The sequence below is a fragment of the Streptomyces gardneri genome, from assembly GCF_006539185.1.
GTDB lineage: Bacteria > Actinomycetota > Actinomycetes > Streptomycetales > Streptomycetaceae > Streptomyces > Streptomyces gardneri.
In genome coordinates, this window is sequence record NZ_BJMN01000037.1 from 56,830 (window position 1) to 109,486 (window position 52,657).

Below are 52,657 nucleotides of genomic sequence, written 5' to 3' on the forward strand. Positions count from 1 at the left end.
TCTACGAGGACACCTTCAAGGCCCAGGCCACGAAGTGCGGCGACAAGAAGCTGACGATCCAGGCCTTCGACACCGACGCCGAGGCCCAGACCCGCGTCAAGGCCGGCGGCGCCGTGGCCGACCTCAACGACTACCCGGTGGCCGCGTACATCGCGAAGACCTCGGGCGGCGGCAACGACTTCGAGGTCGTCGGCAGCCAGAGCGACGTCGGCCTCTTCGGCATCGGCGTCTCGAAGGAGAACACCCAGCTGCGCGACGCCGTCAAGGAAGCGCTCGACGCGATCATCAAGGACGGCACCTACGCCGATGCCCTGAAGAAGTGGGACGTCGAGGACAGCGCCGTGAAGTCGGCCACCGTCAACGCCGGCAAGTGACCTCCCCGCTCCACTGAAGGGCAGTCGTCGTGACTGACAAGATCAGCAAGGACCCGGCCGCCGCTCCGGCCGGGCCCGGCGCCTCGGGTTCCCCGTACGAGGCGATCAAGGCCATCCCCGTGCGGCACTACGGGCGCTGGATCAGCGCCGTCGTGGTCGTCGCTCTGCTCGGCTGGCTCGTCTACGCCTTCTCCCAGGGCAACATCATCTGGGACACGGTCTGGGACAAGGTGTTCGACCCGTCGGTCATCAGCGGCCTGTGGAACACGATCATCATCAGCGTCGCTTCCATGGCGCTCGGCCTCGTCCTCGGCATCGTCTTCGCCGTGATGCGGCTGTCCAAGAACCCGGTGACGGGCGCCGTCGCCTGGCTCTACATCTGGTTCTTCCGCGGTACCCCGGTCTACGTCCAGCTGCTGGTGTGGTTCAACCTGTCGCTGATCTTCGAGTACATCAACCTCGGGCCGATCTACAAGAACGAGACCGTCGATGTCATGACGCCGTTCATGGTCGCGCTGCTGGGCCTCGGCCTCAACGAGGGCGCCTACATGGCGGAGATCGTCCGCGCCGGCATCCAGTCGGTCGACGAGGGCCAGACCGAGGCCGCGCACGCGCTCGGCATGTCGCAGACGAAGACCATGGGCCGGGTCATCCTCCCGCAGGCCATGCGGGTCATCGTGCCGCCGACGGGCAACGAGTTCATCAACATGCTGAAGACCTCGTCCCTGGTCTCGGCGGTGCAGTACACGGAACTCCTCCGGGCCTCCTCGAACATCGGCAGCACGGCGGGTGCCGTGATGGAGATGCTGTTCGTCGCCTCCATCTGGTACCTGGCGCTGACCAGCGTGTTCAGCGTCGGCCAGTACTACCTGGAGCGTCGTTTCGCCCGCGGTTCGCTGCGGAGCCTGCCGCCCACCCCGTGGCAGCGGGTCAAGACGAACCTCACCACGTTCAAGCGCTCCCCGGAGGGATCGGCATGACCGGCCAGACCATGGTCAAGGCGGAGGGCGTCCACAAGTCGTACGGCGCCGCCCACATCCTCCGCGGCATCGACCTCGAAGTGCAGAACGGAGAGGTCTTCTGCCTGGTCGGTCCGTCCGGCTCCGGCAAGTCGACCTTCCTGCGTTGCATCAACCACCTGGAGCGGGTCGACGGCGGCCGCCTGTCGGTCGACGGCCAGCTGGTCGGCTACCGGGAGAAGAACGGCAAGCTCTACGAGCTGAAGGACAGCGAGGTCGCCGTCCAGCGCCGCGACATCGGCATGGTCTTCCAGCGCTTCAACCTGTTCCCCCACATGACGGCCCTGGGCAATGTCATGGAGGCCCCGATCCAGGTCAAGGGCGAGTCCAAGGCGGTGGCGCGCGAGCGCGCCGAGCGCCTGCTCGACCGGGTCGGCCTCGGCGACAAGATGGGCAACTACCCGTCGCAGCTCTCCGGCGGCCAGCAGCAGCGTGTCGCCATCGCCCGTGCGCTGGCGATGGAGCCGAAGCTGATGCTCTTCGACGAGCCGACCTCGGCGCTCGACCCGGAGCTCGTGGGTGACGTCCTGGACGTCATGCGGGACCTGGCCGAGTCGGGCATGACGATGATCGTCGTCACGCACGAGATGGGCTTCGCCCGGGAGGTCGGCGACTCGCTGGTCTTCATGGACGGCGGCGTGGTGGTCGAGTCGGGCAACCCGCGGGACGTCCTGGGCAACCCGCAGCACGACCGGACGAAGGCGTTCCTGTCCAAGGTGCTGTAGGGCGCGCGGACAGAGGCACAGGGAAGGGGCGGTACGGGAAGACCCCGTACCGCCCCTTCCTCCTGCCCCCGGGTCCCCCGTCCGGGCTACTTCACCGCGAGGACGAGGCTGTCGGAGGGCGAGCCCCACACGACCCTGGCCTCGCCGAAGCCGGCGGAGCGGAGGGTGTCGGCGTGCCAGCCGGCGGAGGGCGTGTCGCCGTCGGCGTGCTCGCCGTAGATCTCGAAGCGGCGCGCGGTGGGCTCGGCGAGGACGGGGTCCTTGGCGGCGAGGGCCCACCATTCGGCCCAGTCGAGGACCCCGGTGGCCTTCTCGCGGTCCATGCGGGCATGCCGCTGGGCGCGCTCGGCGGCGTTGATGCGCGGAGTGGCCCGGTCGATCATGTGGTCGGCGTTCATGAAGACGCCGCCGTCGCGGACGAGACCGGCGACCTGGCCGTAGAGGGTGGCCAGGGGCTCGCTGTGGAGCCAGTGGAGCGCGGTGGCGGTGAGGACGGCGTCGTACGAGTCGTGGGGCAGCCGCGCGGCCCACGCGGGGTCCTTGAGGTCGGCGGTCACGAAGGTGACGCGCTCGTCGCCGTCGAAGTACCCCTCGGCGATGGCGAGCAGCGCCGGGTCGAGGTCGACTCCGGTACTGGTCGCCTCCGGGAACCTCCGGAGGAGCCGATCCGTGATACTTCCCGTACCGCACGCGAGGTCGAGGACGCGGGGCTTCGGCCCCACCAAGCCCTCGACCATGTCGAGCATCACCCGGAACCGCTCCTCACGGTCCGGCATGTACCACTCCTGCTGACGGTCCCAGCTCTGCTGCCAGTCCGCCCAGTCGGTTCCGGTCATCGCCGTTCCTCCCCGTCTTCGTAATACCCTCAAAGGGGAAACAGCCGTTACCCCTTCCGACCGAGACACTAGCCCGCCGGAGTAAGGACTACAAGTGGAACTGGCCTATTACTCGGATTACGCCGTGCGTCTGGTCAACACCGAGGAGCCGGCCCGCAACAAGGACGCCCTGACCTCCGTCGAGGTCATCCGCGAGCTCTTCGGCCCGGCCACCCAGATGGCCCGGCGGGCGACCGACTCCGACGTGACCCGCTTCCGCTCGGTACGCGCCCGGCTGCGGGCGGTCTTCACCGCGGCCGACGAGGGCGACCACACGGGAGCCGTGGACCTGCTGAACTCCCTTCTCCTGGAGTTCCCCGTCAGCCCGCAGATCTCCGGCCACGACACCCTCGACGAGGAAGGTCGGCCCCGCTGGCACATGCACCTCGCCGACCACCCCTCGAACGCGACCGCGGGCTACGCGGCGATCGCGGCGATGGGCCTCGCCTTCCATCTGACGGAGTTCGGCGCGGACCGGCTCGGCCTGTGCCAGGCACCGCCCTGCCGCAACGCCTACCTCGACACCTCCACCAACCGCTCCCGCCGCTACTGCTCGGACCGCTGCGCGACCCGGGCCAACGTGGCCGCCTACCGGGCCCGCAAGCGCCTGGAGGCCGAACGGCCCGACCCCGCCGCCCACACGGGCCTGACCGACGAGAGCAGCCAGGAGAACACCACCCCGGGCGACCGCTGACGCCCCGGAGTCACCGGCCGGTACCGCACCCGCACCCGCCCGAGGACCAGCTCGGGCGGTACGGCTCCGAAGACCCGGCTGTCCCCCTCGGCGTCCGGGTTGTCGCCCAGCACCCACCAGCCGCCGTCACGTCGCTCGATCAGCCGCTTCACGATGAGCAGATCCTGCTGGAGCGGATGCCGCAGCACGGCGACGGCGCCGGGCCGCAGCCGGCCGCCGTAGTGCACGAGCAGCTGGTCGCCGTGGAGCAGCGTGGGCACCATCGACACCCCCGTGACCTCGGCGATCCCGAACGGCGGCCCGGCCGCACCCACCCGCTCCGGCCCCGATTCCCTCATCCGCACTCCCGACCCACGCACCGACGCACCTCGCCGGCCCGTCTCGTCCACTCGTACACGAGTCCCATGGTGACCCTGGACTTTTGACCTAAGCCCCAGGGGGCGCCCGCGAAAACGCCCTTCTCACCGAGTAATGTCCCACCTGAGAAGACGATCACGAGGAAGGACGGCTCAATGCTCTCCCGCCTGTTTGCCCCCAAGGTGAAGGTCAGCGCCCACTGCGACCTCCCGTGCGGCGTGTACGACCCGGCCCAGGCCCGCATCGAGGCCGAGTCGGTCAAGGCTGTCCAGGAGAAGTACCTGGCGAACGAGGACGCGCACTTCCGTGCCCGCGCCACGGTCATCAAGGAGCAGCGCGCGGAGCTCGCGAAGCACCACGTCTCGGTGCTCTGGAGCGACTACTTCAAGGCCCCGCACTTCGAGAAGTACCCCGAGCTCAACCAGCTGGTCAACGACACCCTGAAGGCCCTCTCGGCCGCCAAGGCGTCGACCGACCCGAAGACGGGCGAGAAGGCGCTGGAGCTCATCGCCGAGATCGACCGCATTTTCTGGGAGACGAAGAAGGCCTGACCTTCCTCGCTCCCTCCGACCGCACCCGCCCCACGGGCCGCCCGACACGGCGTCCCGACGGGACCGGGTGCGGTCTGCGTTCCGGCCCCTGTCACAGCGCGTGCGCACCCTCACTACGCTGGCGGCCATGACCGCCCCGCCGCCCCCGCCCTCGCCCCTGACCCTGGAAGCAGCCCGACGCCTTCAGGGCATGCTCCGGGCCGAGATCGGTCCGGGGCTCGACGAGCGGGAACTGGACGCGGTCGAGGCGCGGTTCGGCTTCGCCTTCTCGGCGGATCACCGGGTCTTCCTCTCCGCCGGCCTCCCGCTCGGTTCGCCGGAGTGGCCCGACTGGCGGGACGGCGATCCCGAGGACCTGGCCCGGCGGCTCGCCCGGCCGGTGGAGGGCGTGCTCTTCGACGTCGAGCACAGCAGGTTCTGGCACCCCGCCTGGCCGCCACGGCCCTCGGAGACGTCCGACGCGCTGCGGCTCGCGCGCTCGGAGCTGACGACCGTACCGCAGCTGGTTCCGGTCTACGGGCATCGCTACCTGCCCGGTACGGCGGGCGCGTACGGGCACCCCGTCCTGTCCGTCTGGCAGACCGACATCATCGTCTACGGCGACGACCTCGCCGACTACCTCCGGCACGAGACCCTCGGCCACGCGAGCGGCGCCACCAGACGCCTGAACGTCGACTTCTGGTCGTACTTCGTCGACGGCGGTCCGGGCATCGACGTCACCGCGCCCACCCCGTTCACGCCGTACGCCGTGACCGCGCAGGAGGCCGTCGAGTGCCTGCGCATGCTGGCCCTGGAGCGTCTGATCGGCCGACGCCATCACCCGGAGCAACTCGTCGAAGCAGGCCTCACCGCCCTGGTCCTCGACGTCGAGGCGGAGTCCCTCCCTCTCCTCGCCGGCCTCGCCCGCGCCGAACACGAGCAGGCCGGCGCCCTGTTCGACCAGGTGCTCGCCGAACTCGACCTGCTCCAGGACCTTCCCGAGGAAGCGGCCCGCTGGGAGCTCGTCCGCTGGTGGCTCCGGCTCATCGTGAACGGCAGCCTGGCGCCCGGCGCCGGCGGCGACCTGATCACGTACGAGGGCTGGTCCGCGCTCGCCCGACCGCAGGCACTCAAGCCGCTCGTCGACAGGACCGACACCTTCAACGACTGGGCGGCGATCCCGCCCGACGACCGGGAACTACGGGCGAAAGCCATCGTCGAGGAGGCGGAACGCCTGCTCGACGCTCCCTGGCCGCCGCCTTCGGATTGACCCTTCGGTCATGAACGCTAGGCCGGGTCCACCGGGAGGCTGTAGCGGCGCTTCTCCTTGGACGTCGCGCCCAGGCGGTCGTAGAAGCGGATCGCGCCCTCGTTCCAGGCGGGCGTCTGCCACTGGATCTCCGTCAGGCCCAGCGCTCGCGCCTCCGCTCGGACGGCGTCGAGCAGGAGCGGGCCGAGGCCGTGGCCGCGGGCCGTGGAGGTCAGGTAGAGGCAGTCCATGTGGAGGTACGCGACACCGTCCCACGTGGAGAGTTCGGGCGCGCAGGTGGCATAGCCCGCGAGGCTTCCGTCCGGGAGTTCCGCGACCAGGCACCGGAGGCGGGGCGTCTCGCCCCCGGAGGGTCCGCGCGGCTCGTCGGCCGGTTCCGGACCGCCGAACTCCTCGGCACTTCCCGGACCGCCGAAGAGCATGCCCGTCAGGCGGGTCGCGAGGCCCGGGGCCGGGGGTGCGGCCTTCTCGTACTCGGCGTGCTCGGCGACGAGTTCGACGACCCGCTCCAGGTCCTCCACGCGGGCGTGGCGCACCACGGCCCGTCCGCCCCCGCTGTCGCGATCGCTCATACGGCCATCATGCACGGCCCCACCGACAGCCCCGCGGCCGCGCCCTGGCGCCGCAGCCACTCGCGGTACGGGGCGGCGCGCAGGGCCGCCTCGCGATAGGCGGCGGACAGCTCCGCGTAGAGCGTGTCCAGGGCCGTCCCGGGGCGGGCGTACAGCAGCAGCCGGACCGCCAGCGGGTCGCCGCGCAGGGGGCGGATCGCCATGTCCTCGCGGGGGACGGAGGTCGGCTGGCAGGGGGCGACGGCCTCGCCGAGGACGATGAGGGACGCGGCCGTGTGGTAGTCGCCGTGGAGCAGCGGCGGGTCGATGCCGGCCGCTGCGAGGACCCGTCGCAGGCCGTCCCATTCGCCGTCCACGGTCGGATCGACCATCCAGTGGTCGCGGGCGAGGTCGGCGAGGTCGACGACGGGGCTCGCGGCGGCGGGGTGGTCGCGGGCCAGGGAGACGAACTGCGGTTCGCGCGCGACCAGGACCCGCCGCTGGAGGCCCTCGGGCACCCGTAGGGGGCAGCCCTCGACCTCGTGGACGAAGGCCACGTCGAGCTGGCCCGCGGCGACCGTGCTCAGCAGCGCGTTGGCGGAGACGTCCACGCGGAGGCCGACGTCCGCGCCGGGCAGTCGCTGGCGGAGCCGGCGCAGCCAGCCGGGGAGCGCCCGGCTCGCGGTGGAGCCGACGCGGAGTCCAGGGCCCTCGGTACGGGCGACCGCGGCCCGGGTCTCGGTGACCAGCGCGGCCATGTCCGCGACCAGGGGGCGGGCCCGGCTGAGCACGGAGCGGCCGAGCGGGGTGGGCAGGCAGCCGGTGCGGTCGCGCGAGAAGAGCTCGGCGCCCAGGGAGTTCTCGATCCGGCGCAGCTGGGTGGTCAGCGAGGGCTGGCTCATGCCCAGTTGCCGCGCCGCCTTGTGCAGGCTGCCCGCGTCCGCGATGGCGCAGAGCGCCCGCAGATGCCTCACCTCCAGCTCCATGCCCCGAGGGTAGGGCGGCGGCCTGCGTCGCACCAGACAGCCGGAACACCTCAAATACCTTTGTTTGCAAGGTAGTTGGACGGCCAGAGCCGGGTGATGTGGGCGGGCTATCGCCAGTTGACATCATCCCCACGCGCCCCGGCTTCCCCGAGACTCGCTCCGACCCCCTACAGGAGGAGCCCCCCATGCGTCACCCCAAGGTCCTCAACTCCGTACTGACCGCCGCCCTCGGCCTCGGTCTCGCCGCCTCGCTCGGTGCCGCTCCGGCGGTGGCCGCCGACACCGACAGGGCTGTGACCGCCGGCACCGTCACCGCCGCGTACGCCGGTTCGTCCGAGGAGGCCAAGGCCAACAAGGCGTTCTTCGACGCCGTCGTGAAGTCGGTGGCGAAGAAGCGGGCCGCCAACCCGGGCGCGGCCGCCGTCACCGTCGTCTACAGCGCCTCGAACGCGCCGAGCTTCCGCACCCAGATCGCCCGCTCCACCCAGATATGGAACAGCTCGGTGGTGAACGTCCGGCTCGTCGAGGGCAGCAACCCCGACTTCCGCTACTACGAGGGCAACGACTCCCGCGGCTCGTACGCGAGCACCGACGGCCACGGCAGCGGCTACATCTTCCTCGACTACCGCCAGAACCAGCAGTACAACTCCACCCGCGTGACCGCCCACGAGACCGGGCACGTCCTCGGTCTGCCGGACCACTACAGCGGCCCGTGCAGCGAGCTGATGTCGGGCGGCGGCCCCGGCACCTCGTGCCAGAACGCCCAGCCGAACGCCCAGGAGCGCTCCCGCGTCGACCAGCTGTGGCGGAACGGGCTCACCTCCGCGTTCAAGACCTTCTGACCGTACGAAAAGGACGGCGGCGCCCGCGAAGGGCGCCGCCGTCCGGCGTTCGGGTGGGGTTCGGGCCCCGGGGCGTCAGACCGCCTGCAGGAGGCGGCGGCCGAAGTCGGCGCCGGGCGGCAGCTGGCGCCGGACCCGGTCCAGCGCCCCGTCGAAGTCACCTCCGGCGACGCACGATTCGAAGGCGGCGCCCCCGTAGTGGAGCGTCAGGCTGAGGTCCGAGCGCTCACCGAGCGTCAGCAGGCAGCTCAGAGTGGCCTGCTGGGCCACGCCGTCCACGACGACGGGGAGCGGCAGGTCCCACTCCAGGACACAGCCGCCGAGGGCCTGCCCGCCGCTCTCGGCGGCACTGAGCGCGGCGAAGGTCGCGCCCGTGTACTCGACCCCCCTGATCCGGGTGGCGACCTGCCGCCCGGTGGCCGTGATGACGATCGCTTCCGCGCCGCTGCGGTCCCGGTACCAGCCGGTCCAGACTTCTGTCGACTCCGATGACATGCGCGGACTGTAGCGGTATGACCGGCTCCGGCGCGCGGCCGGTCACCCCGTGGCCGGACTTCTCCCGATCTCGCCGTTCTTGCCGGTCACCTGCGTGCCGGTGGCGGCTGCCACGCCCGGGTCCTGACTCCCGCCGGTGTGCGCCTGGGCGCTCTCGTACAGCGAGCAGTCCGGGTTGTGGCACGGCTGTACTTCCCATTCCGGCACCCAGGCCCCGAGGACCTTGTGCCGGGTGACCATCTTGTCGCGCGGCAGACCGCAGGCCGGGCACTTGGACTCGGCCAAGGGGTCCCGCGTCGTGCGAGGCACCTTGTCACCCATGTGTCCAGGGTAGGACGCCTCGCACGGACCCGCTCCCCCGCCGCTACCGCTTCCTGGTGTACGTACGGACGAACGCGCCGTTGCCGAAGACACGCAGGTCGTTCAGCTCGAAGTCGCGCGGCTCGAAGCCGGCGCCGAACATCGGCATGCCGCTGCCGTACACCTGCGGGTACGTCTTGATGACCAGCTCGTCGATCTCGTCGATGAGCTCGCCGGCGATCGCCGAGCCACCGCAGAGCCAGATGTCCAGCGGGCTGTCCTCGGCCTTGAGCTCGCGGACGCGGCCGACGAGGTCGTCGGCGATCAGCTCCACGTTGGAGTCGGGCGACTCGGCCAGCGAGCGACTGGCGACGATCTCCCGCAGATGGCCGTACGGGCTGGTGATGGCGACGTCCAGGGCGACCTGGTACGAGCCCCGGCCCTGGATGACGGTGTCGAACCGCTTGTTCTCGGCGTCGATCCCGAGCGCCTCCCGGCCCTGCGCCGAGACGGTCTCCGGGTACTCGCCGGTCAGGAACTCCAGGAACTCGGCGTCGACGAACCCGTACATGGAGCTGGCATCGCCCTTGGGGTCACCGATGAAGCCGTCGATGGTGCAGGCGATGAAGTAGGTGAGCTTGCGCAAACCGGTCCTCTTGTTTCTCTGGGAAGGAGGCTGCAGTCGCAACCACGACAGCTATAGTGCTTCATCTGTAGTGGTTGCGCAAGACCTATTTTCTAAGAGCCCGGAAGAACTCCGAAGAGTCCGAAGAGTCCGAAGGGCTCGAAGAGAGAGGGGGCCCACGTGGCCCGGAACCCGGAACGCCGTACGGCACTGCTCGACGCCGCGATCGAGGTGCTGGCCGACGAAGGTGCCCGCGGGCTGACCTTCCGGGCCGTCGACGCCCGGGCGGGGGTCCCCACGGGCACCTCGTCCAACTACTTCAGCGACCGGGACCAGGTGCTCTCCGAGGTCGCCGAGCGGATCTTCGTCCGGCTGACCCCCGAGCCCGGCGCCATCGACGCCTCGCTGCTCGCGGAGCCCAGCCGCGCCCTCGTCGTCGAGCTGATGCGCTGGCTCGCCCGGCGCATGACCGCCGAGCGCACCTGCTACCTGGGCCTCTTCGAGCTGCGTCTGGAGGCCGCGCGCCGCCCCGGGCTCCAGGCCCGGTTCACCCAGGTGCTCCGGGAGGACCTCGACCTGAACATCCGGCTGCACGTCGGTTCGGGGATGCCCGGGGACGCGGACACGGTCCGGGTGCTCTACTTCGCCCTCACCGGGCTGCTGCTCGACCACTTCACCGTGCCCGGCCTCCACGCCGAGCGGGACCTGGACGACCTGGTCGAGACCGTGGTCAACCGGATCGTCCCGGCGTGACCGCGCCCCCGGAGCGCCTCAGCGCGTACGCCGGGTGACGAACTCCGCGAGGGCGAGCAGGTCCCCCGCCGCCGCCAGGTCCGGGACCGCCTGCGCCAGGTACTCGACGGCGCGGCCCATGCGCTCGGCCGCCTGGGCCTGCGCCCAGTCCCGGCCGCCGGCCCGCTCGACCGCGTCCGCCGCCGCCCGTACCGCCGCCGCGTCGAGGACCGGACGGGAGTAGAGCTCGGCCAGTTCCTCGCCCGCCGGGGTCCCCGAGGCGAGCGCCGCCACCACGGGCAGCGACTTCTTGTGGGCGACGAGGTCGGCGCCGGCCGGCTTGCCCGTGCGGTCCGGGTCGCCCCAGATCCCGATGAGGTCGTCGATCAGCTGGAACGCGAGTCCGGCCTCGCGGCCGAAGGCGTCCATCGCGGCGACCTCCTCCTCGCCCGCGCCCGCGTAGAGCGCGCCGATGGCGCAGGAGGCGCCGAGCAGGGCGCCGGTCTTGGCGGTGGCCATGGCCAGGCACTCGTCGAGCGAGACGTCGCGGGGGCCGCGCTGCTCGAAGGCGCAGTCCGCCTGCTGGCCCGCGCAGAGTTCGATGACGCAGGCGGCGAGGCGCGCGGCGGCGGCCGGCGAGGCGGGATGCGGGTCCTCGGCGAGCAGCCGCAGGGAGAGTGCGTTCATCGCGTCGCCGGCGATGAGGGCGTCCGGGATGCCGAAGACGGTCCAGGCGGTGGGCCGGTGCCGCCGGGTCGGGTCCTCGTCCACGATGTCGTCGTGGAGCAGGGTGAAGTTGTGCGCGAGTTCGACGGCCGCCGCGGCCTTCACCGCCTGGGCGGACTCGGCGCCGAGGGCGCGGGCCGCCGCGAGGACGAGTGCGGGCCGGATCGCCTTGCCCGCCTGTCCGGCGGCCGGGGTGCCGTCGGCGTGCTCCCAGCCGAAGTGGTACATCGCCACCCGTCGTATGGAGCTCGGCAGGGACTCGACGGTGGAGCGGAGTTGGGGATGGACGGCGGCCCGTGTCTGGTCCAGGAGCACCACGGCCCCCTGACCCTCGGCGACGGCGTCCGCGCTGGTCGTGGTCACGGTCACTTCCTTCATGTCCTTCGCGGTGCGAGCGCTGTGGAACGCCCGGGGGCGGGAGGTTCGGTCCCCGCCCCCGGGCGTCACCGGCTCAACGCCAGCGGCTGACCTCGACGTTCTCCAGGACGCCGAGCGCGTCCGGGACGAGGATGGCGGCCGAGTAGTAGGCCGTGACGAGGTAGGAGATGATCGCCTGCTCGTCGATGCCCATGAAGCGGACCGAGAGGCTGGGCTCGATCTCGTCGGGGAGGCCGGTCTGGTGCAGACCGATCACACCCTGGTCGGCCTCGCCCGTACGCATGCAGATGATCGAGGTGGTCCGGGCGTCGGAGACCGGGATCTTGTTGCACGGGAAGATCGGCACGCCGCGCCAGGTCGGGATGCGGTTGCCGTTGACCTCGATCGTCTCGGGCACGAGGCCGCGCTTGTTGAGCTCGCGGCCGAAGGCGGCGATGGCACGCGGGTGGGCGAGGAAGAGCTTCGAGCCCCGGCGGCGGGAGAGCAGCTCGTCCATGTCGTCGGGGCTGGGGGCCCCGTCGTGGGGCTGGATCCGCTGCCCGTAGTCGCAGTTGGCGAGGAGGCCGAACTCCTTGTTGTTGATGAGCTCGTGCTCCTGGCGCTCGCGGAGCGCCTCGACCGTCAGCCGCAACTGCTGCTCGGTCTGGTTCATCGGCTGGTTGTAGAGGTCGGCGACGCGGCTGTGGACCTTCAGCACGGTCTGGGCGACGCTCAGCTCGTACTCGCGGGGCGCGAGGTCGTAGTCGACGTACGTGTGCGGGATGACCGCCTCGCCGATGTGGCCGGCGGAGAGGTCGATGGCGGCCTCGCCGTAGGTGTTGGTGCGCTGGTCGGGCAGCGCGGCGACGGCCTCCAGGTGGGCGGCGAGCGAGGGCACCCGGTCCGCGAGGTTCAGTACGTCGGCCCGGGTGAGTTCGAGGACCGTACAGGCGGTGGCGGCGCGGGCCGTCCAGCCCCAGACGGCGTCGGCGCTGACGAGCGAGGACTCGCCGAGGTAGGCGCCGTCGGCGAGGACGCCGAGGACGGCCTCGTCCCCGTAGGGTCCTTCGCCGACCTGCTCGATCCGGCCGTGCGCGAGGAGGTGCACGCGGTCGTTGGCGGCGCCGCCGGTCGCGATGATCTCGCCCGCCGCGTACTCCCGCTGCGTACAGCGGGACGCGAGCTCGGCCAGGGCGCCCTCGTCCTCGTAACCACGCAGTGCGGGGAGTTCGCCGAGCTCGGCGGGGATGACCTCGACGCTCTGCCCCGTCTGGACGAAGGTGACGCGGCCGTCGCCCACGGAGTAGCTGAGCCTGCGGTTCACCCGGTACGTACCGCCCTGCACCTGCACCCACGGCATCATCCGCAGCAGCCACCGGGAGGTGATCTCCTGCATCTGCGGCGCGGACTTGGTGGTCGTGGCGAGGTTCCGCGCGGCGGCGGTACCGAGACTCTGCTGCGGTGCCTGGTCCGTACGGACCTCGTCGCCAACCGAACCAACGGACATGGAACTCCCTCTCGTATGCGTGAGTTGCGAGAGAAGCCTTTCAGCACGGAACGTGTCCGCGCCATTACACATTCGGGTGGGACTGTTCGACGATCTTCGGGGCATGTCACGCCATTTCTCCCGAACAGCAGCGCGCGCCGGCCCGCGCGCCGCCGTGTCCGGATCGGCTCGCACACCACCCGAACGGATGGCCGCGGAGCGGCGGACTCCGGTACTCCGGAAGTTCACCCCGTCCCCCCGAAGGGAGTCGGTCATGGCCTCACCCATGTCCGCGAGCAGGTTCCTCGACGCGCTGCGCGACGAGGGCCTCGCGGTCGTCCAGGTCGGCGACTGGTCCACCCACAACCGCAACCACAAGGGCCCCTGGGGTCCGGTGCACGGCGTGATGATCCATCACACCGTGACCAAGGGCACCGCGAGCACCGTCCGGCTCTGCCGGGACGGTTACGAGGCCCTGCCGGGGCCCCTCTGTCACGGCGTGATCGCCAAGGACGGAACGGTCCACCTCGTCGGCTACGGCCGCACCAACCACGCGGGCCTCGGCGACGACGAGGTGCTCAGGGCGGTCGTCGCCGAGAAGCGCCTGCCGCCGGACGACGAGGCCACGACGGACGGCAACCGGCACTTCTACGGCTTCGAGTGCGAGAACCTCGGCGACGGCGAGGACCCGTGGCCGAAGGTCCAGCTGGAGGCCATCGCGAAGGCGGCGGCCGCCGTGTGCCGGGCGCACGGCTGGACCCAGCGCTCGGTCATCGGGCACCGGGAGTGGCAGCCGGGGAAGGTGGACCCGCGCGGCTTCACGATGGCCTCGATGCGCGAACGGGTCGCCGACCTGCTGCGCTGACCCGGCCGGCCGGCAGGCCGTCCCGTGCTCACCGTCGGCGGCGGTCGGCCTGGACAATGGCCGGGTGAACACGTTCGACCTCTCCCCCCTGCGGCCCCGGCTCCCCTCGCCCCTGGAGCCGGTGGAGGACGAACGCTTCGCCCGGCGCGGTCTCACCCTGCTGCTCAAGCGCGACGACCTCATCCACCCCGACCTGCCGGGCAACAAGTGGCGCAAGCTCGCGCTCAACCTGCGCGAGGCGGACGGCCGTCCCGTGCTCACCTTCGGCGGCGCGTACTCGAACCACCTGCGCGCCACGGCCGCCGCCGGCCGGCTCCTCGGCTTCCCCACGATCGGTGTCGTCCGCGGCGACGAGCTGGCCGGGCGACCGCTCAACCCGTCCCTCGCGCGGTGTGCGGCGGACGGGATGCGGCTGGAGTTCGTGGACCGGGCCACGTACCGCGCGAAGAGCGATCCCGCCACGCTCGCCGCGCTTCTGGAACGGGCCCCCGCGGAGACGTACGTGGTCCCGGAGGGCGGCAGCAACGCCCTCGCCGTGCACGGGTGCGTGGAGCTCGGCCGCGAGCTCGCGGGGGCGGCGGACGTGGTCGCCGTCGCCTGCGGCACGGGCGGCACCCTCGCGGGCCTCGCGGCCGGCCTCTCCCCCGGGCAGAGGGCGCTGGGGATCCCGGTCCTCAAGGGCGGCTTCCTGGGCACGGAGATCCGCGCCCTCCAGGAGGCGGCGTTCGGCGGGGCGCGCGGTGACTGGGCCCTCGACGAGCGGTTCCACTGCGGCGGTTACGCCCGTACGGGGCCGGCTCTCGAGGCGTTCGCACGGGACTTCGAGGCGCGGCACGGACTCGCCATCGAGCGGCTGTATGTCGCCAAAATGCTCCACGGGCTCGTGACCCTCGCGGAGGAGGGCGCGTTCCCGGCGGGCACCCGGCTCGCGGCGGTGGTGACGGGCGCCCCCGAGCCGCCCCCGGAAGGGTCCTAGTCCGCCGCCTCCTCGCGGTACGCGGCGGCCTCCTCCAGGTCGAGGCGGCGGAGCAGCGTACGCATCATCTCGTCGTCGATGCGGCGCGCGTCGCGCAGCTGCACGAAGACCTCGCGCTCGGCGTCGATCATCTCGCGCGAGAGCCGCCGGTACGTGTCGTCCGCCGTCTCCCCGGTGGCTTCGTTGACCGCCCCGAGCCGCTCCCAGACGGAGTTCCGGCGCCGTTCCAGGACGGTGCGCAGCCGGTCGGCGAGGGGCTGCGGCAGGGCGTTGCGCTCGTCGGCGAGGAGGGCGTCGAGGCGTTCCTCGGCGGCCCGGGAGGCCTCGCTCTGGGCCTGCGCCTCGGCGAGGGTCTCGGCGTACCGGTCGCGGCCGGGGAGCTTCAGGAGCCGGATGAGCGGGGGCAGGGTGAGGCCCTGCACCACGAGCGTGCCGATGACGGTGGTGAAGGTGAGGAAGAGGACGAGGTTGCGGGCGGGGAACTCCACCCCGTCCGTGACGACGGGGATGGAGAAGGCGATGGCGAGGGAGACGACCCCGCGCATGCCGGCCCAGCCGACGACGAGCGGGGCTCTCCAGTCCACTCCCGGCTCGCGCTCCCGCACGCGCGCGGAGAGCCATCGGGGCAGGAAGGTCGCCGGGTAGACCCAGACGAAGCGGACGACGACGACGGCCACGAAGACCCCGACCGCGTACCAGACGGCCTCTGCGATGCCGTACTGGCCGAGGCCCTCGACGACGTACGGCAGCTGGAGCCCGATCAGGGCGAAGACGGCGGACTCCAGGATGAAGGCGACCATCTTCCAGACGGCCTCCTCCTGGAGCCGGGTCGCGAAGTCGACCTGCCAGGCGCGGTGGCCGAGGAAGAGGCCGACCACGACGACGGCGAGGACACCGGAGGCGCCGACCTCCTCGGCGGCCGCGTAGGCGACGAAGGGGATGAGGAGGGAGAGGGTGTTCTGGAGGAGGGAGTCGCCGAGGCCGCGCCGCAGCCAGTGGATGGGGACCATGAGGACCAGGCCCACGCCGATCCCGCCGACGGCCGCGAGCGCGAACTCCCACATCCCGCCGGCCCAGCTGACGCCCTCGCCGACCGCAGCCGCGAGGGCGACCTTGTAGGCGGTGATGGCGGTGGCGTCGTTCACCAGGGACTCGCCCTGGAGGATCGTGGTGATCCGGTTGGGCAGGCCGAGCTTGCGGGCGATGGCCGTGGCGGCGACCGCGTCCGGCGGGGCGATGACCGCGCCGAGCACGAGCGCGGCCGTGAGCGGCAGGTCGGGGACGAGGACGTACGCGAGCCAGCCCACGGCCACGGTGGCGAAGAGGACGTAGCCCACGGAGAGCAGGGCGACGGGCCGGATGTTGGCCCGCAGGTCGAGGTAGGAGGACTCGACGGCCGCCGTGTAGAGGAGCGGGGGCAGGATCAGCGGCAGCACGATGTGCGGGTCGAGCGTGTAGTCCGGGACTCCCGGTACGTACGAGGCGGCCAGGCCGACGGCGACCAGGAGCAGCGGGGCCGGGACCGGGGTCCTGCGGGCGAACCCCGCGATCGCGGCGCTCGCCGCCACCAGAGCCACCAGCTGCAGTGCGTCCATGCCCGTGTGCCCCGTCCCTGTCCTGTGTCGCAACGTAACCTGGCCATCATGAGCGAGTGCCCGCACGTTGCCGAAATGCCGCGCCCCGAACCGGTGCCGCTGGCCGACACCTGCCCGGAGTGTCTGGCGGACGGGACGCATCCGGTGCAGCTGCGGATCTGTCTGAGCTGCGGGCACGTCGGCTGCTGCGACTCGTCGGCGGGGCGGCACGCGACGGGGCACTTCTCCTCCACCGGGCACCCGGTGATGCGGACGTTCGAGCCGGGCGAGGCCTGGCGCTGGTGCTTCGTGGACGGTGCGATCGTCTGACGGCCGGTGGGGCGGTTCGACCGCCTCGCAGTTGGGTACGTCATCCCTCCGCCGGTCGCTCGTTTTCGCCCCCCGCACACCTCTACCCACCGTCCGCACCCATGGGCCTACCATGGGTGACGAGCGTGATCGGGGGCCGGGGGGGCTCACGGCGACACGGCGGGACGGATCGCGATAGCGTCACGGCGGACTGCGCAGCCCCCTGCGCACCGCCCGGTCCGGGGCCTCTCCCCCCGGACCCCGAATGAGCTTGTGCCACCTTGGAGGTGAGGGTGTCCCAGATCACAGGCGAGCCCGGGACCCAGGACTTCGTGGAAGTCCGGCTGCCCGCTGCGGGTGCCTATCTGTCCGTGCTGCGTACGGCCACGGCCGGCCTCGCGGCGCGCTTGGACTTCACCCTCGACGAGATCGAGGACTTGCGGATCGCCGTCGACGAGGCCTGCGCGATCCTGCTCCAGCAGGCCGTGCCCGGGTCCGTCCTCAGCTGTGTCTTCCGGCTGGTCGACGACTCGCTGGACGTGACGGTCTCCGCCCCGACGACCGACGGTCGGGCGCCGGAGCGGGACACCTTCGCCTGGACGGTGCTTTCGGCACTGGCCGGGAAGGTGGAGTCGTCGGTGGCCGATGACCGTACGGTCTCGATCAGCCTGTACAAACAGCGCGGCGCGGGGCCAGGCCCGGCGTGAGGAGCGGGGACGCGACGGCCGGCATCCCTGAGCAGCAGGCGCGGCCGCATGAGGTCGCTACGGAGCAGGCGGACCAGATGAGCGAGCACGAGCAGCACCACCAGGTTCCCGAGACACCCGGCCTCCCGGAGGCCTCGACGGCCTCCGGGACCTCTGGGGTCTCCGAGGCCTCCGAGGTCACCGGGACCTCCGAGGTCTCCGACGGCTCCGAGGTCTCCGGAGCCTCTTCGGGCATGCCGAGCGCCGAAGACGACACGAAGGCGGCCGAGGCGAAGGCCGCCGAAGCCTCCGAGGCCGGCGAGGCCCCGGAGCAGGCCCCCGTCGTCCCCGCCCCGAACGACCGGAGCGGGGCGCGCGCCCTCTTCGTCGAGCTGCGCGAGCTGCCGGAGGGCTCCCCGGAGAAGGCGGAGCTGCGCAACCGGCTGGTCCGGATGCACCTGCCGCTGGTGGAGCACCTGGCCCGGCGCTTCCGCAACCGCGGCGAGCCGCTGGACGACCTGACGCAGGTGGCGACGATCGGCCTGATCAAGTCGGTGGACCGGTTCGACCCGGAGCGCGGGGTCGAGTTCTCGACGTACGCGACCCCGACGGTCGTCGGCGAGATCAAGCGCCACTTCCGCGACAAGGGGTGGGCGGTCCGCGTGCCGCGCCGCCTCCAGGAGCTGAGGCTCTCGCTGACCACGGCGACGGCCGAGCTCTCCCAGCAGCACGGCCGCTCCCCGACGGTGCACGAGCTGGCCGAGCGGCTCGGGATCTCGGAGGAGGAGGTCCTGGAAGGGCTGGAGTCGGCGAACGCCTACTCGACGCTCTCCCTGGACGTCCCGGACACGGACGACGAGTCGCCGGCCGTGGCGGACACGCTGGGCGCGGAGGACGAGGCCCTGGAGGGGGTCGAGTACCGCGAGTCGCTCAAGCCGCTCCTGGAGGACCTGCCGCCCCGGGAGAAGCGGATCCTGCTGCTGCGTTTCTTCGGGAACATGACCCAGTCGCAGATCGCGCAGGAGGTCGGCATCTCCCAGATGCACGTGTCTCGTCTGCTGGCTCGGACCCTGGCGTCGCTTCGCGAGAAGCTTTTGGTGGAGGAGTAGGGCCGAAGGCTCTACGGAGTGTCCTGACCGGGGCGCCGGATGCCGAGCGCCTCGGTCGTGGCCGGGTTCACCAGGAGGACGAGCCCGGTGACGGCGAGGACGCCGAGGACGATGCCGGCCGGGATCATCGCGCTGTCGGCCTGGAGCATCTGCCAGGCGACCGGCAGGGCCAGGATCTGGGTGATGACGGCCGGGCCCCGGCTCCAGGACCGGCACAGCCACAGGCCGCGGGCCGCGGCGAGCGGGATCAGTCCGAGTGCGACAAGCGTCACCGCGCCGGTCAGGGCGCCGGTGAGGTCACCGGTCCCGTCCGTGAGGGCTTTCACCAGCATGTACACGCCGCCGGCGAGGAGCCCGAGGGCCTCGACACCTGCCACGGCCGCCGCTGCGGCGAGACGGTTGGGGCGGGAGGTCTGCTCCGTACTGCTGCTGCTCATAAAGGGCAGGGTAACCGGGCCGCCCGGAAGCCCGCCGGGGCTCCCCGTCCTGAGCCCCGCAGGGTGTCCGACGGATGGGCCTGGACTGCGCTCGGTACCGCCAAGTAGGTACCCTGGCGCTCATGCGCGCACTTCTCGTGGTCAATCCGGCAGCCACCACCACCAGTGCCCGCACCCGTGACGTGCTCATCCACGCGCTGGCGAGCGAGATGAAGCTGGAGGCGGTCACCACCGAGTACCGCGGGCACGCACGCGACCTGGGACGACGGGCCGCCGACTCGGGCACCATCGACCTCGTCGTGGCCCTCGGCGGCGACGGCACGGTCAACGAGGTCGTCAACGGACTGCTGCACGGCGGGCCCGACCCGGACCGGCTGCCGGGCCTCGCGGTCGTCCCCGGCGGCTCGACCAACGTCTTCGCCCGCGCGCTCGGACTGCCGAACGACGCCGTGGAGGCGACCGGCGCCCTGCTCGACGCCCTGCGTGAGCGGCGAGCACGCACAGTGAGCCTCGGGCTTGCGGCCGGGACGCCGGGCACCGAGGACGAGGCGGTCCCCTCGCGCTGGTTCACCTTCTGCGCCGGCCTCGGATTCGACGCGAGCGTCATCGGCCGAGTCGAACAGCAGAGGGAGCGCGGGAAGAGATCCACCCATGCCCTCTATCTCCGCCAGGTGTTCCGCCAGTTCCTCGACGAGCCGCACCGGCGGCACGGCACGATCACCCTGGAGCGCCCCGGCGCCGAGCCGGTCGAGGACCTCGTCCTCTCCATAATCTGCAACACCTCCCCCTGGACCTACCTGGGCAATCGTCCGGTGTACGCGTCCCCCGAGGCGTCCTTCGAGACCGCTCTCGACGTGCTCGGACTGAGCCGTCTCTCCACCCCGGCGGTGGCCCGGTACGCCACTCAGCTGCTCACCTCCACGCCCGAGCGGGGTCCCCGCGGCAAGCACGCCGTGACTCTGCACGACCTGACCGACTTCACCTTGCATTCCAAGGTTCCGCTGCCCCTTCAGATGGACGGCGACCACCTGGGACTGCGTACGAGCGTGACGTTCACAGGCGTACGCCGTGCACTGCGTGTGATTGTGTGAGTGGAAGGGCCCAAAGTCCTTTCACTCGAACGTTTAGGCGCGCATCCACCCCTTAGAAGTACGGCTGTGACCTAGTCGACACCGAGGAATCAAAAAAAACTTTCCGGAAGGGGTTGTATCCCCCGCCGAGGTTTGCGAGTCTCTTCTTGGCGATCGGGACGGCCCGCAACACCGGCCTCCACTGAGAGCCAGAACCCCTCCTCAGTACCTGGACCACACCAGTTCATCTGGCAGTCGGCCCTTCACTTACGGGGGGATTCGTGAAAGCGTTCACATTCACAAGCAACCAGCTTGTAACACCCTAGAGAGGTAGCAGCCATGGACTGGCGTCACAACGCCGTTTGTCGTGAGGAAGACCCCGAGCTGTTCTTCCCCATCGGCAACACCGGTCCTGCGCTGCTGCAGATCGAGGAAGCCAAGGCCGTCTGCCGCCGCTGCCCCGTCATGGAGCAGTGCCTGCAGTGGGCGCTCGAGTCCGGCCAGGACTCCGGCGTCTGGGGTGGCCTCAGCGAGGACGAGCGCCGCGCGATGAAGCGCCGTGCCGCTCGCAACCGGGCGCGTAACGCTACCGCCTGACACCCCGCCGACAGCCTGAGGCCAGCGGCGCATACATCGCGTATGCAATCACCGCCCTCGAGTCGCAGCGCGCAGTAGTAACCCACAGCATTCGAGCCCCGGACCGATCTCCTCGGTCCGGGGCTCGCTGCTGTGCGTCGGAGGAACCGCGCGTCAGGGAGCCGCGCGTCGCAGGATCACTTCTGCGGCAGTACGGGGATGTCGAGGATCACCTTCGTGCCGCGCTCGGCGCCGGGGACCATGTCGAACGTTCCGCCCAACTCCCCTTCCACCAGCGTCCGTACGATCTGGAGTCCCAGGTTGCCGGCCCGCTGCGGGTCGAAGCCCTCGGGCAGACCGCGGCCGTCGTCCTGGACCGTGATGAGGAGCCGGGCGTCGACACGGGGCTCACCGCGGACGGCGGTGACCTCGACGGTGCCCTGCTCACCCTGAGCGAAGGCGTGTTCGAGGGCGTTCTGGAGGATCTCCGTGAGGACCATGGAGAGCGGGGTCGCGACCTCGGCGTCGAGAATGCCGAAGCGGCCGTTGCGCCGGCAGGTGACCTTGCCCGGGGAGATCTCGGCGACCATCGCGATCACCCGGTCGGCGATCTCGTCGAACTCGACGCGCTCGTCCAGGTTCTGGGACAGCGTCTCGTGGACGATCGCGATCGAACCGACGCGCCGCACAGCCTCGTTGAGCGCCTCGCGGCCCTGGTCGGAGTCCATCCGACGGGCCTGGAGCCGCAACAGGGCCGCCACGGTCTGGAGGTTGTTCTTCACCCGGTGGTGGATCTCCCGGATGGTGGCATCCTTGGTGATCAACTCGCGCTCGCGGCGGCGCAGTTCGGTGACGTCGCGGAGGAGGACGAGCGAGCCGATCCGGGTGCCCTTGGGGCTGAGCGGGATCGCCCGCAGCTGGATCACTCCGCCGTTGCCCTCGACCTCGAACTCGCGCGGCGCGTAGCCGGAGGCCAGCTTGACCAGGGCTTCGTCGACCGGCCCGCGGGAGGGGGCGAACTCCGCGGTGATCTGACCGAGGTGCTGGCCGACGAGGTCGGCGGCGAGCCCGAGCCGGTGATAGGCGGAGAGGGCGTTGGGCGAGGCATACTGGACGACGCCCTCCGCGTCCAGACGGACGAGGCCGTCGCCGGCGCGCGGCGAGGAGTCCATGTCGACCTGCTCGCCGGGGAAGGGAAACGTTCCGGCCGCGATCATCTGCGCGAGGTCGGAGGCCGACTGGAGGTAGGTGAGCTCCAGCCGGGAGGGCGTGCGGACCGTGAGCAGGTTGGTGTTGCGGGCGATGACGCCGAGGACCCGGCCCTCACGGCGTACGGGGATGGACTCGACCCGCACCGGGACCTCCTCGCGCCACTCGGGGTCACCCTCGCGGACGATCCGGCCCTCGTCGAGGGCGGCGTCGAGCAGGGGGCGGCGGCCGCGCGGCACCAGGTGGCCGACCATGTCGTCCTGGTAGGAGGTGGGGCCGGTGTTGGGCCGCATCTGGGCGACGGAGACGTATCGCGTGCCGTCGAGGGTCGGGACCCACAGGACGAGGTCGGCGAAGGAGAGGTCCGAGAGCAGCTGCCACTCGGACACCAGCAGGTGGAGCCACTCGAGGTCGGAGTCGCTCAGGGCGGTGTGCTGGCGCACGAGGTCGTTCATGGAGGGCACGGTGCGAGGGTACCCGCGGAATTGCAGGGGCGGTGAACCTGGATCTCCGGGCGTCCGTGTTGGAGGATGGGCCGGGAAGGGCCGCGCTCCTGTGGATGGACAGACAAGAATGGTCTAGTCCACAATGAACGCAACTAGCCTCCACCCTCCCCGCACAGGAGGGTGGAACGAGGTACCCGACGCTCTCTGCCCTGACTGCGTCGAGACCTCCCACACGGCCGAGGGACCGCACACCCCCGGCCGAGCAACTCCGGGCTGCGGTGCCGGACGGGTTGAGGGTCCCGTCAGGCGCCGCGGCCCGCGGGTGTTTCCGGGGCCATTTCCGGGGCCGCCGCCGGGGCCTTTCCCCGACTCTCCCCCGGGGCCGCCGCCGGCCAGGACCTCATCGCCCACTCCGCCACCGCCGCGAGATCCTCGCGCGTCGCCCCGTCGCGGGCCTGCTGGGACATGCCCTGGAGTACGGCGCCGCTGAAGCGGGCCAGTGCGCGGGCGTCGGTGCCGGGCGCCAGCTCCCCCGCCTCGACGTCCCGGCGGATCCGGGCCTCGAAGGAGGTCAGATTGGCCTCCCGGCGCGCCCGCAGGGCCTCCTCGACCTCGGGGGTCGAGCAGTTGACCGCGGCGGAGATCATCAGACAGCCGCGCGGATGGCCCGACTCCGTGAAGAGCTCCGCCGACTCCCGCAGGAGGCGCCCGATGGCGCCACGGGCCGTCGGCTCCTCGGTGAAGGCGCGGTCGCCGTACGACCCGTACGACCCGGCGTACGCCTCGACGACCTCCTCGAAGAGCGTCCGCTTGTCGCCGAAGGCCGAGTAGAGGCTGGGCGCGCTGATGCCCATGACGCGGGTGAGATCGGCGACGGAGGTCGTCTCGTAGCCGTGCTCCCAGAAGGCCATCGTGGCCTGCTCCAGGGCCGTGAGCCGGTCGAAGGAGCGGGGGCGGCCGCGCTGTCTCGTCACCATGGAGTGAATTCTATAGCGCGCGCTAGCAAAAGTGGGGTACGGTCTTTTCGTAACGACCACTACACAAACGAGGGGGGCGTCGCCATGGGCGTGCTCGCAGGGAAGACGGCACTGGTCACGGGCGGCAGCCGCGGCATCGGACGCGGGATCGCCGAGCGGCTCGGCCGCGAGGGCGCGCGGGTCGCGGTGCACTACGGGAGCAACGAGACGGCGGCGAAGGAGACGGTCGCCGCGATCGAGGCGGCGGGCGGCGAGGCCTTCACGCTCGGCCAGGAGCTGGGCGTCCCGGGGGACGCGGCGGCCCTGTGGGAGGCGTTCGACACGGCCGTCGGCGGGGACGGCGGCCTGGACATCCTGGTGAACAACGCGGGGATCGCGGCGTCGAAGCCGTTCGCGACGCTCGGCGAGGAGGAGTACGACCGGGTCTTCGCCATCAACGCCAAGGCGCCGTTCTTCCTCGCGCAGCTGGGCGCCGAGCGACTCCGGGACGGCGGCCGGATCATCAACGTCTCGACCGGGCTGACCAGGACGGCGGTCATGCCGGACCTGATCGCGTACTCGATGTCGAAGGCCGCGCTCGACGTCTTCACCCGGGACCTGTCCAAGGTCCTCGGGCCGCGGCGGATCACGGTCAACTCGGTGGCGCCGGGGATCGTGGACACGGACATCAACGCCGCCTGGCTGCGGGGCGACGAGCAGGCCTGGGCCGGGGCGGCGGCGCTGTCGGCGCTCGGCGGGGTCGGCACCCCGGCGGAGATAGCGGACGTGGTGGCCTTCCTTGCCTCCGAGGACGCGCGCTGGGTGACGGGCCACTGGATCGACGTCACGGGAGGCTCGCTGACCTGAGCCGGCCCACGGGATCGGCGGGGTTCAAGTGGCTGGAGGGGCGGGGGCGGCAGACGATGGTGGCGGTGCCGTCCGCACCGCGGAACGGCATGAGGAGACGGCCCTCCCTCTGCTAGATTTGGCTTTGATTGGTCTATACCACATGGACCCTCCCCGGCCCCTCCACCAGATCGGCAGGCACAGCGTGGAAGTTGTCATCGTCAAGGACGCCAAGGCGGGCGGCGAGCTCATCGCGGACGGCATCGCCGGCCTCCTGCGCCGCAAGCCCGACGCGCTGCTCGGCGTTGCCACGGGTTCGACTCCGATCCCCATCTACGACGCCCTGACCGCCCAGGTCGCGGCCGGCTCCGTGGACGCCTCCCGGGCCCGGATCGCCCAGCTGGACGAGTACGTCGGACTGCCGGCCGGGCACCCCGAGTCGTACCGCTCCACCGTGCTCCGCCAGGTCGTCGAGCCGCTCGGGCTCTCCCAGGAGGCCTTCATGGGCCCCGACGGCTCCGCCGAGGACGTCCTGGCGGCGTGCGAGGCCTACGACAAGGCGCTGGCCGAGGCCGGCGGTGTGGACCTGCAGATCCTGGGCATCGGCACCGACGGGCACATCGGCTTCAACGAGCCGTGCTCCTCGCTCGCCTCGCGCACCCGGATCAAGACGCTCACCGAGCAGACCCGCGTGGACAACGCCCGCTTCTTCGACAACGACATCGAGCAGGTGCCCCACCACGTCATCACCCAGGGCATCGGCACCATCCTGGAGGCCCGTCACCTGGTGCTGCTCGCCACCGGCGAGGGCAAGGCCGAGGCCGTGGCGCAGACCGTCGAGGGCCCGGTCGCCGCGCTCGTACCGGCCTCCGCGCTCCAGCTGCACCCGCACGCCACGATCGTCGTGGACGAGGCGGCGGCCTCCAAGCTGAAGCTCGCGGACTACTTCCGCCACACCTTCGCGAACAAGCCCGCCTGGCAGGGCATCTGAGTCCGGCCCCGCCAGGGGAACGCCGAAGGGGCCCGGCACCTGATCCAGGTGCCGGGCCCCTTCGCGTACGGGCTTACGGGCGTACGGGCGGCGCTCAGGCGCCGGTGCCGACCACGGCCTCGGCGGCCGCGCGGCCGCAGACGCGGGCCGCGCCGTGCGTGGCGATGTGCAGGGCCCCACGGGGCTCCGCCTCGTTGAGGCCCATCTCGACCACGACGGTGTCGGGACGGGCCGCGAGCAGGCCGTCCAGGGCGTCGGTCATCCACGGGTGGCGGTGGGCGTCACGGACGACCGCGACGATCCGGCGCTCCCCCGCGGCGGCGAGGATCGCGTCCACGGAGGCCTCGGCGTACGAGCCGGTCTCCGTGCCGGGCAGCAGGCGCTCCAGCTCCGCCGCGATGCCCCAGGGCGTCTCGTCACCGACCGCGAAGTTGGCGACCGGGGTGAAGGAGGCCACGTAGGGAGCGCTGCTCACCGGGGTGTACGGCTGCTCCCCGCGGGTCACCTTCAGGGCCCTGCGGGCCGCGACGAGTCCGATGTCGGCGCCGGGCGCGGTCCCCTCCTGCACTGCCGCGCCCGACACCGACTCAGCCCCCCTCGCCCGGTGCGACTGGGTCCAGGCCGCCAGGGCGCGCACGCGCGCCGCGGCGTCGGCCAGCCGCTCCTCGGGCAGTTCACCGGTCCGTACCGCGTCGACCAGCGCGTCGCGCAGTCGCAGTACGGTGTCCTCGTCGCACAGCCCGCCGCCGACGCAGATGGCGTCGGCGCCCGCGGCGATCGCGAGGACGGATCCGCGCTCGATGCCGTACGTCGCCGCGACGGCCTGCATCTCCATGCCGTCGGTGACGATCAGCCCCTCGAAGCCCAGCTCCTGGCGCAGCAGACCGGTGAGGATCTGCGGGCTCAGGGTGGCCGGACGGTGCGGGTCGAGCGCGGAGAGAAGAATATGCGCGCTCATGACCGCTTTGGTACCCGCGGCGATGGCGGCGCGGAAAGGTACCAGCTCACGGGCGTGCAGTGTGGCGAGGTCCACATCGATCCGGGGCAGCGCGTCGTGCGAGTCGACGTTGGTGTCGCCGTGTCCCGGGAAGTGCTTCGTGCAGGCCGCGACCCCGACGCCCTGGAGGCCGTCGACGTACGCCACGGTGTGCCGGGCGACCAGGTCCGGGTCCGGCCCGAAGGACCGGACGCCGATGACCGGGTTCTCGGCGTTGGAGTTGACGTCCGCCGAGGGCGCCCAGTTGAGGTCGACGCCGCACTGCGCGAGGCGGCGGCCGAGCTCGCGGGCGACGGCCCGGGTGAGCTCGACGTCGTCGACGCTGCCCAGCGCGTAGCTGCCGGGGAAGGACGAGCCCTGCTTGACCTCGAGGCGGGTGACGTCCCCGCCCTCCTCGTCGATGGCGACGAGGACGTCGTCCCGCTCGGCGCGCAGCTGCGCGGTGAGCGCGGCGAGCTGTTCGGGGCTGACGATGTTCCGGCCGAAGAGGCCGACCGAGGACAGGCCCTCGCCGATGTGGCGACGCAGCCAGTCGGGGGCGGTGGTGCCGACGAAGCCGGGCTGGAGCACCGTGAGCGCGTCACGGGTCAGGGTGTCCGAGCCGTGTACGAGAGTCGTCATGGGAGCCGTTATCCCTTCACCGCGCCGGCGGTCATGCCGCCGACGGCCTTGCGCTGGAGGAAGAGGAACACGATGAGCACGGGGAGAGCGAAGAGCGTGGAGGCGGCCATGGTGGCGCCCCAGTCACTGCCGAACGCGGTCTGGAACTCGGTGAGCCAGCGCGTCAGGGTCTGCGACTCCTTGTCCTTGTTCAGCATCAGGACCATGGCGAACTCGTTCCAGGCGGTGATGAAGCCGAAGAGCGAGGTCGACATGAGGCCGGGAGCGAGGAGCGGGAAGATCACCTTGCGGAAGGCCTGACCGCGGGTGCAGCCGTCGATCTGCGCGGCCTCCTCCAGCTCGACCGGGACGGCGGCGATGAAGCCGCGCAGGGTCCAGATGGTGAAGGGGAGGACCATCACGAAGTAGATCAGCGTGAGCATCGGGATGCTGTTCAGCATGTCGTTCTCACGGGAGATCATGTACATCGCGATGACCATGACCTCCCAGGGGGCCATCTGCGCCAGCATCACGATCAGGACGATGCCCTTGCGTCCCTTGAACTTCATGCGGGCGATCGCGAAGCTCGCGGCCAGGGCCACGAGGAGCGCGAGCAGCACGGCGCCGAGGGTGACGAGGAGGCTGTTCTGGACGTACGTCCAGAACAGGTCGACACCGGTCGCGGTCGTGTAGTTCTCGAACGTCGGCGTGAAGACGAAGACGGGGTCCTTCGTCATGATCTCGTGCTGCGGCTTCAGCGAGGACGAGAACATCCAGTAGACGGGGAAGACGAACACCACGGCGAGGACGAGGGCGGTGAGGTTCTTGGCGATGACGCCGACCGTCAGCGGCTTCCTGGTGCGCAGCTTCTGCGGAGTCTCAGTGGTGGTGCTCACAGCTCCTCCTCCTGCTTCAGGATCAGGCGGAAGTAGAAGGACATGACCGCGATGAGCATCACGATCGTCAGGACGGAGATGGCGGCGGCGACACCGTAGTGGAACTGGCCGACACCCTCGATGTAGGCGAAGACGGGGAGCGTCTCGGAGCCTCGGTCGGGACCGCCCTGGTTCATGGCGTAGACCTGGGCGAACGCCTTGAAGATCCAGATGATCTCCAGGAACGTCGTGATCATGAAGAAGGACTTGAGGTTCGGGAAGACCACGGACCAGAAGGTCCGCCAGCCGCTCGCGCCGTCCATCTTGGCGGCCTCGTACAGCTCCGTCCCGACCGTGGTCAGGGCGGCGTACATGTTGAGGGCGACGAAGGGGACGGAGCCCCAGACGAGCAGGATCAGGATGATGACGAGGGTGGAGAAGCCCGTCTCGAACCAGTTGTGCTGCTCGTAGCCCGAGAAGCCGAGCGTGCGCATGACCCAGTTGACGACACCGAACTGCTCGTCGAAGAGCCAGCGGAAGACGGTGACGGAGGCGATGATCGGCATGGCCCAGGCGAGCATGAGGGCCAGCGAGAGGACCAGTCGCATCTTCTTGCCGAGGCGGTTCAGCAGCAGACCGACGCCCGTGCCGATGGCCATGATCAGGGCGACGTTGACGGCGGTGAAGACCACGCTTCGGACGACGACCGTCCAGAACTGCGAGTCGCTCAGCAGGTCCGTGTAGTTGTCGAAGCCGATCCAGATCGTCTCGCGGGTGATGAACTCTTTCCGGTTGAGCTGCTGGAAGGAGAGCATCACATTGCGGATCAGCGGGTAGAGCAGGAGCACCGCCATGGACAGCAGGGCCGGCGCGACGAGCAGATAGGGCAGCAGCCCACTCGGCAGCGAGCGTCTGCCGCGCGAGGGCTGAAGGACTTCCTTCGAGCCGGAAGGGGATGGCGGAGTCTGAGACTTCCCTGCCGCCCTCCCGGGCGCGTCCTGAGGAGCGGCGCTGGCCGTCCCCTGGGAGTCCACGGTCATGGTCTTATTCCTCGCGGTTCTGGGGCTCCCGCGCCCACCGGGGCACGGCCCGGGGGAGCGGGCCGCTGGTCACTGCATGCGATGCGTCACTGCAAAGCGTCACTGCAAGCGCCGGTGGTGCGGCCGGTGCGACACCGGCCGCACCACCTGGCTACGGATTACTGCTGGTTGATGCGCTCGTTGATGACCTTGTCGGCCGCCTCGCCGGCCGCCTTGGCGTCCCCGCCCTTCAGGACCTTCGTCATGAAGTCCTTGATCGGGTTCGGCGCGGTCTCGACGTTCGCCCAGCCCGGCGTCACCGGGGTGACCTTGCCGGACGCGGACGACACGGCCATCGACTCGGCGAAGGAACCGGCGGCCGGCTTGAACTGCGCGCCGTCCTGGTTCGGGAGCAGCGCACCCTCGGTGGCCTTCGCGTACGTGGTCATGTGCTCCTTGCCGGCGGCGAGGGCCAGCCACTCCTTCGCGAGCTCCTTGTTCTGGGAGCGCTCGGAGATGGCGAGGTTCGAGCCGCCGAGGAAGACGGAGCCCGGCTTGTCAGCGGTCTTGCCCGGGATCGGGAAGTAGCCGAAGTCGGCCGTCTTGCCGGCCTTCTTCATGGCGTCGATCGCGCCGCCGGCCTCCCAGCCGAGGCCGATCCAGGACGCCACGCCGCCCTTGGGGACGACGTCGGTGGACTGCTGCGGGGTCGCCTCGTCCTTGTCCTTCGGAGCGGTGGAGTAGGACGCCAGCTCCTTGTAGAAGTTCACGGCGCTGACGGCCTCGGGGGAGGACAGGTTGCCCTTCCACTTGTCGCCGTCCTTGACCGCGAGGTCGCTGCCCTCGTCCCAGATGAGGCCGGCGAGCACGTACCAGGACTGACCCGGCAGGTAGATCGCCTGCGACTTCGGGTCGGCGGCCTTGAGCTTCTTCAGACCGTCGATCCACTCGGCGCGGGTCTTCGGCGGGGTGACGCCGGCCTTCTTGTAGGCGGCCTTGTCGTAGATGACGACGCGGCTGGCGGCGTACCACGGAGCGGAGTAGAGCTTGCCGTCCAGCTCGTTGGAGGCGACCATGCCCTTGTTCCAGGCGTCGTAGCCGAGCTTGGCCTTGTCACCCGTCAGGTCGGCGAGACCGCCGGTGACCGCGTAACCGGCGGTCTGGGTGTTGCCGAGCTCCAGGACGTCCGGCGGGGTGTCCTCGGAGAGGGCGGTGGTGACCTTCTCCTGGATGCCGTTCCAGACCTGCTTCTCGACCTTGACCTTGACACCCGGGTGCTTGGCCTCGAACGCCTTGTTCACCTCGGCCATCCACGCGTCCGGAGCGGACCCGTCCATGACCCAGACCGTCAGGGACTTGTCGCCCCCGGCCGACGGCTTGCCGGCGTTGTTCTCCTTCTTGTCGCTGTCCGAACCACATGCAGCGATAGAGACCATCATGCCCGCGACGCCGATCGCCGCGATGAGCTTGCGCTTCACGCCACCCTCCTCAGGGATGCCTGCAACCCCTGCCCACCGCGCGAAGACATACGTCAGGTAGTGCTCGTGGGGCTGGGACCTGGTCTTTAATGGTTTAGACCAGTACCCGGAGCTTGGCCTAGACCTTTAGGGGTGTCAAGGGTGTATAAGAAGGGCAGTCGCGTCCGTTATCGGACCGACACCTGAGGTAGGGCGACGACCCGTGACCGGTCCGTGCCACCATGTGAGCCGCTACAGACGGAGGAGCCGGTGACGGCAGCAGCACAGGAGTCGGGAAGGCAGGCCATGGCCAGGGACGCGGGCAGCACGGAACCGGAGAGCGGGGTCGCCACCCGCACCGCTCGCGTGCCCAAGTACTACCGACTGAAGCGGCACTTGCTCGACATGACGGAGACCCTGCCGCCCGGCACACCGGTCCCGCCGGAGCGGACGCTCGCCGCCGAGTTCGACACCTCGCGCACCACCGTGCGCCAGGCGCTCCAGGAGCTGGTCGTCGAGGGCCGCCTCGAGCGCATCCAGGGCAAGGGCACCTTCGTGGCGAAGCCCAAGGTCTCGCAGGCCCTGCAGCTCACCTCGTACACGGAGGACATGCGCGCGCAGGGCCTGGAGCCCACCTCGCAGCTCCTCGACATCGGGTACGTCACCGCCGACGACACGCTCGCCGGACTGCTCGACATCTCGGCCGGCGGCCGCGTCCTGCGGATCGAGCGGCTGCGCCTGGCGAGCGGCGAGCCGATGGCGATCGAGACCACCCACCTTTCGGCCAAGCGCTTCCCCGCGCTGCGCCGCTCGCTGGTGAAGTACACCTCGCTGTACACGGCCCTGGCCGAGGTCTACGACGTCCGTCTCGCCGAGGCCGAGGAGACCATCGAGACCTCCCTCGCCACCCCGCGCGAGGCCGGTCTGCTCGGTACGGACGTGGGCCTGCCGATGCTGATGCTTTCCCGCCACTCCCTGGACGCCCAGGGCGAGCCGGTCGAGTGGGTGCGCTCCGTCTACCGCGGCGACCGCTACAAGTTCGTGGCGCGCCTCAAGCGGCCCACCGACTGACCGGATCCACACGTCCGACGAGGGGGGTTGCCGAAGTCCCGGCGGCCCTCCTCGTTTTCGCGTTCCCGGAGGAATCACTTCCGTTATGCGGACAGGGGTTCCATGGAGCGTGACCGTCCCCTAGATTTCCCCAGCATTACCGAGGTGATCAGCGAGGGGACGGAATCGCCATGTCAGAGGCGGCAGAAGCACCGGAAACGGCACAAGGGAAACAACCGACCATCACCCCGCTGCGGGTGGTGATCGCGCTCTGTCTGTTCGCGCCGTTCGTGGCGATGCTCTGGGTGAGCTCCTACGCGAAGACCGAACCGCTCTTCGCGGGCATCCCGTTCTTCTACTGGTACCAGATGCTCTGGGTGCTGATCTCCACCGCTCTGACCATGATCGCGTACAAGCTGTGGCAGCTGGACCAGCGTGCCCGCAAGGGAGGTGACGCGCGATGAAGGACGTCACCGGCGTGAACGGCGTGGCGCTCGCCGTCTTCATCTTCTTCTTCCTGGCCGTCACGGTCATGGGATTCCTGGCCTCGCGCTGGCGCAGGGCCGAGAACGAGAACAGCCTCGACGAATGGGGCCTGGGCGGCCGGTCGTTCGGCACCTGGGTGACCTGGTTCCTGCTCGGCGGCGACCTCTACACGGCCTACACCTTCGTCGCGGTCCCTGCGGCGATCTACGCGGCGGGCGCGGCCGGCTTCTTCGCCGTCCCGTACACGATCCTGGTGTACCCGCTGATCTTCACCTTCCTGCCGCGCCTCTGGTCGGTCTCGCACAAGCACGGATACGTCACCACCTCCGACTTCGTGCGCGGCCGCTTCGGCTCCAAGGGTCTGTCGCTCGCGGTCGCCGTCACCGGCATCCTCGCGACCATGCCGTACATCGCGCTCCAGCTCGTCGGCATCCAGGCCGTCCTGGACGTCATGGGCGTCGGCGGCGGCGAGAACACCCACTGGTTCATCAAGGACCTGCCGCTGCTCATCGCCTTCGGCGTCCTCGCGGCGTACACGTACTCCTCGGGGCTGCGCGCGCCCGCGCTCATCGCCTTCGTCAAGGACACCCTGATCTACATCGTCATCGCCGTGGCGATCATCTACATCCCGATCAAGCTCGGCGGCTTCGACGAGATCTTCGCCAAGGCCGGCGAGGCCTACGCCCAGACCAACCCGGCGACCGGCAAGCCGCGCGGCACGCTCGTCCCCGGCGAGGCCGGCCAGTGGACGTACGCGACGCTGGCGCTCGGCTCGGCGCTCGCGCTCTTCATGTACCCGCACTCCATCACGGCGACGCTGTCCTCGCGCAGCCGTGAGGTCATCCGCCGCAACACCACGATCCTGCCGCTGTACTCGCTGATGCTGGGCCTGCTCGCGCTGCTCGGCTTCATGGCGATCGCCGCCGGGATCCAGGTCAAGAACGGCCAGCTCGCCATCCCGCAGCTGTTCGAGACCATGTTCCCGGACTGGTTCGCGGGTGTCGCCTTCGCCGCGATCGGCATCGGCGCGCTCGTCCCGGCCGCGATCATGTCGATCGCCGCGGCCAACCTCTTCACCCGCAACATCTACAAGGACTTCATCAAGCCGAACGCGACCCCGGCCCAGGAGACCAAGGTCTCCAAGCTGGTCTCGCTCCTGGTGAAGGTCGGCGCGCTGGCCTTCGTCCTCACCATGGACAAGACGGTCGCGATCAATTTCCAGCTGCTCGGCGGCATCTGGATCCTCCAGACCTTCCCGGCGCTGGTCGGCGGTCTCTTCACTCGCTGGTTCCACCGCTGGGCGCTGCTCGCCGGCTGGGCCGTGGGCATGGTCTACGGCACGGCCGCCGCGTACGGCGTGGCCAGCCCGACGCAGAAGCACTTCGGCGGCTCCTCCGCCGAGATCCCGGGCATCGGCGAGATCGGCTACATCGGCCTCACCGCCTTCGTCCTCAACGTCGTCGTCACGGTCGTCCTGACCTTCGTCCTCAAGGCCCTGAAGGCCCCCGACGGCATCGACGAGACCTCTCCGTCGGACTACACGGCCGACGCGGGCGACGCGCCGTCCCGCAAGGCGGCCGCGAAGGTCGGCGCCAACGTGCACTGACCCGTACGACCTGCGGGAAAGGGCCCGGGATCTCCGCGAGGAAATCCCGGGCCCCTTCGCGTGCCCCCGGGGCAGACTGGCGCCATGGACTTCACGATCAGGGCAGTACGGCCCGAGGAGTACGAGGAGCTCGGGGAACTCACCGGGCAGACCTACCTGGACGACGGGCTGCTGCTGTACGGCGCCGACGACTTCTATCTGGACGTGCTCCGGGACACGGCACGGCGGGCTCGCGAGGCCGAGGTGCTCGTGGCCGTCGACGCGGACGGCCGGATCATCGGCGGGGTCACCTTCGCCCCCGGCTCCACCCCGTGGGCGGACATCGCCGTCACCGGCGAGGCCGAGTTCCGGATGCTCGTGGTCTCCCCCGCGGCCCGCGGCAGGGGCGTCGGCGAGGCGCTCGTGCGCGCCTGCGCGGACCGCGCGCGGGCCGTGCCGGAGTGCGCGCGGCTCGTGCTCTCCACGGACGCCAAGATGGTCGCGGCGCACCGGATCTACGAGCGCATGGGCTTCGTACGCACCCCTGAGCGGGACTGGGAACCGGTTCCCGACCACCGGCTGCGGACCTACGCCCTGGAGTTCTGAGACCCGGAGACAAGCCAGGGCGACACAACATGTGGGGGGTTCCGCGAGCGGCGCCCCCCACATGTATGCTCGTCCTCGCTGTCGACGCAGGGAAATCCGGCGCGAATCCGGAACTGTCCCGCAACGGTGTGCTTCGTACCCATGTGTTCGCACCCAGGTGCACGTACGAGGCGAGTCCGAGGACCTGCCGACAGCGCGCCCGGTCCTTCCGTTCCGGGTGTCACTGACGTCCGGGCCTCGCGGAGTGGGCCGGTGGACGCGGCGTGTCCGGCGTACGGATGCCCGCCTGCCCGCCTTCCCCCCGCCGCGGCCCAGAGCCGAGCGAGGGAGAGCCCCACGTGACCATCGCGCCCGCCGATCCGGCCACGGCGATCGAGAGCGACGGACCCGGCACCATGCTGCTGCGGACCCTGACCGATCTCACCGCCGACCTGCCCGACACGGACCCCGGCAAGGTCGCCGCCGCCGCGCTCCGCGGCCGCAGCGCCACGTCGGACGAGGCGGAACTGCGCGAGCTGGCCACCGAGGCGGCCGCCGGCCTGATCTCCGAGGACCCGGCCTACTCCCGGCTCGCCGCCCGGCTCCTGACGATCACCATCGCCGACGAGGCCGCCTCCCAGGGCTCCGTCACCTTCTCGGCCTCCGTCGCCGTCGGGCACCGCGAGGGCCTCATCGCCGACCGCACCGCCGACTTCGTCACGCTCCACGCCGACCGGCTCGACGTCACCATCGACGGCGCCGGCGACGACCGCTTCGGCTACTTCGGTCTGCGCACCCTCTACTCGCGCTACCTGCTGCGCCACCCGATCACCCGCAAGGTCATCGAGACCCCGCAGCACTTCATGCTCCGCGTCGCCTGCGGCCTCGCCGAGGACGAGAGCACCCGCGCGCTCGACGAGGTCTCCGCGCTGTACGGCCTGATGAGCCGTCTGGACTACCTCCCCTCCTCCCCCACGCTCTTCAACTCGGGTACGCGCCACCCGCAGATGTCCTCCTGCTACCTCCTGGACTCCCCGCAGGACGAGCTGGACTCCATCTACGACCGCTACCACCAGGTCGCCCGCCTCTCGAAGCACGCCGGCGGCATCGGCCTCTCCTACTCCCGCATCCGCGCCCGCGGTTCCCTCATCCGCGGCACCAACGGGCACTCCAACGGCATCGTCCCGTTCCTCAAGACCCTCGACGCCTCCGTCGCCGCCGTGAACCAGGGCGGCCGACGCAAGGGCGCCGCGGCCGTCTACCTGGAGACCTGGCACGCGGACATCGAGGAGTTCCTGGAGCTCCGCGACAACACGGGCGAGGACCAGCGCCGTACGCACAACCTGAACCTGGCGCACTGGATCCCGGACGAGTTCATGCGCCGGGTCAACGCGGACGCCGAGTGGTCGCTCTTCTCCCCGGCGGACGTGCCCGAGCTCGTCGACCTGTACGGCGAGGAGTTCGACGCCGCCTACCGCGCCGCCGAGGCGAAGGGCCTGGCCCGCAAGACGATGCCGGCCCGCGACCTGTACGGCCGGATGATGCGGACCCTGGCCCAGACCGGCAACGGCTGGATGACCTTCAAGGACGCGTCGAACCGGACGGCCAACCAGACGGCCGAGCCCGGCACGGTCGTCCACTCCTCGAACCTGTGCACCGAGATCATCGAGGTCACGAACGACGGCGAGACGGCCGTCTGCAACCTCGGCTCGGTCAACCTGGGTTCGTTCGTCGCCGGTGGCGACATCGACTGGGAGCGGCTGGACGCGACCGTCCGTACGGCCGTCACCTTCCTCGACCGGGTCGTCGACATCAACTTCTACCCGACCGAGCAGGCCGGGCGCTCCAACGCCCGCTGGCGGCCGGTCGGCCTGGGCGCGATGGGCCTCCAGGACGTCTTCTTCCAGCTGAAGCTGCCGTTCGACTCCGCCGAGGCGCGCGCCCTGTCGACGAAGATCTCCGAGCGGATCATGCTGGCCGCGTACGAGGCCTCCGCCGACCTCGCCGAGCGCAGCGGCCCGCTCCCCGCCTGGGGGCAGACCCGCACGGCCCGCGGTGTCCTGCACCCCGACCACTACGACGTCGAGCTCAACTGGCCCGAGCGCTGGGCGGCCCTGCGCGAGCGGATCGCCACGGTCGGCATGCGCAACAGCCTGCTCCTGGCCATCGCGCCGACGGCGACGATCGCCTCGATCGCCGGCGTGTACGAGTGCATCGAGCCGCAGGTCTCCAACCTCTTCAAGCGCGAGACGCTGTCGGGCGAGTTCCTCCAGGTCAACTCCTACCTGGTCGACGAGCTGAAGCGGCTCGGCGTGTGGGACGCGCAGACCCGGGACGCGCTGCGCGACGCCAGCGGCTCGGTCGCGGGCTTCACCTGGATCCCGGCCGAGGTCCGCGAGCTGTACCGCACGGCCTGGGAGATCCCGCAGCGCGGTCTGATCGACATGGCCGCCGCGCGCACCCCGTTCCTCGACCAGTCGCAGTCCCTGAACCTGTTCATGGAGACGCCGACGATCGGCAAGCTGTCGTCGATGTACGCGTACGCCTGGAAGCAGGGGCTGAAGACGACGTACTACCTGCGCTCGCGCCCGGCGACCCGGATCGCCCGCGCCGCCCAGGCGTCGACGGCCGCCGCCGTCCCGATCCCCGTCCAGCAGGCGGCCTCCGACGCGGACGCCCTCGCCTGCTCCCTGGAAAACCCCGAGTCCTGCGAGGCCTGCCAGTAATGAGCACCATCGAGAACAAGAACCTCCTCGACCCGGGCTTCGAGCTGACCCTGCGTCCGATGCGCTACCCGGACTTCTACGAGCGCTACCGCGACGCGATCAAGAACACGTGGACGGTGGAGGAGGTCGACCTCCACTCGGACGTCGCCGACCTCGCCAAGCTCACCCCCGGTGAGCAGCACATGATCGGCCGGCTGGTCGCGTTCTTCGCGACCGGCGACTCGATCGTGTCGAACAACCTCGTGCTGACGCTGTACAAGCACATCAACTCCCCCGAGGCGCGCCTGTACCTCTCGCGCCAGCTGTTCGAGGAGGCCGTGCACGTCCAGTTCTATCTGACGCTGCTCGACACCTACCTGCCCGACCCGGCCGACCGCGCCGCCGCGTTCGACGCGGTCGAGGAGATCCCCTCGATCCGCGAGAAGGCGCAGTTCTGCTTCCGCTGGATGGACTCGGTCGAGAAGATCGAGAAGCTGGAGACGGCCGCCGACCGCCGCCGCTTCCTGCTGAACCTGATCTGCTTCGCGGCGTGCATCGAGGGCCTGTTCTTCTACGGCGCCTTCGCGTACGTGTACTGGTTCCGGTCCCGCGGTCTGCTGCACGGCCTGGCCACCGGCACCAACTGGGTCTTCCGCGACGAGACGATGCACATGAACTTCGCCTTCGAGGTCGTGGACACCGTCCGCAAGGAGGAGCCGGAGCTCTTCGACGACGCCCTCCAGCAGCAGGTCACCGACATGCTGAGGGAGGCCGTGGAGGCGGAGCTGCAGTTCGGCCGCGACCTGTGCGGTGACGGCCTGCCCGGCATGAACACCGAGTCGATGCGCGAGTACCTCCAGTGCGTCGCCGACCAGCGCCTGGTCCGTCTCGGCTTCCCGCCGGTCTACGGCTCCGAGAACCCCTTCGCGTTCATGGAGCTCCAGGGCGTCCAGGAGCTGACCAACTTCTTCGAGCGCCGCCCGTCCGCCTACCAGGTGGCGGTCGAGGGCTCGGTGGACCTGGACGAGGACTTCTAGGACCCGGCTGTACGAGGAAGGGCCCCGCACTCCGAGTGAGTGCGGGGCCCTTCTCCATACGCGTACCGGTGATCAGGCGTTCGGCACCGTCTCGTAGCGCGGGGTGCCCTCTTCCATCTGGCGCAGGGCGTCCTTGCGGTCGCGCTTGGAGAGGCGGTCGATGTACAGGTACCCGTACAGGTGGTCCGTCTCGTGCTGGAGGCAGCGGGCGAAGTAGCCGGTACCCCGCACCTTGATCGGGTTGCCCTGGGCGTCCTGGCCGCTGACCACCGCGTAGTCGGGGCGGCCCAGCTCGGCGTAGGCGGTCGGCACGGAGAGGCAGCCCTCGTTGGACTCGTCCAGGTGGCGCTGGTCGGCCGGCAGCTCCTCCAGGACCGGGTTGACGACGACCCCGGTGTGCCGGACGCCGTCGTCGTCCGGGCAGTCGTAGACGAAGACCTTGAGGTCGACACCGATCTGGTTCGCGGCCAGGCCCACGCCCTCGGCGGCCTTCTGGCTGGCGAACATGTCGTCGATCAGCGCCGCGAGCTTCTCGTCGAACTCGGTGACGTCCTTGCACTCCTTGTGGAGCACCGGGTTGCCGACGACGGTGATCGGGCGGGCCGTACCGCGCTCGCGGTGGGCGAGCTCGCGCGCCTCGCAGTCCTCCGTGTCCACGACGAAGCCGTCGTTTCCGTCGTTGATCTGCTCGTCAGTGTCCTGCTGCGTCATGACCGGCGCGTGCCTTCCTCGGAACCCCAGTAAAACGATCCCGTACAGCCTACGGGCAGCGTCAGCAGACCTCTTCCAGATCCCGCCACTCACGGCTGTCGGGGCTGTCCGCCACCCACCCGTCGAGGAGCCCGCGCACCAGGCCCGCCGGGGCCGCGATGCCGCACTCCCGCTCCGGGACCCACAGCTCGCCGGGCGAGCGGTGGCCGAGCGGCCCGGGGTGCCCCGGCTCGCTGTGGTCGTGCGGGTCGGAGTGCTCGCCCTCGCCCTCGGCGCTCGGCATCGTCGACTCCGAGCAGGCGCGGCAGAGCAGCCGCACGGAGGACGACCAGTCCTCGGCGGCGAAGCCCGCGTCGGCGGCGAGCTGCTCCAGGGCGTCCCGGTCGGCCTCGGTGGCGGCCTCCAGGAGGACCACCCAGGTGGGGACGGGCGACGGCGCCCACAGCTCGATCTCGTCGAAGACCGGGTAGGACGGGCCTGCGGTGGTGGTGCGCTCGCCGTTCGGCACGCCGTCGTGGAGGACGACCTCGCCCCAGCGGCGCCCCGAGGACGGCAGCGGGATGGAGAGGACCTCCATCCGGGCCGGGTCCAGCCTGCGGCCCCACACGACCTCGGCCTCGCCCTCGGGCGAGAGCCGGACGGCGGCGCTGCCCAGCTCCATGCCGGCGGGCTCGCCGGTGCCAGCGGCGGCGCCGGGCACCTTCAGGCCGTACGCCTGCCAGGCCCGGCGGGCCAGCGGCCAGTCCTGGAGCGCGGTGGCGGCGATGCCGACGTTCCACCAGTCGGGGGCGCCGGTCTCCTTGTCGAGCAGCGCGACCGCGCGCAGCCCGGCGGCCCGGGCCTGCTCCCAGTCGTGCCGGAACTTGTGCAGCAGGGCCAGGTTGAACCAGGACTCCGAGAGCCAGGGCTCCAGATCCGCCGCACGTGTCAGCAGCGCGCCCGCGTCCTCGTACCGGCCGTCGCCGATCAGCGTGAACGCGCGGTCGGTGGCCTGCCGCCACGAGGCGGAGGGCCGATGCCGTACCTTCCCGAAGATCCTCACGATTCCCGCCTGCCGGTCGCTTTCACCCTCTTGTTCGCATCCAACCATGCCCGGTCGGACGCGCGCTCATTACCCATGGGTTACCCAGCGACGGCCGAGGTCACCCCAGCCGCCCCGCCCCGCGCCAGGACCCTGGCCAGGGACTCGACGACGTCCGGATGGTAGTCGCGCGCGGTGCCGAGGCGGAGCTGCTCCAGGGCTTCGAGGGCGGCGCCCGCGCCGTCTCCCGCGAGGTCGTCGTAGGCGTTCACGGTCCGGACGATCCGGGCCGGCAGCGGCTGCTCCCGATACGGGTCGGCCTGCCGCTCGACGACCACGGCGACGGCGGCGGGGACCCCGGTCCTGCGGACGACCTCGCCGCCGAGGAGGGCGATACGGCGCTGCTCCTCGACCGGGAGGAGGGCGGTGGCACCGCCCTCGACCGGGTCGACGAGGGAGAGCTGTCCGATGTCGTGCATGAGCGCCGCGTACTCCAGGACGGTCAGCTCGGCCCCGGAGAGCCCCAGCTCGCGCCCGACGGCCGCGCTGAGGGCGGCGACCCGGTGGGCGTGGCCGGGCGGGGTGCAGCCGGCGATCTCGGTCGCCCGGGCCAGCGAGGCGATGGTCTGCCGGTTGACGGTCCGCACGGCCGCGTACCGCCGGAAGGAGACCTGGGTGAGCAGCAGCGGTACGGCGAGCACGGGCAGCGCCCACAGCCCGGCGGCGGCCACGGCGAGGGCCATGACGGCGCCCGTGGCGCAGACGGCGGAGCCGATGCCGAGGAGGGCGCGCAGCTCGTCGCGGAGGAGGGGGCCGAACGGGAATCCGGTGCGGGCGCGGAGCACGACGGCGGCGAGCACGGCGTCGCAGAGGGCGGTCAGGACGAGCAGGAGCAGCAGGAAGAAGGCGTACGACGGGCCCTGGCCGAGGTGCTCGACGACGGCGCCGGAGTTGTAGAGGGGCTGGAAGCAGAGGGCGGCGAAGGCGACGGTGAGGACGCGGCGGGCGAGGTGGTCGGTGCCGGGGCCGCCTCCCCTGGCCAGGTGGGGGACGATCCCGGCGAGGCCGCCGGCGACGACGACGGCGACGATCTGGAGGACGCCGTGGGTGGTGGCGGTGCCGGCGTCGGTGCCGAGCAGGGCGTACGCGAGGGCTCCCGCGGCGGCGAGCGGCGCGGGCTCCCTCTCGCCGGGGGCGGCGCCCCAGCGGGCGAGCTCGCCGAGGGCGATGAGCGTGCCGAAGGCGAGGGCGTTGCCGGGCTCGTCGACGCCGTACCAGAGGGTCGCGCCGAATCCGGCGAGGCTCAGCAGCAGGGCCGCGCCGTTCACGGCCCCGACGGTGAGAGCCCCGGGCCTCATGCGCGCTCCTTCGGCCGGGCGGTCAGCGGGGTGTCCGAGGCGCGCGGCGGGGGCAGGTCCCCGCCGGCCGGGGCGGCGCTCGCCGGGGACCCACCCGGCTGAGGCACCGGGGGCTCACTGGACTCGGGCACCGGGGGCGGGGTCGGCTGACGGGCCGTGGCTGTGGTCGGCCGAGGCGCCGGGGGCGGGGTCGGCCTGGGTGCCGGGAGCGGTGGGAGCGGCTGGGGCGTCTCATCGGCGGTGACGTCGGTCTGCCAGCCGTGCCGGTCGAGGGCCCGGACCAGGGCGGCGACCATCCGGGGGTCGAAGTGGCTGCCCGCGCACCGCTCCAGCTCGGCGATGGCGGTGGGGACCGGGCGGGCCCGGCTGTAGGAGCGGGTGGAGGTCATGGCGTCGAAGGCGTCGGCGACGGCGACCACCCGGGCGAACTCGGGAATCTGCTCGCCGTGGAGCCCGTACGGGTAGCCGCTGCCGTCCATGCGCTCGTGGTGGTGCAGGATCGCGGCCCGGGCCTCGCCGAGGAAGCCGATGCCCCGGACCATCTCGTGTCCGTACTCCGGGTGCAGTTCGATGACGCTGCGCTCCTCCGGGGTCAGCGGCCCGTCCTTGCGCAGCACGCGCGTGGGCACGCCCAGCTTCCCGACGTCGTGGAGGATGCCCGCGAACCGCACGACGTCGAGGCGGTCCTCCGCCATGCCGAGCTCACGGGCGATCAGGACGGAGGCGTGGCCGACCCGTTCGCTGTGGCCGCGGGTGTACCGGTCCTTGATGTCGACGGCCTGGACGAGGGCGCGGATGGTGGCCTGGTGGGCGGCGCGCTCGCGGTGGTACTGGGCGAAGACCCAGCAGGAGATGTACATCGGCAGCAGGACGAAGAGCGCCGCGGGCGGTCCGTACGAGCTGCGCCACAGCACGGCCATCATCAGTCCGGCGAGCCCGTGCACGGTGTGCGGGGCGAGGGCCCGCCCCAGGAGTCCGCGCCAGGCGGCGCCGGCCGGGAGCCCGTCGGCGGTGGCCCGGATGCCGCCGTCGAGGGCGGTCAGGACCAGGCAGAAGGTGAGCGCGGCGGCGCCCGCGGGCAGCAGCGTGTACGGGAAGTCGGGGGCGTCCGGGCCGTTTCCGAGGGCGGCGGAGCCGCCCAGGGCGCCCGCGGCGAGGGCGGCGGCCCAGACGGCGAGGGCCGTGGCGGCGGCCCGCCAGGCGCGGCGCGGTCCGGCGGGCGGCTCCTCGACGCGGGCGAGGAGGCTGCCGGGCAGCGCGGTGAGCGCGGCGGCGGCGGGCGGCAGGAGCAGCGCGGAGGCGAGCAGGACGGGGAAGAAGGAGCCGGTACCCATGGGGACGGAGCCGCCGAGGGCGCGGTCGAGGAGCCGGCAGCGGGCGGGCAGCTCGCAGAGCGCGTACAGGGCGGCGAGGAGTGCGACGGTGCCCCAGGGGGTGGCCGCGCCGGGGAGCACCGCGGGCAGGGCGCAGGCCCCGGCGGCGAGCAGGGCGCAGCCGATGTACACGGCGGCCGCCCGCGGAATGACCCTCACGCCCATCACACCCGTCACGCTAGCGAGTTGGGCGGTCCGAGAGGCGAGGCTGCGGCCGATTCGCACCATCGGGTGATACAAGCTGATATACGCACGGGGCCGCCGCGATCACTTCGCGGCGGCCGTCTTCCCCCGAACCGCTCGCCTACTCCTGCGGAGCAGGAGTGGCCGTGGGCGTCACCGGGGCGACCTCGGTGATGTCCTGCTCGGGCACCAGGTGACCCGAGCGGATCAGGTCGATCCGGCCCATGACCTTGGACCGCAGGTCGGTGGGGACGTCGTCACTGCCGCAGCAGCGCTTGACGAGCTTCTTCACCGCCTGCTCAAGGCCGTACTTCTCCAGGCACGGGGAGCACTCCTCGAAGTGCACCTCGAACTTGGTGCAGTCGCTGTCGGGCATCTCTTTGTCGAGGAACTCGTAGAGGTGATCCAGGACCTCTGAGCAATCCGTCTCGTGCGGCTCTCCGCAGCTCATGAGCCCGAGCCTTTCAGATCGTTCGACGACTCTCCGGCGCCCGCGGGTACCAGCCCGCGGTCGCGGGCGTAGTCCTCGAGCATGCCGCGCAGCTGGCGGCGGCCCCGGTGCAGTCGGGACATCACCGTACCGATGGGTGTCCCCATGATGTCCGCGATCTCCTTGTAGGCAAAGCCCTCGACATCCGCCAGATAGACGGCGATGCGGAACTCCTCGGGGATCGCCTGCAGCGCTTCCTTCACGTCGGAGTCGGGAAGGTGGTCGAGCGCCTGCGACTCGGCGGAGCGCAGACCGGTCGACATGTGCGACTCGGCGCGGGCGAGCTGCCAGTCCTCGATCTCCTCGGCGGCGCTGCGCTGGGGCTCACGCTGCTTCTTGCGGTACGAGTTGATGAAGGTGTTCGTGAGGATCCGGTACAGCCACGCCTTGAGGTTCGTGCCCTCGCGGAACTGGTGGAAGGAGCCGTACGCCTTGGCGTAGGTCTCCTGCACCAGGTCTTCCGCGTCCGCGGGGTTGCGCGTCATGCGCAGCGCGGCGGAGTACATCTGGTCGAGGAATCCGAGGGCGTCCCGCTCGAAGCGCGCGTTGCGCTCGGCGGTCGTCTCCTCGGGGCCGTCGTCGGTCCCTGTGTCGGTCCCAGTGACCGGACCCACCTCCTCCAGCGTGGTGGCGAGCCCGAAGGCGGACCCACTCGTTTCGGAGGATAGACGAGGAACCGCTCCGCCCGCCGCCCGAATAGGGGCGATCTTGGGCGCGGGCAGCACTGTCCAGTCGAGGTCAGCGGCCTGCGCGCGCTCGGGGCAGATGGTCGAACCCATGCGACGGACTCCCTCTTCCTTGGTCTCACACCGACGCTCTCCACAACAGAGGTGCCCGGCCGGACATTCCCGGTACGGGCCCGGATGTCAGCGCAGTGTGACGAGCCACGCGGTGACGCCGTCCACGAGCGTGCGGAGGGCCTCGTCCTGGGTGAGCGGCGCGCGCTTGGGGACGGCGAAGCCGTGGTCGCCGTACGGCACCTCGACGAGGGCGTGCGGGCCCGCCGGGAACTCCTCGGGGTGCCCGAAGGGGTCGTTGCCGCCCTGCACGACGAGGGTGGGCAGGCCGGTGCCGAGGAGCTCGTCGGCGCGGGAGCGCTCCGGCTTGCCCGGCGGATGGAGGGGGAAACTCAGCGCGAGGACCGCGAGGGCGCCCAGCTCCCGTCCGGTCCGGCAGGCGACCCGGGCCCCGGCGCTGCGGCCGCCCGCGATCACGGGCAGTCCGGGCTTCGCGAGGGCCGGCCAGAGGCCGCGCCAGCCGGTGTCGAGGGTCTTCGGCGCGGGCGCGACCTTCTTGCCGGCGACCCGCCAGGGCTGCTCGACGAGGGCCGTGGTCACGCCGTGGGCGGGCAGCGCGCGGGCCAGGGCCTGGAGGTCGCGGGCCTCGATGCCCCCGCCGGCGCCGTGGCCGAGGGCGAGGACGGCCCATGGCTCCGTACCGGCGTGCCAGGTGACGCGGGCGTCGCCGGTGTCGGTGGAAACGGTCTCGTACTGTGTCAGGTCGGTCACCTCCCCCATCCTGCCGCCCACCGCCGTCCGGAGTGCGTATCAGAAGAGCGTGCCCTCCTCCGGGCCCTCCAGCTCCGTCAGGAGTTCGGGGCCGTTGTTGCGGACGTTGCTGACCGCCGTCGACACCGGGTAGGCCCGCATCAGCCCCTCGGGCGGCGCGGTGAGCAGCCCGCGCAGCTCCTCCTCGCCGGTGCGCGCCGGGTCGAGCCAGGCGTCCCACCGGTCCTCCGTCAGCATCAGCGGCATCCGGGGGTGGATGTCGGCGAGCGAGTGCGGCCCCTCGGCGGGTGCCACGCCCAGCGGGCCCGTCTCGGCCTCGGTGGTGACGACCGAACAGGTCACCCACCACGCGGAGGGGTGGTCGTCGGCCAGGGTGCGGTCGCGCCAGAACTCGTAGAGCCCGGCCATCGCGAAGACCGAGCCGTCCGCGGGGGTCACGAAGTACGGCTGCTTCCGCGGCCGTTTCCGCTTCCCCTCGACCTCGAGGTCCCGCTCCCCCGCGCCGGTCACCCATTCGTAGTAGCCGTCGGCGGGCAGGATGCAGCGGCGGGCCGCGAACGCGCGCTTGAAGGAGGGCTTCTCGTGCAGGGTCTCCGCGCGCGCGTTGATCATCCGGGCGGCGCCCTCGGGCGTCTTCGCCCAGGACGGGACGAGGCCCCACTTCAGTGCGCGCAGCTGGCGAACCGGCCGCGGGGATCCGGCGTCTTTCAGAGGACGCTCCAGAACGGCCCAGACCTCTTTGGTGGGGGCCACGTTCCAGTCGGGGGCCAGAGTCTCCTCCGGCTCCCACTTCTCGATCCCGAAGGTCTCGACGAGATCCTCGGGCCGCCGACTCGCTGCATACCGTCCGCACATACGTGCCACACTGCCACGATCCCCGACCTCCCGAGGAGCGGCCCGAACGATGGACCTCTTCAGCCCGCAGGCCGCCCCGGCCGAGTGGCTGGTGATCGCCACCGCGGTCGCCGCGCTCGCCGTCACCGTCCCCCGTCGCGTCTGGCTCCTCGCCCGGAACGCGATCACCATCGCCCACGAGGGCGGTCACGGGATCGTCGCCCTCGCGACCGGCCGCCGCCTCGAAGCGATCCGGCTGCACTCGGACACCAGCGGGCTGACCGTGACCCGGGGCCGCCCGACCGGCATAGGTGTGGTCCTCACCCTGGCCGCCGGGTACACCGCGGCCCCGCTGCTCGGCCTCGGCGGCGCCGCCCTGCTCGGCGCGGGCCTGGTCACGCTGCTGCTCTGGATCGCGACCGGTCTGCTGCTCGCGATGTTGGTGATGGTCCGCAACGCGTACGGGATCCTCACCGTCCTCCTGACGGGCGCGGCCTTCCTCCTGGTCTCCTGGCTGACCGGCCCCGAGGTCCAGTCGCTCTTCGCCTACGCGGTGGTGTGGTTCCTGCTCCTCGGCGGGGTCCGGCCGGCCTTCGAGCTCCAGTCGAAACGGCGCCACGGCGGCGCCCCCGACTCGGACGCGGACCAGCTCTCGCGCCTCACCCACGTGCACCCGGGCGTCTGGCTGTTCTTCTTCCACGCCGTCTCGATCTGCTCCCTGATCGGCGGCGGGCGCTGGCTCCTGGGCTTCTGACTCACCCGTACAGTGATTCCATGACCGCAGCAGCTTCCGTGCGCCCCGACCCGTCCACCGACCTCTGGCCCGCCCCGTATGCCCGCGGCGCCGTCGACGCGACCGTCACCGTGCCCGGATCGAAGTCGGTCACCAACCGCGGTCTGGTCCTCGCCGCACTCGCCGCCGAGCCCGGCTGGCTGCGCCGCCCGCTGCGCTCCCGCGACACCCTTCTGATGGCCGAGGCGCTGCGTACCCTCGGCGTGAAGATCGAGGAGGGCGTGGGCCCCGACGGCACCGGCGAGGCCTGGCGGATCATCCCGTCCCCGCTGCGCGGCCCGGCCACGGTCGACGTCGGCAACGCGGGCACGGTCATGCGCTTCCTGCCTCCCGTCGCGGCGCTCGCCGACGGCCCCGTCCGCTTCGACGGCGACCCCCGCTCCCACGAGCGTCCGCTGCACGGCGTGATCGACGCGCTGCGCGCGCTCGGCGCCCGGATCGACGACGACGGCCGGGGCGCGCTGCCCATGACCGTGCACGGCGCCGGGGGCCTGGACGGCGGCACGGTCGAGATCGACGCCTCCTCCTCGTCCCAGTTCGTCAGCGCCCTGCTGCTCTCCGCGCCCCGCTTCAACCAGGGCGTCGAGGTCCGGCACGTGGGCGCGAAGCTGCCCTCGCTGCCGCACATCCGGATGACCGTCGACATGCTGCGCGCGGTCGGCGCCCAGGTCGACGAGCCGGAGCACGGCGGCGAGCCGAACGTGTGGCGGGTGGCGCCCTCCGCGCTGCGCGGCCGGGACCTGGTCGTCGAGCCGGACCTGTCGAACGCGCAGCCCTTCCTGGCGGCGGCGCTGGTGACCGGCGGCCGGGTGACCGTCCCGGACTGGCCCGAGCGGACCACCCAGCCGGGCGACGAGCTGCGCCGGATCTTCACCGAGATGGGTGGCTCCTGCGAGCTGACCGAGGCCGGTCTGACCTTCACCGGTACGGGCCGGATCCACGGCATCGACGTGGACCTCGGCGAGGTCGGGGAGCTGACCCCCGGCATCGCGGCCGTCGCGGCGCTCGCCGACTCCCCCTCCACCCTGCGCGGGGTCGCCCACCTGCGGCTGCACGAGACGGACCGCCTGGCGGCCCTCACCAAGGAGATCAACGAGCTGGGCGGCGATGTGACGGAGACCGAGGACGGTCTGCACATCCGCCCGCGTCCCCTACACGGCGGCGTCTTCCACACGTACCACGACCACCGCATGGCGACGGCGGGCGCGATCATCGGCCTCGCGGTCGAGGGCGTGGAGATCGAGGACGTGGCGACCACGGCGAAGACCTTGCCGGACTTCCCCGGGATGTGGACCGAAATGCTCGGGGTCTGAGCCATGCGGCGTTACGGCAAGAACACCGACGAGGACGACATCCGCCAGCGGCCCAACCGCAAGGGCACCCGTCCCCGTACGTCCATCCGCCCGAAGCACGAGGACGCCGTCGAGGGCATGGTCCTCACCGTCGACCGGGGCCGGCTGACCTGTCTGGTCGACGACCGGATCGTGATGGCGATGAAGGCCCGCGAGCTGGGCCGCAAGGCCGCCGTGGTCGGCGACCGGGTCCAGATCGTCGGCGACCTCTCCGGCGAGAAGGACACCCTGGCCCGGATCGTCCGGATCGGCGAGCGCAGCTCGGTGCTCCGGCGCACGGCCGACGACGACGACCCGTACGAGCGGGTGGTCGTCGCCAACGCGGACCAGCTGGCGATCGTCACCGCGCTCGCCGACCCTGAGCCGCGTCCCCGGCTGATCGACCGCTGTCTGGTCGCCGCGTACGACGGCGGGCTCTCCCCGCTCCTCGTCCTGACCAAGTCGGACCTGGCGTCGCCGGACGCGCTCCTGGAGATGTACGGGGCGCTCGGCGTCCCGTACGTGGTCACCACCCGCGACGAGTTCGTGGACGGCGTCGCCGCCGACCGGGTCCACGAGCACCTCAAGGGCCGCACCACCGCCTTCGTCGGGCACTCGGGCGTCGGCAAGACGACGCTGGTCAACGCCCTGGTCCCGGCCGACCGGCGGCGGACCACGGGTGTGGTCAACGCGGTCACGGGCCGCGGCCGGCACACGACGACGTCGGCGCTCGCCCTGCCGCTCGACGACAAGGAGGGCGGCTGGGTCATCGACACGCCCGGCGTGCGCTCCTTCGGGCTGCACCACGTCGACCCGTCCCGGGTGATCCTCGCCTTCCCCGACCTCGTACCGGGGACGGAGAACTGCCCGCGCGCGTGCAGCCACGACGAGCCGGACTGCGCGCTCGACACCTTCGTGGCGGAGGGTCACGCGGACCCCGCGCGGCTCTACTCGCTGCGGCGACTGCTCGCGACGCGCGAGCGACGCGAGGGTGACTGACCCGTCGGCGTTTGCGGTCCACCGCTACCGGTAAGTGCATAATCGCACCAAGTGCGACGAAGCAGTCACCGAGGGCGTGGGAGGCACTGACGATGGCGTGGCTGCTGGTGGTGGTGGCCGGTGTCCTGGAGACCGGTTTCGCGGTCTGCCTGAAGCTCTCGCACGGATTCACCCGGCTCTGGCCGACGATCGCCTTCGCGGCCTTCGCCCTGGGCAGCTTCGGACTGCTCACCCTCGCGCTGCGGAAGCTGGACGTGGGTCCGGCGTACGCGGTGTGGACGGGGATCGGCGCGGCGGGGACGGCGATCTACGGAATGATCTTCCTCGGGGACGTCGTCTCCACCCTCAAGATCGTCTCGATCAGCCTGGTCATCGTGGGGGTCATCGGACTCCAGCTCTCCGGCTCCTCGCACTGAGCGGCCACCGGCGGGGCCGGCGCGACGACGTGGCTGAGGGCGATCCGGACGGCCAGCTCGCAGCCGGCCGCCCAGCGCTCACCGGCGCAGGCAGCGGTCGCCGCGACCAGCTCGCCCGGCGCGGGCGGCCCTTCGTCGGCGCGCCGCTGGGCGGGTACGGGGGCGGGCCGGGCGCCCGGCCGGACCGGCCGGGGCACGGGCAGCCGTTCGTTCCAGGCGCCCGTGAGCAGGGCCCGCAGTATCGGGCGGGTGGCAGCCCTGGCGACGGTCCACTCGGCGACGGCGAGGAGGTTCCGCTCGGGCGGGGCGGGGTCGGCGAGCAATCGCCGTACGCCCTGGAGGTAGGCGTCGGCCTCGCGCCGGACGAGCGCGCGGGCGAGGCCCTCCTTGCTGCCGAACTCGTTGTAGAGGGTCTGGCGGGAGACCCGGGCGTCGACCGCGAGGTCGGCCATCCGTACGGCGGACCAGGACCGGTGCACGAGCGCGGCGAGCGCGGCGTCGAGCAGGGCCTCGCGGGCGTGCGCCATCGCCACCTCCTGGAGGGAACGGTTCTGCGCTCAGGGTCGACAGGCGCCCACGCCCTGTCAAGGTGCTTCGAGGGGCTTGAGGGGACTTCGGGTGGCTTCGGAGGGCTCCGGTGGACGGTTCTCCGCGCGGGGATCACCCGGGGATAGAGTGCCGACCATGGCCGATTACCACGATGATCTGCGTCTCGCCCACGTCCTCGCGGATGCCGCCGACGCGGCCACCATGGACCGATTCCAGGCGCTCGACCTCAAGGTCGAGACGAAGCCGGACATGACCCCGGTGAGCGAGGCCGACAAGGCCGCGGAGGAGCTGATCCGCGGCCAGCTCCAGCGCGCCAGGCCGCGTGACGCGATCCTGGGCGAGGAGTACGGCGTGGAGGGCTCGGGCCCGCGCCGCTGGGTGATCGACCCGATCGACGGCACCAAGAACTACGTGCGCGGGGTGCCCGTCTGGGCGACTTTGATCGCGCTGATGGAGGCCGGCGAGACCGGCTTCCAGCCGGTGGTGGGCGTGGTGTCGGCCCCGGCGCTCGGCCGCCGCTGGTGGGCGGCGAAGGGCCTGGGCGCGTACACCGGCCGCAGTCTGGCCTCGGCGACCCGTCTCGGGGTCTCGCAGGTGGCCTCCCTGGAGGACGCCTCCTTCGCGTACTCCTCGCTGAGCGGCTGGGAGGAGCAGGGGCGGCTCGACGGCTTCCTCGACCTCACGCGCGCGTGCTGGCGGACCCGCGCGTACGGCGACTTCTGGCCGTACATGATGGTCGCCGAGGGCTCCGTGGACATCTGCGCCGAGCCGGAGCTGTCGCTGTGGGACATGGCGGCGGTGGCGATCGTCGTCCAGGAGGCGGGCGGCACGTACACCGGCCTCGACGGTCGGCACGGCCCGCACAGCGGCAACGCGGCCGCCTCCAACGGCCTGCTCCACGGCGAGCTGCTGAGCTACCTGAACCAGGAGAGCCCGGAGGCCTAGGGTTTGCCCGGCGCCTGTCCGCGCCGACCGCCCGGCCGGCCCCTGGCGCCGCCGTCACTCCCCGGGGGCGCCTCGCGCGCCCCCTTGTCGGGCCCCTCCCCCGGTGTCACTCTGAGAGTCCCCCCACTTGTGAACTTGTGAATCGGTTCTCGTTGAAGACGCGAACGGTTCACGAAGGAGGTGGCTCCGTCCATGCTCGTCCGTGACGCCATGAGCACCGTGGTCCTCACCATCGGCCCCGCCCACACCCTCCGACAGGCGGCCCGGCTGATGTCGGCGCGCCGCGTCGGCGCGGCAGTCGTCCTCGACTCCGATGCCGGCGGCCTCGGCATCCTCACCGAGCGCGACATCCTCAACTCCCTCGCCCGGGACCAGGACCCCGACGTCGAGACCGCGGGCTCCCACACCACCCACGACGTCGTCTTCGCCGCGCCCACCTGGACCCTGGCCGAGGCGGCCGAGGCGATGACGCACGGCGGCTTCCGCCACCTCGTCGTCCTCGACGACCGGGGACCCGTCGGCATCGTCTCCGTACGCGACATCATCCGCTGCTGGATCCCGGTGCACAGCGTCGCCGGCCGATGAACGTGACCGGGCCGGACTCCGTACGGAGTCCGGCCCGGTCCCTACCTACGACAAGCGCCCTCAGCCACGCAGGGCCTGGACCGCGGCGTCGAGCCGCTTGCCGAAGTCACCGTCCGCCTGGCGGAAGTTGCCGATCGCCCGCTCGGCGATGTCGTCCCGCGAGACCTTGGCGATGAAGCCCGCCAGGTTCTCGACGAGGCGGCCCTTCTCCTCCTCCGACAGCAGGCGGTAGAGGTTGCCCGCCTGGACGAAGTCGCTGTCCTCGGAGTGCGTGGGGGCCGCGTGGTCACCGGTGAGACCGGTGACGGGGAGCGGCTGCCACAGCGGCCGGTCCGTCTGGTGCGGGCCGCCGAAGCTGTTCGGCTCGTAGTTCTTCGAGCCCTTGTGGCGACCGTCGTAGAGGTGGCCGTCACGGGAGTTCGTCCGCGCCTCGGTGGCGTGCGGGCGGTTCACCGGCAGGTGGTCGGCGTTGATGCCGACGCGGTAGCGGTGGGCGTCGCCGTAGGCGAAGAGGCGGCCCTGGAGCATCTTGTCCGGGGACGGGCCGATGCCGGGCACGAAGTGCGCCGGGCTGAAGATCGACTGCTCGACCTCGGCGAAGACGTTCTCCGGGTTGCGGTTCAGCTCCAGCTTGCCGATCTCGATCGGCGGGTAGTCCTCGTGCGGCCACACCTTGGTGAGGTCGAACGGGTTGAAGCGGTACTCGGCGGCCTCGGCCGCGGGCATGATCTGGACCTGCACGGTCCAGCTCGGGAAGTCGCCGCGCTCGATGGACTCGCGCAGGTCGCGCTGGTGCGAGTCCGGGTCCTCGCCGGCGAGGCGGTTGGCCTCGGCCTGGGTGAGGTTCTTGATGCCCTGGTCGGTCTTGAAGTGGTACTTGACCCAGAAGACCTCGCCGGCCTCGTTGTTCCACTGGAACGTGTGCGAGCCGTAGCCGTTCATGTGGCGGTACGAGGCGGGGATGCCGCGGTCGCCGAAGAGCCAGGTCACCTGGTGGGTCGACTCCGGGGAGAGGCTCCAGAAGTCCCAGACGTTGTCCGCCTCCTGCGAGCCTGTGTACGGGTCGCGCTTCTGGGTGTGGATGAAGTCGGGGAACTTGATGGCGTCCTTGATGAAGAACACCGGGGTGTTGTTGCCGACGAGGTCGTAGTTGCCCTCTTCGGTGTAGAACTTCAGCGCCCAGCCGCGGGGGTCGCGGACCGCGTCGGCCGCGCCGAGGTTGCCCGCGACGGTGGAGAAGCGCAGGAACGTCTCGGTCTCCTTGCCGACCTCGGAGAGGAACGCGGCACGCGTCCACTGCGAGACGTCGCGGGTGAGCGTGAAGGTGCCGTAGGCACCGGCGCCGCGCGCGTGGACCACGCGCTCCGGGATGCGCTCGCGGTTGAAGTGGGCGAGCTTCTCCAGGAGGAGCTGGTCCTGCACGAGGACCGGACCGCCGACGCCCGCCGTCTCGCTGTTCTGGTTGTCGGCGACCGGCGCGCCGGCCTCCGTGGTGAGCGGTCCCTGCGTCACGTGCGCCTCCTGCGTCATGTCCTGCGAGTCCTGTCCCTCGGCCCGGACCCTAGTTCTGGGTCTTGGCCAATGCCGGGCTCGATCCTACAATAGACATTGTCTAAGTCAAGTGGCCTTCCAAAGTCACACCCGTTCGGGACCCGGTTCCCCCGACTGTTAGGCTGGCCCCCATGAGTGACCTGTTGGAACGACTGCGCGGCCGCGGCTGGCGGATGACCGCGCAGCGGCGCGTCGTGGCCGAGGTCCTCGACGGGGATCATGTGCACCTGACCGCCGACGAGGTCCACGCCCGCGCTGTCACGAGGCTGCCCGAGATCTCGCGCGCGACCGTGTACAACACGCTGGGCGAGATGGTCACCCTCGGCGAGGTCATCGAGGTCGCCACGGACGGCCGCGCCAAGCGGTACGACCCCAACGCCCACCGCCCGCACCAGCACCTGGTCTGCGGCCGCTGCGGCGCCATCCGTGACGTCCACCCGGCGGGCGACCCGCTGGCGGACCTGCCGGACACCGAGCGCTTCGGCTTCACGATCTCGAACGTCGAGGTCACGTACCGCGGCATCTGCCCGAGCTGCGCCACGACGGCCTGACATCCGACGCGAGACGCCCCCGCCACGGCGGGGGCGTTTTCTTGTTCCCACGCGCACACGACCGCGCAC

The 52,657-nt window shown here is 71.2% G+C and carries 57 protein-coding genes and 1 riboswitch (1 of these 58 cut by a window edge); of the genes, 30 read left to right on the forward strand and 27 right to left on the reverse strand.

The features are described 5' to 3' along the window. The 3 genes in view from SGA01_RS27155 to SGA01_RS27165 are tightly spaced (at most 29 nt apart) and all read left to right on the forward strand, a layout consistent with a single transcriptional unit that may run on beyond the window. Positions 1–374, forward strand: partial view of an ABC transporter substrate-binding protein gene (locus SGA01_RS27155; protein WP_141299309.1) — the 3' end only. The gene continues 604 nt to the left of window position 1, outside the view; the window shows 374 of its 978 coding nt (coding positions 605–978); the start codon falls outside the window, past its left edge; the stop codon is at positions 372–374. A gap of 29 nt (positions 375–403) precedes the next feature. Next, positions 404–1,354, forward strand: coding sequence for an amino acid ABC transporter permease (locus tag SGA01_RS27160; RefSeq protein ID WP_141299311.1), 951 nt, complete (start codon positions 404–406; stop codon positions 1,352–1,354). Further along, positions 1,351–2,118: an amino acid ABC transporter ATP-binding protein gene (locus tag SGA01_RS27165; RefSeq protein ID WP_055641379.1), complete on the forward strand. Its 768-nt coding sequence runs from the start codon at positions 1,351–1,353 to the stop codon at positions 2,116–2,118. The genes SGA01_RS27160 and SGA01_RS27165 overlap by 4 nt, the downstream gene beginning before the upstream one ends. A gap of 86 nt (positions 2,119–2,204) precedes the next feature. Here the strand turns inward: SGA01_RS27165 and SGA01_RS27170 are convergent, their stop codons facing one another. Next, entirely contained in the window at positions 2,205–2,954 is a 750-nt protein-coding gene (locus SGA01_RS27170; RefSeq protein ID WP_141299313.1) for a class I SAM-dependent methyltransferase, read from the reverse strand. 94 nt (positions 2,955–3,048) lie between these two features. Between SGA01_RS27170 and SGA01_RS27175 the strand changes: the two genes are divergently transcribed. Continuing rightward, a complete protein-coding gene (locus SGA01_RS27175; RefSeq protein ID WP_141299315.1) occupies positions 3,049–3,687 on the forward strand; it encodes a CGNR zinc finger domain-containing protein in 639 nt (212 codons plus the stop codon). Here SGA01_RS27175 and sodX read toward each other — a convergent pair. Continuing rightward, positions 3,582–4,025: a nickel-type superoxide dismutase maturation protease gene (gene sodX, locus SGA01_RS27180; RefSeq protein ID WP_141299317.1), complete on the reverse strand. Its 444-nt coding sequence runs from the start codon at positions 4,023–4,025 to the stop codon at positions 3,582–3,584. The two genes, SGA01_RS27175 and sodX, sit on opposite strands and share 106 nt — an antisense overlap. Positions 4,026–4,199: 174 nt before the next feature. Between sodX and sodN the strand changes: the two genes are divergently transcribed. Both sodN and SGA01_RS27190 read left to right on the forward strand, forming a co-directional pair. Next, positions 4,200–4,595, forward strand: a complete 396-nt coding sequence (gene sodN / locus SGA01_RS27185; protein WP_015036129.1) for a superoxide dismutase, Ni — start codon at positions 4,200–4,202, stop codon at positions 4,593–4,595. A gap of 127 nt (positions 4,596–4,722) precedes the next feature. Continuing rightward, a complete protein-coding gene (locus SGA01_RS27190; protein ID WP_229917614.1) occupies positions 4,723–5,844 on the forward strand; it encodes a hypothetical protein in 1,122 nt (373 codons plus the stop codon). Positions 5,845–5,861: 17 nt separating this feature from the next. Here SGA01_RS27190 and SGA01_RS27195 read toward each other — a convergent pair whose 3' ends face one another. After that, positions 5,862–6,416, reverse strand: coding sequence for a GNAT family N-acetyltransferase (locus SGA01_RS27195; protein ID WP_141299319.1), 555 nt, complete (start codon positions 6,414–6,416; stop codon positions 5,862–5,864). Beyond that, a complete protein-coding gene (locus tag SGA01_RS27200; protein WP_174867510.1) occupies positions 6,413–7,381 on the reverse strand; it encodes a LysR family transcriptional regulator in 969 nt (322 codons plus the stop codon). The genes SGA01_RS27195 and SGA01_RS27200 overlap by 4 nt, the downstream gene beginning before the upstream one ends. A 185-nt stretch (positions 7,382–7,566) precedes the next feature. Between SGA01_RS27200 and snpA the strand changes: the two genes are divergently transcribed. Further along, on the forward strand, positions 7,567–8,223 hold the full coding sequence (gene snpA / locus SGA01_RS27205; RefSeq protein WP_055641383.1) for a snapalysin: 657 nt from the start codon (positions 7,567–7,569) through the stop codon (positions 8,221–8,223). A 75-nt stretch (positions 8,224–8,298) separates the two neighbouring features. Here snpA and SGA01_RS27210 read toward each other — a convergent pair whose 3' ends face one another. Genes SGA01_RS27210 through SGA01_RS27220 form a run of 3 tightly spaced genes read right to left on the reverse strand, consistent with a single transcriptional unit; the run spans position 8,299 to position 9,664 of the window. Next, positions 8,299–8,718: a DUF6304 family protein gene (locus SGA01_RS27210; protein WP_055641384.1), complete on the reverse strand. Its 420-nt coding sequence runs from the start codon at positions 8,716–8,718 to the stop codon at positions 8,299–8,301. Positions 8,719–8,760: 42 nt separating this feature from the next. Next, positions 8,761–9,039 (reverse strand): hypothetical protein, encoded by a 279-nt coding sequence (locus SGA01_RS27215; protein ID WP_141299321.1) that lies wholly within the window; start codon positions 9,037–9,039, stop codon positions 8,761–8,763. 43 nt (positions 9,040–9,082) lie between these two features. Then, positions 9,083–9,664, reverse strand: a complete 582-nt coding sequence (locus SGA01_RS27220) for a dihydrofolate reductase family protein (RefSeq protein WP_141299323.1) — start codon at positions 9,662–9,664, stop codon at positions 9,083–9,085. 159 nt (positions 9,665–9,823) lie between these two features. Here SGA01_RS27220 and SGA01_RS27225 point away from each other — a divergent pair, with 159 nt between their 5' ends. Beyond that, complete coding sequence (locus SGA01_RS27225) at positions 9,824–10,396, forward strand: TetR/AcrR family transcriptional regulator (protein WP_141299325.1); 573 nt, start codon at positions 9,824–9,826, stop codon at positions 10,394–10,396. Positions 10,397–10,414: 18 nt separating this feature from the next. On the opposite strand, the gene SGA01_RS27230 is transcribed toward SGA01_RS27225, so the two are convergent. Both SGA01_RS27230 and SGA01_RS27235 read right to left on the reverse strand, forming a co-directional pair. Beyond that, positions 10,415–11,479 (reverse strand): family 2 encapsulin nanocompartment cargo protein polyprenyl transferase, encoded by a 1,065-nt coding sequence (locus SGA01_RS27230; protein WP_174867512.1) that lies wholly within the window; start codon positions 11,477–11,479, stop codon positions 10,415–10,417. Between the two features lie 73 nt (positions 11,480–11,552). After that, entirely contained in the window at positions 11,553–12,965 is a 1,413-nt protein-coding gene (locus tag SGA01_RS27235) for a family 2B encapsulin nanocompartment shell protein (protein ID WP_141299329.1), read from the reverse strand. Between the two features lie 253 nt (positions 12,966–13,218). Here SGA01_RS27235 and SGA01_RS27240 point away from each other — a divergent pair, with 253 nt between their 5' ends. Then, positions 13,219–13,809, forward strand: a complete 591-nt coding sequence (locus tag SGA01_RS27240) for an N-acetylmuramoyl-L-alanine amidase (protein ID WP_141299331.1) — start codon at positions 13,219–13,221, stop codon at positions 13,807–13,809. Positions 13,810–13,873: 64 nt separating this feature from the next. Next, positions 13,874–14,785, forward strand: coding sequence for a 1-aminocyclopropane-1-carboxylate deaminase/D-cysteine desulfhydrase (locus tag SGA01_RS27245; protein WP_141299333.1), 912 nt, complete (start codon positions 13,874–13,876; stop codon positions 14,783–14,785). Here SGA01_RS27245 and SGA01_RS27250 read toward each other — a convergent pair. Next, on the reverse strand, positions 14,782–16,380 hold the full coding sequence (locus SGA01_RS27250; protein ID WP_141299335.1) for a Na+/H+ antiporter: 1,599 nt from the start codon (positions 16,378–16,380) through the stop codon (positions 14,782–14,784). The two genes, SGA01_RS27245 and SGA01_RS27250, sit on opposite strands and share 4 nt — an antisense overlap. Positions 16,381–16,428: 48 nt before the next feature. Between SGA01_RS27250 and SGA01_RS27255 the strand changes: the two genes are divergently transcribed. The 3 genes from SGA01_RS27255 to SGA01_RS27265 all read left to right on the forward strand — a co-directional run bounded on the left by SGA01_RS27255 (position 16,429) and on the right by SGA01_RS27265 (position 18,463). After that, positions 16,429–16,689 carry a UBP-type zinc finger domain-containing protein gene (locus SGA01_RS27255; RefSeq protein ID WP_055641392.1) on the forward strand — a complete coding sequence of 87 codons (261 nt, stop codon included), beginning with the start codon at positions 16,429–16,431 and terminating at the stop codon, positions 16,687–16,689. Positions 16,690–16,961: 272 nt separating this feature from the next. Next, positions 16,962–17,375, forward strand: a complete 414-nt coding sequence (locus SGA01_RS27260; RefSeq protein WP_024761155.1) for an ATP-binding protein — start codon at positions 16,962–16,964, stop codon at positions 17,373–17,375. Between the two features lie 77 nt (positions 17,376–17,452). After that, entirely contained in the window at positions 17,453–18,463 is a 1,011-nt protein-coding gene (locus SGA01_RS27265) for an RNA polymerase sigma factor SigF (RefSeq protein WP_229917616.1), read from the forward strand. 11 nt (positions 18,464–18,474) lie between these two features. On the opposite strand, the gene SGA01_RS27270 is transcribed toward SGA01_RS27265, so the two are convergent. Next, positions 18,475–18,900: a hypothetical protein gene (locus SGA01_RS27270; protein ID WP_141299338.1), complete on the reverse strand. Its 426-nt coding sequence runs from the start codon at positions 18,898–18,900 to the stop codon at positions 18,475–18,477. 122 nt (positions 18,901–19,022) lie between these two features. On the opposite strand from SGA01_RS27270, the gene SGA01_RS27275 reads away from it, so the two are divergent. Together SGA01_RS27275 and SGA01_RS27280 are read left to right on the forward strand one after the other, a co-directional pair. After that, positions 19,023–19,991, forward strand: a complete 969-nt coding sequence (locus SGA01_RS27275) for a diacylglycerol/lipid kinase family protein (RefSeq protein WP_055641395.1) — start codon at positions 19,023–19,025, stop codon at positions 19,989–19,991. A gap of 318 nt (positions 19,992–20,309) precedes the next feature. Then, the gene (locus tag SGA01_RS27280; protein ID WP_004937597.1) at positions 20,310–20,567 is read left to right on the forward strand and encodes a WhiB family transcriptional regulator; all 258 of its coding nucleotides are present in this window, start codon (positions 20,310–20,312) and stop codon (positions 20,565–20,567) included. Positions 20,568–20,743: 176 nt separating this feature from the next. Here the strand turns inward: SGA01_RS27280 and SGA01_RS27285 are convergent, their stop codons facing one another. Continuing rightward, positions 20,744–22,210, reverse strand: coding sequence for a sensor histidine kinase (locus SGA01_RS27285; RefSeq protein ID WP_141299340.1), 1,467 nt, complete (start codon positions 22,208–22,210; stop codon positions 20,744–20,746). A gap of 293 nt (positions 22,211–22,503) precedes the next feature. After that, positions 22,504–23,178 (reverse strand): TetR/AcrR family transcriptional regulator, encoded by a 675-nt coding sequence (locus SGA01_RS27290; protein WP_141299342.1) that lies wholly within the window; start codon positions 23,176–23,178, stop codon positions 22,504–22,506. 84 nt (positions 23,179–23,262) lie between these two features. On the opposite strand from SGA01_RS27290, the gene SGA01_RS27295 reads away from it, so the two are divergent. Further along, a complete protein-coding gene (locus SGA01_RS27295) occupies positions 23,263–24,024 on the forward strand; it encodes an SDR family oxidoreductase (protein ID WP_141299344.1) in 762 nt (253 codons plus the stop codon). Between the two features lie 184 nt (positions 24,025–24,208). Continuing rightward, positions 24,209–24,994, forward strand: a complete 786-nt coding sequence (nagB, locus tag SGA01_RS27300; RefSeq protein WP_055646029.1) for a glucosamine-6-phosphate deaminase — start codon at positions 24,209–24,211, stop codon at positions 24,992–24,994. Between the two features lie 94 nt (positions 24,995–25,088). Here nagB and SGA01_RS27305 read toward each other — a convergent pair whose 3' ends face one another. The 4 genes from SGA01_RS27305 to SGA01_RS27320 form a co-directional block, all read right to left on the reverse strand. Then, positions 25,089–26,612: a glycoside hydrolase family 3 protein gene (locus tag SGA01_RS27305; RefSeq protein ID WP_055641399.1), complete on the reverse strand. Its 1,524-nt coding sequence runs from the start codon at positions 26,610–26,612 to the stop codon at positions 25,089–25,091. An 8-nt stretch (positions 26,613–26,620) separates the two neighbouring features. Further along, the gene (locus SGA01_RS27310; protein WP_371866175.1) at positions 26,621–27,487 is read right to left on the reverse strand and encodes a carbohydrate ABC transporter permease; all 867 of its coding nucleotides are present in this window, start codon (positions 27,485–27,487) and stop codon (positions 26,621–26,623) included. Beyond that, positions 27,484–28,506, reverse strand: a complete 1,023-nt coding sequence (locus SGA01_RS27315) for a carbohydrate ABC transporter permease (RefSeq protein ID WP_141299346.1) — start codon at positions 28,504–28,506, stop codon at positions 27,484–27,486. Before SGA01_RS27315 ends, SGA01_RS27310 begins: the two co-directional genes overlap by 4 nt. Positions 28,507–28,664: 158 nt before the next feature. Further along, a complete protein-coding gene (locus tag SGA01_RS27320; RefSeq protein WP_141299348.1) occupies positions 28,665–29,963 on the reverse strand; it encodes an extracellular solute-binding protein in 1,299 nt (432 codons plus the stop codon). A gap of 285 nt (positions 29,964–30,248) precedes the next feature. Here SGA01_RS27320 and SGA01_RS27325 point away from each other — a divergent pair, with 285 nt between their 5' ends. The 6 genes from SGA01_RS27325 (at position 30,249) to SGA01_RS27350 (ending at position 37,390) form a co-directional block, all read left to right on the forward strand. Further along, entirely contained in the window at positions 30,249–31,013 is a 765-nt protein-coding gene (locus tag SGA01_RS27325) for a GntR family transcriptional regulator (RefSeq protein WP_141299395.1), read from the forward strand. Between the two features lie 170 nt (positions 31,014–31,183). After that, a complete protein-coding gene (locus SGA01_RS27330; RefSeq protein ID WP_079037413.1) occupies positions 31,184–31,456 on the forward strand; it encodes a DUF3311 domain-containing protein in 273 nt (90 codons plus the stop codon). Beyond that, on the forward strand, positions 31,453–33,084 hold the full coding sequence (gene mctP / locus SGA01_RS27335) for a monocarboxylate uptake permease MctP (protein WP_141299350.1): 1,632 nt from the start codon (positions 31,453–31,455) through the stop codon (positions 33,082–33,084). The genes SGA01_RS27330 and mctP overlap by 4 nt, the downstream gene beginning before the upstream one ends. An 84-nt stretch (positions 33,085–33,168) precedes the next feature. Further along, positions 33,169–33,669 (forward strand): GNAT family N-acetyltransferase, encoded by a 501-nt coding sequence (locus SGA01_RS27340; protein ID WP_141299352.1) that lies wholly within the window; start codon positions 33,169–33,171, stop codon positions 33,667–33,669. Positions 33,670–33,734: 65 nt separating this feature from the next. After that, positions 33,735–33,875, forward strand: a riboswitch (cobalamin riboswitch). Between the two features lie 132 nt (positions 33,876–34,007). Continuing rightward, positions 34,008–36,374, forward strand: a complete 2,367-nt coding sequence (locus SGA01_RS27345) for a ribonucleoside-diphosphate reductase subunit alpha (protein WP_141299354.1) — start codon at positions 34,008–34,010, stop codon at positions 36,372–36,374. Beyond that, on the forward strand, positions 36,374–37,390 hold the full coding sequence (locus SGA01_RS27350; RefSeq protein WP_141299356.1) for a ribonucleotide-diphosphate reductase subunit beta: 1,017 nt from the start codon (positions 36,374–36,376) through the stop codon (positions 37,388–37,390). The genes SGA01_RS27345 and SGA01_RS27350 overlap by 1 nt, the downstream gene beginning before the upstream one ends. Positions 37,391–37,462: 72 nt before the next feature. Here the strand turns inward: SGA01_RS27350 and def are convergent, their stop codons facing one another. The 8 genes from def to SGA01_RS27390 form a co-directional block, all read right to left on the reverse strand. Further along, the gene (def, locus tag SGA01_RS27355; protein ID WP_141299358.1) at positions 37,463–38,101 is read right to left on the reverse strand and encodes a peptide deformylase; all 639 of its coding nucleotides are present in this window, start codon (positions 38,099–38,101) and stop codon (positions 37,463–37,465) included. Between the two features lie 61 nt (positions 38,102–38,162). After that, positions 38,163–39,143, reverse strand: coding sequence for a tetratricopeptide repeat protein (locus SGA01_RS27360; protein ID WP_055641407.1), 981 nt, complete (start codon positions 39,141–39,143; stop codon positions 38,163–38,165). An 80-nt stretch (positions 39,144–39,223) separates the two neighbouring features. Further along, the gene (locus tag SGA01_RS27365; RefSeq protein ID WP_141299360.1) at positions 39,224–40,480 is read right to left on the reverse strand and encodes an HD-GYP domain-containing protein; all 1,257 of its coding nucleotides are present in this window, start codon (positions 40,478–40,480) and stop codon (positions 39,224–39,226) included. Continuing rightward, positions 40,477–42,012 (reverse strand): HD-GYP domain-containing protein, encoded by a 1,536-nt coding sequence (locus SGA01_RS27370; RefSeq protein ID WP_371866177.1) that lies wholly within the window; start codon positions 42,010–42,012, stop codon positions 40,477–40,479. Before SGA01_RS27370 ends, SGA01_RS27365 begins: the two co-directional genes overlap by 4 nt. A 145-nt stretch (positions 42,013–42,157) precedes the next feature. Next, positions 42,158–42,487 carry a mycothiol system anti-sigma-R factor gene (rsrA, locus tag SGA01_RS27375; RefSeq protein ID WP_141299362.1) on the reverse strand — a complete coding sequence of 110 codons (330 nt, stop codon included), beginning with the start codon at positions 42,485–42,487 and terminating at the stop codon, positions 42,158–42,160. Next, positions 42,484–43,140 (reverse strand): sigma-70 family RNA polymerase sigma factor, encoded by a 657-nt coding sequence (locus tag SGA01_RS27380; protein ID WP_055641410.1) that lies wholly within the window; start codon positions 43,138–43,140, stop codon positions 42,484–42,486. Before SGA01_RS27380 ends, rsrA begins: the two co-directional genes overlap by 4 nt. A gap of 252 nt (positions 43,141–43,392) precedes the next feature. Then, positions 43,393–44,043, reverse strand: coding sequence for an alpha/beta hydrolase family protein (locus SGA01_RS27385; RefSeq protein ID WP_141299364.1), 651 nt, complete (start codon positions 44,041–44,043; stop codon positions 43,393–43,395). Positions 44,044–44,073: 30 nt separating this feature from the next. Beyond that, a complete protein-coding gene (locus SGA01_RS27390) occupies positions 44,074–44,889 on the reverse strand; it encodes an SOS response-associated peptidase (RefSeq protein WP_055641412.1) in 816 nt (271 codons plus the stop codon). A 49-nt stretch (positions 44,890–44,938) separates the two neighbouring features. Here SGA01_RS27390 and SGA01_RS27395 point away from each other — a divergent pair, with 49 nt between their 5' ends. From SGA01_RS27395 to SGA01_RS27410, 4 genes are all read left to right on the forward strand, one after another. Then, positions 44,939–45,622 carry a M50 family metallopeptidase gene (locus SGA01_RS27395; protein ID WP_055641413.1) on the forward strand — a complete coding sequence of 228 codons (684 nt, stop codon included), beginning with the start codon at positions 44,939–44,941 and terminating at the stop codon, positions 45,620–45,622. A gap of 20 nt (positions 45,623–45,642) precedes the next feature. Next, positions 45,643–46,974 (forward strand): 3-phosphoshikimate 1-carboxyvinyltransferase, encoded by a 1,332-nt coding sequence (aroA, locus tag SGA01_RS27400; RefSeq protein WP_141299366.1) that lies wholly within the window; start codon positions 45,643–45,645, stop codon positions 46,972–46,974. Between the two features lie 3 nt (positions 46,975–46,977). Beyond that, positions 46,978–47,991, forward strand: coding sequence for a ribosome small subunit-dependent GTPase A (gene rsgA / locus SGA01_RS27405; protein ID WP_141299368.1), 1,014 nt, complete (start codon positions 46,978–46,980; stop codon positions 47,989–47,991). Positions 47,992–48,083: 92 nt separating this feature from the next. Further along, positions 48,084–48,407, forward strand: coding sequence for a DMT family transporter (locus tag SGA01_RS27410; protein WP_141299370.1), 324 nt, complete (start codon positions 48,084–48,086; stop codon positions 48,405–48,407). Here the strand turns inward: SGA01_RS27410 and SGA01_RS27415 are convergent. Next, entirely contained in the window at positions 48,299–48,934 is a 636-nt protein-coding gene (locus SGA01_RS27415) for a TetR/AcrR family transcriptional regulator (RefSeq protein WP_141299372.1), read from the reverse strand. The genes SGA01_RS27410 and SGA01_RS27415 overlap by 109 nt on opposite strands. A gap of 157 nt (positions 48,935–49,091) precedes the next feature. On the opposite strand from SGA01_RS27415, the gene hisN reads away from it, so the two are divergent. Then, entirely contained in the window at positions 49,092–49,901 is an 810-nt protein-coding gene (gene hisN / locus SGA01_RS27420; protein WP_141299375.1) for a histidinol-phosphatase, read from the forward strand. A gap of 192 nt (positions 49,902–50,093) precedes the next feature. Then, positions 50,094–50,486, forward strand: a complete 393-nt coding sequence (locus tag SGA01_RS27425) for a CBS domain-containing protein (protein WP_055641419.1) — start codon at positions 50,094–50,096, stop codon at positions 50,484–50,486. Between the two features lie 60 nt (positions 50,487–50,546). Here SGA01_RS27425 and SGA01_RS27430 read toward each other — a convergent pair whose 3' ends face one another. Beyond that, complete coding sequence (locus SGA01_RS27430) at positions 50,547–52,016, reverse strand: catalase (RefSeq protein ID WP_141299377.1); 1,470 nt, start codon at positions 52,014–52,016, stop codon at positions 50,547–50,549. A 152-nt stretch (positions 52,017–52,168) separates the two neighbouring features. Here SGA01_RS27430 and SGA01_RS27435 point away from each other — a divergent pair, with 152 nt between their 5' ends. Continuing rightward, the gene (locus tag SGA01_RS27435; RefSeq protein WP_055641420.1) at positions 52,169–52,588 is read left to right on the forward strand and encodes a Fur family transcriptional regulator; all 420 of its coding nucleotides are present in this window, start codon (positions 52,169–52,171) and stop codon (positions 52,586–52,588) included. Positions 52,589–52,657: the final 69 nt, after the last annotated feature.

Coding starts and splice junctions, on each gene's coding strand:
- SGA01_RS27165 (WP_055641379.1), top strand. CDS start 1,351: ATGACCGGCCAGACCATGGTCAAGGCGGAGGGCGTCCACAAGTCGTAC.
- SGA01_RS27170 (WP_141299313.1), bottom strand. CDS start 2,954: ATGACCGGAACCGACTGGGCGGACTGGCAGCAGAGCTGGGACCGTCAG.
- sodX (WP_141299317.1), bottom strand. CDS start 4,025: ATGAGGGAATCGGGGCCGGAGCGGGTGGGTGCGGCCGGGCCGCCGTTC.
- sodN (WP_015036129.1), top strand. CDS start 4,200: ATGCTCTCCCGCCTGTTTGCCCCCAAGGTGAAGGTCAGCGCCCACTGC.
- SGA01_RS27190 (WP_229917614.1), top strand. CDS start 4,723: ATGACCGCCCCGCCGCCCCCGCCCTCGCCCCTGACCCTGGAAGCAGCC.
- SGA01_RS27195 (WP_141299319.1), bottom strand. CDS start 6,416: ATGAGCGATCGCGACAGCGGGGGCGGACGGGCCGTGGTGCGCCACGCC.
- SGA01_RS27200 (WP_174867510.1), bottom strand. CDS start 7,381: ATGGAGCTGGAGGTGAGGCATCTGCGGGCGCTCTGCGCCATCGCGGAC.
- snpA (WP_055641383.1), top strand. CDS start 7,567: ATGCGTCACCCCAAGGTCCTCAACTCCGTACTGACCGCCGCCCTCGGC.
- SGA01_RS27210 (WP_055641384.1), bottom strand. CDS start 8,718: ATGTCATCGGAGTCGACAGAAGTCTGGACCGGCTGGTACCGGGACCGC.
- SGA01_RS27215 (WP_141299321.1), bottom strand. CDS start 9,039: ATGGGTGACAAGGTGCCTCGCACGACGCGGGACCCCTTGGCCGAGTCC.
- SGA01_RS27230 (WP_174867512.1), bottom strand. CDS start 11,479: ATGAAGGAAGTGACCGTGACCACGACCAGCGCGGACGCCGTCGCCGAG.
- SGA01_RS27235 (WP_141299329.1), bottom strand. CDS start 12,965: ATGTCCGTTGGTTCGGTTGGCGACGAGGTCCGTACGGACCAGGCACCG.
- SGA01_RS27240 (WP_141299331.1), top strand. CDS start 13,219: ATGGCCTCACCCATGTCCGCGAGCAGGTTCCTCGACGCGCTGCGCGAC.
- SGA01_RS27250 (WP_141299335.1), bottom strand. CDS start 16,380: ATGGACGCACTGCAGCTGGTGGCTCTGGTGGCGGCGAGCGCCGCGATC.
- SGA01_RS27255 (WP_055641392.1), top strand. CDS start 16,429: ATGAGCGAGTGCCCGCACGTTGCCGAAATGCCGCGCCCCGAACCGGTG.
- SGA01_RS27265 (WP_229917616.1), top strand. CDS start 17,453: ATGAGCGAGCACGAGCAGCACCACCAGGTTCCCGAGACACCCGGCCTC.
- SGA01_RS27270 (WP_141299338.1), bottom strand. CDS start 18,900: ATGAGCAGCAGCAGTACGGAGCAGACCTCCCGCCCCAACCGTCTCGCC.
- SGA01_RS27275 (WP_055641395.1), top strand. CDS start 19,023: ATGCGCGCACTTCTCGTGGTCAATCCGGCAGCCACCACCACCAGTGCC.
- SGA01_RS27280 (WP_004937597.1), top strand. CDS start 20,310: ATGGACTGGCGTCACAACGCCGTTTGTCGTGAGGAAGACCCCGAGCTG.
- SGA01_RS27285 (WP_141299340.1), bottom strand. CDS start 22,210: ATGAACGACCTCGTGCGCCAGCACACCGCCCTGAGCGACTCCGACCTC.
- SGA01_RS27290 (WP_141299342.1), bottom strand. CDS start 23,178: ATGGTGACGAGACAGCGCGGCCGCCCCCGCTCCTTCGACCGGCTCACG.
- SGA01_RS27295 (WP_141299344.1), top strand. CDS start 23,263: ATGGGCGTGCTCGCAGGGAAGACGGCACTGGTCACGGGCGGCAGCCGC.
- SGA01_RS27305 (WP_055641399.1), bottom strand. CDS start 26,612: ATGACGACTCTCGTACACGGCTCGGACACCCTGACCCGTGACGCGCTC.
- SGA01_RS27315 (WP_141299346.1), bottom strand. CDS start 28,506: ATGACCGTGGACTCCCAGGGGACGGCCAGCGCCGCTCCTCAGGACGCG.
- SGA01_RS27325 (WP_141299395.1), top strand. CDS start 30,249: ATGGCCAGGGACGCGGGCAGCACGGAACCGGAGAGCGGGGTCGCCACC.
- SGA01_RS27330 (WP_079037413.1), top strand. CDS start 31,184: ATGTCAGAGGCGGCAGAAGCACCGGAAACGGCACAAGGGAAACAACCG.
- mctP (WP_141299350.1), top strand. CDS start 31,453: ATGAAGGACGTCACCGGCGTGAACGGCGTGGCGCTCGCCGTCTTCATC.
- SGA01_RS27340 (WP_141299352.1), top strand. CDS start 33,169: ATGGACTTCACGATCAGGGCAGTACGGCCCGAGGAGTACGAGGAGCTC.
- SGA01_RS27350 (WP_141299356.1), top strand. CDS start 36,374: ATGAGCACCATCGAGAACAAGAACCTCCTCGACCCGGGCTTCGAGCTG.
- def (WP_141299358.1), bottom strand. CDS start 38,101: ATGACGCAGCAGGACACTGACGAGCAGATCAACGACGGAAACGACGGC.
- SGA01_RS27365 (WP_141299360.1), bottom strand. CDS start 40,480: ATGAGGCCCGGGGCTCTCACCGTCGGGGCCGTGAACGGCGCGGCCCTG.
- rsrA (WP_141299362.1), bottom strand. CDS start 42,487: ATGAGCTGCGGAGAGCCGCACGAGACGGATTGCTCAGAGGTCCTGGAT.
- SGA01_RS27385 (WP_141299364.1), bottom strand. CDS start 44,043: ATGGGGGAGGTGACCGACCTGACACAGTACGAGACCGTTTCCACCGAC.
- SGA01_RS27390 (WP_055641412.1), bottom strand. CDS start 44,889: ATGTGCGGACGGTATGCAGCGAGTCGGCGGCCCGAGGATCTCGTCGAG.
- SGA01_RS27395 (WP_055641413.1), top strand. CDS start 44,939: ATGGACCTCTTCAGCCCGCAGGCCGCCCCGGCCGAGTGGCTGGTGATC.
- aroA (WP_141299366.1), top strand. CDS start 45,643: ATGACCGCAGCAGCTTCCGTGCGCCCCGACCCGTCCACCGACCTCTGG.
- rsgA (WP_141299368.1), top strand. CDS start 46,978: ATGCGGCGTTACGGCAAGAACACCGACGAGGACGACATCCGCCAGCGG.
- SGA01_RS27410 (WP_141299370.1), top strand. CDS start 48,084: ATGGCGTGGCTGCTGGTGGTGGTGGCCGGTGTCCTGGAGACCGGTTTC.
- SGA01_RS27415 (WP_141299372.1), bottom strand. CDS start 48,934: ATGGCGCACGCCCGCGAGGCCCTGCTCGACGCCGCGCTCGCCGCGCTC.
- hisN (WP_141299375.1), top strand. CDS start 49,092: ATGGCCGATTACCACGATGATCTGCGTCTCGCCCACGTCCTCGCGGAT.
- SGA01_RS27425 (WP_055641419.1), top strand. CDS start 50,094: ATGCTCGTCCGTGACGCCATGAGCACCGTGGTCCTCACCATCGGCCCC.
- SGA01_RS27430 (WP_141299377.1), bottom strand. CDS start 52,016: ATGACGCAGGAGGCGCACGTGACGCAGGGACCGCTCACCACGGAGGCC.
- SGA01_RS27435 (WP_055641420.1), top strand. CDS start 52,169: ATGAGTGACCTGTTGGAACGACTGCGCGGCCGCGGCTGGCGGATGACC.